The organism is Priestia sp. AB (assembly GCF_028369225.1).
GTDB lineage: Bacteria > Bacillota > Bacilli > Bacillales > Bacillaceae_H > Priestia > Priestia megaterium.
Window position 1 is genome coordinate 114,836 of the sequence record NZ_JAQMYN010000007.1, and the last position, 56,121, is coordinate 170,956.

General features: G+C 38.3%; 66 protein-coding genes, 1 pseudogene and 2 riboswitches (1 of these 69 running past the window's edge). Of the genes and pseudogenes, 20 read left to right on the forward strand and 47 right to left on the reverse strand.

What is annotated here, in order from left to right; genetic code table 11:
• The 3 genes in view from POF52_RS20800 to POF52_RS20810 are tightly spaced (at most 18 nt apart) and all read right to left on the reverse strand, a layout consistent with a single transcriptional unit that may run on beyond the window.
• Positions 1–587, reverse strand: the start of a protein-coding gene (locus tag POF52_RS20800; RefSeq protein WP_271994553.1) for a xanthine dehydrogenase family protein molybdopterin-binding subunit. It extends 1,744 nt beyond the left edge of the window; the window shows 587 of its 2,331 coding nt (coding positions 1–587); the start codon lies at positions 585–587; its stop codon lies off the left edge, out of view.
• A gap of 18 nt (positions 588–605) precedes the next feature.
• Positions 606–1,250, reverse strand: a complete 645-nt coding sequence (locus POF52_RS20805; protein ID WP_271994555.1) for an NTP transferase domain-containing protein — start codon at positions 1,248–1,250, stop codon at positions 606–608.
• Positions 1,238–2,257: an XdhC family protein gene (locus tag POF52_RS20810; RefSeq protein WP_176585412.1), complete on the reverse strand. Its 1,020-nt coding sequence runs from the start codon at positions 2,255–2,257 to the stop codon at positions 1,238–1,240. The genes POF52_RS20805 and POF52_RS20810 overlap by 13 nt, the downstream gene beginning before the upstream one ends.
• 184 nt (positions 2,258–2,441) lie before the next feature.
• Here POF52_RS20810 and POF52_RS20815 point away from each other — a divergent pair, with 184 nt between their 5' ends.
• Positions 2,442–2,666 carry a hypothetical protein gene (locus POF52_RS20815; protein ID WP_176585411.1) on the forward strand — a complete coding sequence of 75 codons (225 nt, stop codon included), beginning with the start codon at positions 2,442–2,444 and terminating at the stop codon, positions 2,664–2,666.
• 19 nt (positions 2,667–2,685) lie between these two features.
• Positions 2,686–2,919: a hypothetical protein gene (locus tag POF52_RS20820; RefSeq protein WP_013057270.1), complete on the forward strand. Its 234-nt coding sequence runs from the start codon at positions 2,686–2,688 to the stop codon at positions 2,917–2,919.
• A 129-nt stretch (positions 2,920–3,048) separates the two neighbouring features.
• On the opposite strand, the gene POF52_RS20825 is transcribed toward POF52_RS20820, so the two are convergent.
• Positions 3,049–3,288, reverse strand: a complete 240-nt coding sequence (locus POF52_RS20825; RefSeq protein ID WP_014459872.1) for a hypothetical protein — start codon at positions 3,286–3,288, stop codon at positions 3,049–3,051.
• Between the two features lie 70 nt (positions 3,289–3,358).
• On the opposite strand from POF52_RS20825, the gene POF52_RS20830 reads away from it, so the two are divergent.
• From POF52_RS20830 to POF52_RS20850, 5 genes are all read left to right on the forward strand, one after another.
• On the forward strand, positions 3,359–3,832 hold the full coding sequence (locus POF52_RS20830; protein WP_013083383.1) for an Hsp20/alpha crystallin family protein: 474 nt from the start codon (positions 3,359–3,361) through the stop codon (positions 3,830–3,832).
• 145 nt (positions 3,833–3,977) lie between these two features.
• On the forward strand, positions 3,978–4,874 hold the full coding sequence (locus POF52_RS20835; RefSeq protein WP_271994560.1) for a hypothetical protein: 897 nt from the start codon (positions 3,978–3,980) through the stop codon (positions 4,872–4,874).
• A 92-nt stretch (positions 4,875–4,966) separates the two neighbouring features.
• Positions 4,967–5,098: a hypothetical protein gene (locus tag POF52_RS20840; protein WP_013057274.1), complete on the forward strand. Its 132-nt coding sequence runs from the start codon at positions 4,967–4,969 to the stop codon at positions 5,096–5,098.
• A gap of 75 nt (positions 5,099–5,173) precedes the next feature.
• Positions 5,174–5,728, forward strand: coding sequence for a PadR family transcriptional regulator (locus tag POF52_RS20845; protein ID WP_258358323.1), 555 nt, complete (start codon positions 5,174–5,176; stop codon positions 5,726–5,728).
• The gene (locus tag POF52_RS20850) at positions 5,725–6,198 is read left to right on the forward strand and encodes a DUF4188 domain-containing protein (RefSeq protein ID WP_013083386.1); all 474 of its coding nucleotides are present in this window, start codon (positions 5,725–5,727) and stop codon (positions 6,196–6,198) included. The genes POF52_RS20845 and POF52_RS20850 overlap by 4 nt, the downstream gene beginning before the upstream one ends.
• 25 nt (positions 6,199–6,223) lie before the next feature.
• Here the strand turns inward: POF52_RS20850 and POF52_RS20855 are convergent, their stop codons facing one another.
• From POF52_RS20855 to POF52_RS20865, 3 genes are all read right to left on the reverse strand, one after another.
• Positions 6,224–6,919, reverse strand: a complete 696-nt coding sequence (locus tag POF52_RS20855) for an SAM-dependent methyltransferase (RefSeq protein ID WP_034651606.1) — start codon at positions 6,917–6,919, stop codon at positions 6,224–6,226.
• A 67-nt stretch (positions 6,920–6,986) separates the two neighbouring features.
• Positions 6,987–7,328 carry a DUF3147 family protein gene (locus tag POF52_RS20860; protein ID WP_042452213.1) on the reverse strand — a complete coding sequence of 114 codons (342 nt, stop codon included), beginning with the start codon at positions 7,326–7,328 and terminating at the stop codon, positions 6,987–6,989.
• Entirely contained in the window at positions 7,321–7,728 is a 408-nt protein-coding gene (locus tag POF52_RS20865) for a MarR family winged helix-turn-helix transcriptional regulator (protein ID WP_271994566.1), read from the reverse strand. Before POF52_RS20865 ends, POF52_RS20860 begins: the two co-directional genes overlap by 8 nt.
• Before the next feature lie 172 nt (positions 7,729–7,900).
• Between POF52_RS20865 and pssA the strand changes: the two genes are divergently transcribed.
• Positions 7,901–8,392, forward strand: coding sequence for a CDP-diacylglycerol--serine O-phosphatidyltransferase (pssA, locus tag POF52_RS20870; RefSeq protein WP_271994828.1), 492 nt, complete (start codon positions 7,901–7,903; stop codon positions 8,390–8,392).
• A gap of 32 nt (positions 8,393–8,424) precedes the next feature.
• Here pssA and POF52_RS20875 read toward each other — a convergent pair whose 3' ends face one another.
• Positions 8,425–8,652: a hypothetical protein gene (locus tag POF52_RS20875; protein WP_271994568.1), complete on the reverse strand. Its 228-nt coding sequence runs from the start codon at positions 8,650–8,652 to the stop codon at positions 8,425–8,427.
• Positions 8,653–8,875: 223 nt separating this feature from the next.
• Between POF52_RS20875 and POF52_RS20880 the strand changes: the two genes are divergently transcribed.
• Both POF52_RS20880 and POF52_RS20885 read left to right on the forward strand, forming a co-directional pair.
• Entirely contained in the window at positions 8,876–9,634 is a 759-nt protein-coding gene (locus POF52_RS20880; RefSeq protein ID WP_271994570.1) for a TrmB family transcriptional regulator, read from the forward strand.
• Between the two features lie 104 nt (positions 9,635–9,738).
• Complete coding sequence (locus tag POF52_RS20885; protein WP_271994572.1) at positions 9,739–10,908, forward strand: MFS transporter; 1,170 nt, start codon at positions 9,739–9,741, stop codon at positions 10,906–10,908.
• 45 nt (positions 10,909–10,953) lie between these two features.
• Here the strand turns inward: POF52_RS20885 and POF52_RS20890 are convergent, their stop codons facing one another.
• The 7 genes and pseudogenes from POF52_RS20890 to POF52_RS20920 form a co-directional block, all read right to left on the reverse strand.
• Positions 10,954–11,424 (reverse strand): DUF523 domain-containing protein, encoded by a 471-nt coding sequence (locus POF52_RS20890; RefSeq protein ID WP_271994573.1) that lies wholly within the window; start codon positions 11,422–11,424, stop codon positions 10,954–10,956.
• An 83-nt stretch (positions 11,425–11,507) separates the two neighbouring features.
• Positions 11,508–11,948, reverse strand: a complete 441-nt coding sequence (locus tag POF52_RS20895) for an Asp23/Gls24 family envelope stress response protein (RefSeq protein ID WP_025751716.1) — start codon at positions 11,946–11,948, stop codon at positions 11,508–11,510.
• Between the two features lie 27 nt (positions 11,949–11,975).
• Positions 11,976–12,185, reverse strand: a complete 210-nt coding sequence (locus POF52_RS20900) for a DUF2273 domain-containing protein (RefSeq protein WP_016764344.1) — start codon at positions 12,183–12,185, stop codon at positions 11,976–11,978.
• Positions 12,186–12,200: 15 nt separating this feature from the next.
• On the reverse strand, positions 12,201–12,743 hold the full coding sequence (gene amaP / locus POF52_RS20905; RefSeq protein WP_025751715.1) for an alkaline shock response membrane anchor protein AmaP: 543 nt from the start codon (positions 12,741–12,743) through the stop codon (positions 12,201–12,203).
• A 147-nt stretch (positions 12,744–12,890) separates the two neighbouring features.
• Positions 12,891–13,721 (reverse strand): YihY/virulence factor BrkB family protein, encoded by an 831-nt coding sequence (locus tag POF52_RS20910; protein WP_013057287.1) that lies wholly within the window; start codon positions 13,719–13,721, stop codon positions 12,891–12,893.
• A gap of 283 nt (positions 13,722–14,004) precedes the next feature.
• Positions 14,005–14,367 carry a YidH family protein gene (locus tag POF52_RS20915; protein WP_075421678.1) on the reverse strand — a complete coding sequence of 121 codons (363 nt, stop codon included), beginning with the start codon at positions 14,365–14,367 and terminating at the stop codon, positions 14,005–14,007.
• A 139-nt stretch (positions 14,368–14,506) separates the two neighbouring features.
• Positions 14,507–14,758 (reverse strand): annotated as a pseudogene (locus tag POF52_RS20920) (alanine:cation symporter family protein); the annotation flags it as partial.
• Positions 14,759–14,929: 171 nt separating this feature from the next.
• Between POF52_RS20920 and POF52_RS20925 the strand changes: the two are divergent.
• Complete coding sequence (locus POF52_RS20925) at positions 14,930–16,129, forward strand: multidrug efflux MFS transporter (protein ID WP_271994830.1); 1,200 nt, start codon at positions 14,930–14,932, stop codon at positions 16,127–16,129.
• Positions 16,130–16,161: 32 nt separating this feature from the next.
• On the opposite strand, the gene POF52_RS20930 is transcribed toward POF52_RS20925, so the two are convergent.
• The 4 genes from POF52_RS20930 to POF52_RS20945 all read right to left on the reverse strand — a co-directional run bounded on the left by POF52_RS20930 (position 16,162) and on the right by POF52_RS20945 (position 19,019).
• On the reverse strand, positions 16,162–16,461 hold the full coding sequence (locus POF52_RS20930) for a TIGR04104 family putative zinc finger protein (RefSeq protein WP_028413131.1): 300 nt from the start codon (positions 16,459–16,461) through the stop codon (positions 16,162–16,164).
• A 152-nt stretch (positions 16,462–16,613) separates the two neighbouring features.
• The gene (locus tag POF52_RS20935) at positions 16,614–17,786 is read right to left on the reverse strand and encodes an MFS transporter (protein WP_043982867.1); all 1,173 of its coding nucleotides are present in this window, start codon (positions 17,784–17,786) and stop codon (positions 16,614–16,616) included.
• Complete coding sequence (locus POF52_RS20940) at positions 17,756–18,202, reverse strand: MerR family transcriptional regulator (protein ID WP_271994586.1); 447 nt, start codon at positions 18,200–18,202, stop codon at positions 17,756–17,758. The genes POF52_RS20935 and POF52_RS20940 overlap by 31 nt, the downstream gene beginning before the upstream one ends.
• A 154-nt stretch (positions 18,203–18,356) precedes the next feature.
• On the reverse strand, positions 18,357–19,019 hold the full coding sequence (locus POF52_RS20945) for a hypothetical protein (protein WP_271994588.1): 663 nt from the start codon (positions 19,017–19,019) through the stop codon (positions 18,357–18,359).
• 248 nt (positions 19,020–19,267) lie between these two features.
• On the opposite strand from POF52_RS20945, the gene POF52_RS20950 reads away from it, so the two are divergent.
• Positions 19,268–19,855, forward strand: a complete 588-nt coding sequence (locus POF52_RS20950; RefSeq protein WP_074896523.1) for a beta-class carbonic anhydrase — start codon at positions 19,268–19,270, stop codon at positions 19,853–19,855.
• Between the two features lie 16 nt (positions 19,856–19,871).
• Positions 19,872–21,491, forward strand: coding sequence for a SulP family inorganic anion transporter (locus tag POF52_RS20955; protein ID WP_074896526.1), 1,620 nt, complete (start codon positions 19,872–19,874; stop codon positions 21,489–21,491).
• Positions 21,492–21,533: 42 nt separating this feature from the next.
• Here POF52_RS20955 and POF52_RS20960 read toward each other — a convergent pair whose 3' ends face one another.
• Together POF52_RS20960 and POF52_RS20965 are read right to left on the reverse strand one after the other, a co-directional pair.
• Entirely contained in the window at positions 21,534–22,217 is a 684-nt protein-coding gene (locus POF52_RS20960; RefSeq protein WP_013057296.1) for a response regulator transcription factor, read from the reverse strand.
• Complete coding sequence (locus POF52_RS20965) at positions 22,195–23,685, reverse strand: sensor histidine kinase (protein ID WP_271994593.1); 1,491 nt, start codon at positions 23,683–23,685, stop codon at positions 22,195–22,197. The genes POF52_RS20960 and POF52_RS20965 overlap by 23 nt, the downstream gene beginning before the upstream one ends.
• 268 nt (positions 23,686–23,953) lie before the next feature.
• On the opposite strand from POF52_RS20965, the gene POF52_RS20970 reads away from it, so the two are divergent.
• Positions 23,954–24,454, forward strand: coding sequence for a GNAT family N-acetyltransferase (locus POF52_RS20970; RefSeq protein WP_271994595.1), 501 nt, complete (start codon positions 23,954–23,956; stop codon positions 24,452–24,454).
• 42 nt (positions 24,455–24,496) lie between these two features.
• Here the strand turns inward: POF52_RS20970 and POF52_RS20975 are convergent, their stop codons facing one another.
• On the reverse strand, positions 24,497–25,036 hold the full coding sequence (locus POF52_RS20975; protein ID WP_013057300.1) for an SMI1/KNR4 family protein: 540 nt from the start codon (positions 25,034–25,036) through the stop codon (positions 24,497–24,499).
• A gap of 155 nt (positions 25,037–25,191) precedes the next feature.
• Positions 25,192–26,784, reverse strand: coding sequence for an APC family permease (locus POF52_RS20980; RefSeq protein ID WP_013057301.1), 1,593 nt, complete (start codon positions 26,782–26,784; stop codon positions 25,192–25,194).
• Positions 26,785–27,033: 249 nt separating this feature from the next.
• Here POF52_RS20980 and POF52_RS20985 point away from each other — a divergent pair, with 249 nt between their 5' ends.
• From POF52_RS20985 to spoIIP, 3 genes are all read left to right on the forward strand, one after another.
• A complete protein-coding gene (locus POF52_RS20985) occupies positions 27,034–27,213 on the forward strand; it encodes a hypothetical protein (protein ID WP_271994599.1) in 180 nt (59 codons plus the stop codon).
• A complete protein-coding gene (locus POF52_RS20990; RefSeq protein WP_271994600.1) occupies positions 27,191–28,072 on the forward strand; it encodes an RQC domain-containing protein in 882 nt (293 codons plus the stop codon). The genes POF52_RS20985 and POF52_RS20990 overlap by 23 nt, the downstream gene beginning before the upstream one ends.
• A gap of 160 nt (positions 28,073–28,232) precedes the next feature.
• Complete coding sequence (gene spoIIP / locus POF52_RS20995) at positions 28,233–29,402, forward strand: stage II sporulation protein P (RefSeq protein ID WP_013083408.1); 1,170 nt, start codon at positions 28,233–28,235, stop codon at positions 29,400–29,402.
• Positions 29,403–29,428: 26 nt separating this feature from the next.
• Here the strand turns inward: spoIIP and cobO are convergent, their stop codons facing one another.
• The 17 genes from cobO to POF52_RS21080 all read right to left on the reverse strand — a co-directional run bounded on the left by cobO (position 29,429) and on the right by POF52_RS21080 (position 45,567).
• A complete protein-coding gene (gene cobO / locus POF52_RS21000) occupies positions 29,429–29,968 on the reverse strand; it encodes a cob(I)yrinic acid a,c-diamide adenosyltransferase (protein WP_255323526.1) in 540 nt (179 codons plus the stop codon).
• Positions 29,969–29,999: 31 nt separating this feature from the next.
• Complete coding sequence (locus POF52_RS21005; RefSeq protein ID WP_016764358.1) at positions 30,000–30,569, reverse strand: nitroreductase family protein; 570 nt, start codon at positions 30,567–30,569, stop codon at positions 30,000–30,002.
• Between the two features lie 20 nt (positions 30,570–30,589).
• The gene (gene cobA, locus POF52_RS21010; RefSeq protein WP_025751701.1) at positions 30,590–31,360 is read right to left on the reverse strand and encodes a uroporphyrinogen-III C-methyltransferase; all 771 of its coding nucleotides are present in this window, start codon (positions 31,358–31,360) and stop codon (positions 30,590–30,592) included.
• On the reverse strand, positions 31,357–32,739 hold the full coding sequence (locus POF52_RS21015; RefSeq protein ID WP_047933575.1) for a cobyrinate a,c-diamide synthase: 1,383 nt from the start codon (positions 32,737–32,739) through the stop codon (positions 31,357–31,359). Before POF52_RS21015 ends, cobA begins: the two co-directional genes overlap by 4 nt.
• A 13-nt stretch (positions 32,740–32,752) precedes the next feature.
• Entirely contained in the window at positions 32,753–33,877 is a 1,125-nt protein-coding gene (locus tag POF52_RS21020) for a cobalt-precorrin 5A hydrolase (RefSeq protein ID WP_016764361.1), read from the reverse strand.
• The gene (gene cobM, locus POF52_RS21025) at positions 33,874–34,650 is read right to left on the reverse strand and encodes a precorrin-4 C(11)-methyltransferase (protein WP_025751698.1); all 777 of its coding nucleotides are present in this window, start codon (positions 34,648–34,650) and stop codon (positions 33,874–33,876) included. The genes POF52_RS21020 and cobM overlap by 4 nt, the downstream gene beginning before the upstream one ends.
• A complete protein-coding gene (cobI, locus tag POF52_RS21030) occupies positions 34,647–35,348 on the reverse strand; it encodes a precorrin-2 C(20)-methyltransferase (RefSeq protein WP_271994607.1) in 702 nt (233 codons plus the stop codon). Before cobI ends, cobM begins: the two co-directional genes overlap by 4 nt.
• A gap of 2 nt (positions 35,349–35,350) precedes the next feature.
• On the reverse strand, positions 35,351–36,547 hold the full coding sequence (cbiE, locus tag POF52_RS21035) for a precorrin-6y C5,15-methyltransferase (decarboxylating) subunit CbiE (RefSeq protein ID WP_271994609.1): 1,197 nt from the start codon (positions 36,545–36,547) through the stop codon (positions 35,351–35,353).
• The gene (locus tag POF52_RS21040) at positions 36,537–37,640 is read right to left on the reverse strand and encodes a cobalt-precorrin-5B (C(1))-methyltransferase (RefSeq protein WP_176585396.1); all 1,104 of its coding nucleotides are present in this window, start codon (positions 37,638–37,640) and stop codon (positions 36,537–36,539) included. Before POF52_RS21040 ends, cbiE begins: the two co-directional genes overlap by 11 nt.
• 3 nt (positions 37,641–37,643) lie before the next feature.
• Positions 37,644–38,291 (reverse strand): precorrin-8X methylmutase, encoded by a 648-nt coding sequence (locus POF52_RS21045; protein WP_013083415.1) that lies wholly within the window; start codon positions 38,289–38,291, stop codon positions 37,644–37,646.
• 5 nt (positions 38,292–38,296) lie between these two features.
• Complete coding sequence (gene cobK, locus POF52_RS21050; protein ID WP_176585395.1) at positions 38,297–39,064, reverse strand: precorrin-6A reductase; 768 nt, start codon at positions 39,062–39,064, stop codon at positions 38,297–38,299.
• Entirely contained in the window at positions 39,061–39,972 is a 912-nt protein-coding gene (locus tag POF52_RS21055) for a sirohydrochlorin chelatase (protein WP_176585394.1), read from the reverse strand. Before POF52_RS21055 ends, cobK begins: the two co-directional genes overlap by 4 nt.
• A gap of 18 nt (positions 39,973–39,990) precedes the next feature.
• Positions 39,991–41,613: a precorrin-3B C(17)-methyltransferase gene (gene cobJ, locus POF52_RS21060; protein ID WP_176585393.1), complete on the reverse strand. Its 1,623-nt coding sequence runs from the start codon at positions 41,611–41,613 to the stop codon at positions 39,991–39,993.
• A gap of 13 nt (positions 41,614–41,626) precedes the next feature.
• Entirely contained in the window at positions 41,627–42,007 is a 381-nt protein-coding gene (locus tag POF52_RS21065) for a (2Fe-2S) ferredoxin domain-containing protein (protein WP_016764370.1), read from the reverse strand.
• Between the two features lie 102 nt (positions 42,008–42,109).
• A riboswitch (cobalamin riboswitch) is annotated at positions 42,110–42,289 on the reverse strand.
• 118 nt (positions 42,290–42,407) lie between these two features.
• A riboswitch (cobalamin riboswitch) is annotated at positions 42,408–42,586 on the reverse strand.
• Positions 42,587–42,732: 146 nt separating this feature from the next.
• Positions 42,733–42,891 carry a hypothetical protein gene (locus POF52_RS21070; RefSeq protein WP_176547877.1) on the reverse strand — a complete coding sequence of 53 codons (159 nt, stop codon included), beginning with the start codon at positions 42,889–42,891 and terminating at the stop codon, positions 42,733–42,735.
• 258 nt (positions 42,892–43,149) lie between these two features.
• Positions 43,150–44,187 carry a M42 family metallopeptidase gene (locus POF52_RS21075; protein WP_176585392.1) on the reverse strand — a complete coding sequence of 346 codons (1,038 nt, stop codon included), beginning with the start codon at positions 44,185–44,187 and terminating at the stop codon, positions 43,150–43,152.
• Between the two features lie 108 nt (positions 44,188–44,295).
• Positions 44,296–45,567: a cation:dicarboxylate symporter family transporter gene (locus POF52_RS21080; RefSeq protein ID WP_176585391.1), complete on the reverse strand. Its 1,272-nt coding sequence runs from the start codon at positions 45,565–45,567 to the stop codon at positions 44,296–44,298.
• Between the two features lie 386 nt (positions 45,568–45,953).
• On the opposite strand from POF52_RS21080, the gene brnQ reads away from it, so the two are divergent.
• Complete coding sequence (gene brnQ, locus POF52_RS21085) at positions 45,954–47,309, forward strand: branched-chain amino acid transport system II carrier protein (protein WP_034651532.1); 1,356 nt, start codon at positions 45,954–45,956, stop codon at positions 47,307–47,309.
• Between the two features lie 40 nt (positions 47,310–47,349).
• Here brnQ and POF52_RS21090 read toward each other — a convergent pair whose 3' ends face one another.
• The 5 genes from POF52_RS21090 to POF52_RS21110 all read right to left on the reverse strand — a co-directional run bounded on the left by POF52_RS21090 (position 47,350) and on the right by POF52_RS21110 (position 51,114).
• On the reverse strand, positions 47,350–47,727 hold the full coding sequence (locus POF52_RS21090) for a hypothetical protein (protein WP_013083423.1): 378 nt from the start codon (positions 47,725–47,727) through the stop codon (positions 47,350–47,352).
• Positions 47,728–47,742: 15 nt separating this feature from the next.
• Entirely contained in the window at positions 47,743–48,900 is a 1,158-nt protein-coding gene (locus POF52_RS21095) for a hypothetical protein (RefSeq protein ID WP_271994617.1), read from the reverse strand.
• A gap of 186 nt (positions 48,901–49,086) precedes the next feature.
• Positions 49,087–49,284 (reverse strand): IDEAL domain-containing protein, encoded by a 198-nt coding sequence (locus POF52_RS21100; RefSeq protein ID WP_013057324.1) that lies wholly within the window; start codon positions 49,282–49,284, stop codon positions 49,087–49,089.
• Between the two features lie 133 nt (positions 49,285–49,417).
• The gene (locus POF52_RS21105) at positions 49,418–50,701 is read right to left on the reverse strand and encodes an ammonium transporter (RefSeq protein ID WP_013083425.1); all 1,284 of its coding nucleotides are present in this window, start codon (positions 50,699–50,701) and stop codon (positions 49,418–49,420) included.
• Positions 50,698–51,114, reverse strand: coding sequence for a hypothetical protein (locus tag POF52_RS21110; RefSeq protein WP_013057326.1), 417 nt, complete (start codon positions 51,112–51,114; stop codon positions 50,698–50,700). Before POF52_RS21110 ends, POF52_RS21105 begins: the two co-directional genes overlap by 4 nt.
• Positions 51,115–51,543: 429 nt before the next feature.
• Here POF52_RS21110 and POF52_RS21115 point away from each other — a divergent pair, with 429 nt between their 5' ends.
• Both POF52_RS21115 and POF52_RS21120 read left to right on the forward strand, forming a co-directional pair.
• The gene (locus POF52_RS21115; protein ID WP_013057327.1) at positions 51,544–51,996 is read left to right on the forward strand and encodes a DUF1641 domain-containing protein; all 453 of its coding nucleotides are present in this window, start codon (positions 51,544–51,546) and stop codon (positions 51,994–51,996) included.
• Between the two features lie 33 nt (positions 51,997–52,029).
• A complete protein-coding gene (locus POF52_RS21120; RefSeq protein WP_013057328.1) occupies positions 52,030–53,208 on the forward strand; it encodes an NAD(P)/FAD-dependent oxidoreductase in 1,179 nt (392 codons plus the stop codon).
• A 45-nt stretch (positions 53,209–53,253) separates the two neighbouring features.
• On the opposite strand, the gene POF52_RS21125 is transcribed toward POF52_RS21120, so the two are convergent.
• Both POF52_RS21125 and POF52_RS21130 read right to left on the reverse strand, forming a co-directional pair.
• Positions 53,254–54,210 carry an AEC family transporter gene (locus POF52_RS21125; RefSeq protein WP_074896555.1) on the reverse strand — a complete coding sequence of 319 codons (957 nt, stop codon included), beginning with the start codon at positions 54,208–54,210 and terminating at the stop codon, positions 53,254–53,256.
• Positions 54,211–54,222: 12 nt separating this feature from the next.
• Complete coding sequence (locus tag POF52_RS21130) at positions 54,223–55,926, reverse strand: NAD-dependent malic enzyme (RefSeq protein ID WP_271994625.1); 1,704 nt, start codon at positions 55,924–55,926, stop codon at positions 54,223–54,225.
• Positions 55,927–56,121 lie beyond the last annotated feature (195 nt).

Consider the following 56,121-nt stretch of genomic DNA (forward strand, 5'->3'; position numbering starts at 1 on the left):
GTTTCCATTGCCGCGTGATCTGAAGGAGATAGAGAAAATGTTTCTTCAACTATTAACTCACTTTTTTGCCAACCTTCTTCTATATTGCCTTTTCGAATTTTAACTCTGTTTGCTACGTTGGTGCCGGGCTCTGGATACACCGTTTCATCATGCTTGTAGATGTGCATATTTTCATGCACTAAAGGAGAATCAGGCTCAATAGCGGCGCTAGGAGAATGTACAACAGGCAACGGCTCATATTGAATATGAACAGAACTTGCCGCACGCTCAGCGAGTGCAGGAGTTTCTGCTACTACTAGGACTACGGCTTCTCCGTGATACCGCACTTTTTCAAATGCAAGCGGTCGCCGGTCACGAACTCCTTCCCCGGTTAACGGCAAATGCTCACCCGTCACAACCGCGTGAACACCGGGAATAGCAATCGCCGCTTGGACGTCTATTGCTTGAATCCTTGCATGAGCGTAAGGGCTGACTACTATTTTGGCATGCAGGGAGCCTTTAAACATGTAATCATTTGTGTATCGAGCCGTACCCGTTACTTTTTCCAATGCATCTTTTCGAATGATGCTTTTTCCAATGATCTCCACTCTTTTCACCTCCATCAATCAAAACAGTCGACGTTTCTCTTTGTATATCTTTTTAATGCGTTCATACCCTTGTTTTGTATCAACATCCATAAAAAGGCAAGCGTCGGTCCATTCGTAAAATATTCCATTTTCAGGTCCGCTTTGTCTTATGATTTTTCTTGCCCCTTGATCTCCTTGCAGCTTACCCAAGCTTGAAAACATTTGTTTTGAAAATAAAACCGGTGCTCTGGAAATTCCTTGATAAAAAGATGAAATAAATGGAACAGAAAAATGTTTTTCAAAAAGAGAAACAAATGTATCTATCAGCACGATGCTTATAAGAGGCTGATCTGCCAACAGCACAATAATAGCATCAGCGTTTAATTCTTTTGCTTTTTTTAATCCGCACTTTAAAGACGCAGACTGACCTTTTAAGGCGCTACTACAAGAAGTATGACTCCACTTCTGCTGATATGCTTCTGAAAAAAGAATAGGGTCAATCCACTCAAGATGATCTCCTTTCTTAGTTACTACTATCGTATGATTTACTTTTGAAGAAATCGCTTTTCGTAAAGCTTTACTCCCCAAACATCCATTCCCTAAAGGCAGCAGCAGTTTATTTCTGCCCATCCTTTTACTAGCTCCCGCGGCAAGATAAACAGCAACAATATTTAACCCGGACATTTTCGCCCCTTTTTTTCATCATACATTCGGAGGTTTTGAATTAATTCAGCAAGAATACTAACGGCAATTTCCTGCGGTCCTACCGCTCCTATAGAAAGTCCTACCGGCGAATGAATGCGTGATGAAATATCAGTATTCAATAATCGAAGTGTTCGCTTTTTAGATCCTAAAACTCCTATATACTTCACAGGGTTTGATTTTAATAGCGAGAGAATTTCTTGATCGCGATAAAAATTATGCGTCATGATCACAACAAAATCATCGCTTTGTATGGACAGCTGCCTGTCTACTTCCTCTGGAAATCCAATATGTATTTCCTCTGCTAGCGGAAAATGTTCCTTATTACATAAAGCCGGTCTCCAGTCGCATAAGGTAACAGAAAACCCCGTATTAGCAGCAAGTGATACTAAATATTTTGCATCGGCGCCTGCTCCCCAGATAATTAGACGAGGCTTTGGTTTATATAGATGAGCATATGTGAGCAAGGAGCAATTTGAAAGTTGAATACCGCTCCTTCTCCCATTCCAATCATCTGTTGCAAAAGATGATGCGTCGCTATTTCCACCAAATATTTCGCCCGTCTTTTCTACATAAAAAGAGGTTGTTTGAATAAAGTTTTTTTCTAATTTTTTAATATGCAAAACAGGATTTCGGTTATCTAAATGACGTTTTACCCGCACAAGATTTTGCTTCATCCTCGCAGTTACAGGTTCTAGGAGAATATACAGGATTCCATTGCAGCCTGCTCCTTGCCCCCATCCTGTATCACCTTCTTCTTTCAAATTGTACGTAACGGTTAATACATGCTCAGTGTCGAACAACTCTTTTACGCGCTCAGCAAGATCTGCTTCTACACAACTAGCGCTTAACATCCCAATGTTCTCCCCATTTTCTTGAAACAGCATGGACGTTCCTTCTTTTAAATATGAGGATCCTTCTACATGAACAATCGTTGCCAACACACTTTTTACTGTTGATGTGTTTACAGCATGTAAAATATCGTGCATTTTTATTATTCCCTCCTTTTCCTGTCGAGGTTTTAAAATCTTTTCACGTTTTACACAGAACTACAATACGCTACAGTAGACCACTTCTACTCTCTGAATGAATCCATGTATTATTCATATTTTCAAAGAAGCTACAATAAGCTTTTAAAGACTTAGAAGAACTGTCGTTTGAAAGGAGAATAATATGCTATTCGACTCAACAAAAATCAATCTAGGAAAATTGAACGTTCGCAGTGCTGATCAAGCAAGCAGTATTTCTATTGGAAATACGTCAAAAGTTACAAGATATGTCACAGCAAAGAAAAATCAGGCCTTCGGACAGCAGCACGCTGATCAATGTTTTACAGCGGGATCTGCTTACAAAACTGTAGATAATGATTATGTGGATGCATTTGCAACAAAAAAATGATAAATAAGGAGGAAACCATATGATTTTTTCGCCCATGGTCATTAACTTACAAGCCTTCAAAGTGAACGTTTTGGATAATTCATCCGTTTTAAGCATAGGACCTAATCAGCAGCTTGATGTGTTCGTATCTTATAAACGTAATCAAGGTCTGGGAGAATCAAACGGAGATTTTTCTCCGAACGTAACTCCGTTCTCATGGATTATAGACTCAGATGTAAATGATTCAAACTCAGTTAAAAATAGCGTAATTTAAATTTTTCATCTCCTCTACTGCACACGACTAGCAGCATATCTTCATCTATTCGTTTCGTCTATTAGCATTCAATCGGAAGCCTAATAAATATAACCTGCGTCTGAACTGGCTATATTTATTAGGCTTTTTCTATAAAATGGGCACTTTTTGAAAAGACGATGGGCTGTCAATTTGATCTCGATCATCAACACAGCTTCTCGTTCCTATAAAGCCGCTATCATCACCGAAATTTTGCCCAAATCCCTGTGTTTTTTTATCTGAATTGTTCCAGTCTGCTAGTAAATTCTGTCCGATATTTACTGCAGACGCATTTTCAAAGGAATTTATCTTTAGCATTAAAATATTAATATTTATAGATGCACCTGCCATTTAAACCACCCCCCTTTCAAACTATATTCAAATTCCATCTTTTTATGATGTGTGGTAAGGAGGAAACCATATGGACTTTGATAAACTTATGCAGTGGATGGAATTCGCTAAAAAATATCAAACAAACGACTTTTGGAACGGTGTTTTTGATCAAACTGCTTTTAACGAATTTATGAAAGAAAATATGGATATGAATGCTCCTGATTCATATCAGGCACCTCAGGCTTCTAAAAGTAATTTTCCACCTGTTGACATTTACGTTACCCCACATGAAATCATTATTATCGCTGACTTGCCCGGCTATCTAAAAGAAAATTTGCACGTGTCTGTTTCAGGCAGCCGGCTTTTGTTAAAAGGCTCACCGCACCCTCTCATCACAGGACAGCCGGTTGTACAAGAACGACCTTCTGGAGACTTTAACCGAATTATTGAATTGCCAGAGCCTACGGATGCGCATCATCTGCGTGCAAAATTTGAAAATGGACTGCTTATTCTTTCTTATCACAGGCAGTTTTTTCAAGAAGAGCGTATTCATATTGAATAAGGTTTAGTAGTTTTACGAATGAAATTCAATGCTGCACATAAGCATTTATAAATGCGAAAAATTTAATGTTAATTTTTAAACTAGAACAATATATTTACCTAACTGTGACTACAAAGGAAATAAGCCCAAGATGAGGAGAAGCGAAATGTCTATGAAAGGATTTTTCAACCCCAAACAGACTAACCAACATCTTCAAACTGAGCTAGCGGACTTCAAACATCAAATCAAGCGCATTAACACGCTTGAAGTTCACATGAACCGTTTTTTAAAACTCGAACCGCAAATTGGTTCTCTCATAATGCTCAAAAAAAAGCTGGAGGCTCAGCCCTCGCACTCCAATGATTCTTCACCTTCACAAAGAAGCACTCATAAAAATGCTGAACAAGTATATGCAAAAGATAAGAAAGAGATTGCTAACCAGCTTCAATTTTTAAAAGAAAAAGTAGCGCAATTGGAACAAGTGATCTCCGCGCAACCTCCTCGCGATAAAAAGATAGAAGCTGTGCCTTATCTGGATATAGCTAGCTTAGTAGAACAATCTGTAGAGAAAAAAATGGCTCCTTATCTCGAAAAAATGACCGAACTAGATGAAAGAGTTTCAGCATTAGAGCGAAGCATGTCCCTTTTAACTGAAGTACAGGTGGACATGCTAAAACGAACGTCTTCCCTTCAAGAAGAAGTAAAATTGATTCATCAAAAAGCGGCACTTTTAGAAAATGCTCCCCCGCCTATTCATATTGATAAATTTTTCCTTGATAAATACGAACAAAACAACAATATTGGCCAAGTTGGCATTAAAGAACTCGGCGGTACTTTAAACATCGGAGCTACATATGGAAGCGGAGTTATACCAAAGGATTTCACGGACCAAATCCAAAAAGACATGGAAGAGTTAAAAAACGCTAAATCAGATATTTCTTCTAGTAAAACGAAGCCTGCACAAGAGGAAAAAGAGAATTCTTCTTCCTCTTTCGAAAAAGAAGACACGTATAGGGAAGTTCCTATTTTTGATGAAGATGATCCAAAGGAAGAGTCAGTCTAAAAAAGTCATAAAATTATATGTAGTTATGACTAGAATTTTTGCAAGCTATTCTTTACACTATAGGTAATAACTTCAAAAAAGGAGATATGCTGATGCCAAAGCTTTTATGGAGAATAGGTGCTGTCATGTTGCTAATGTGTGGAGGCTTTATCTTTTTATTTATTGCTGCTTCGCAAATGATGGTTCAGCAATACAAACCTTTTTTTAGACGCGAGAGTGCATAACTCTCGCGTTTTTTATTGAATATTATCCTGTTTATGGTAATATATATATCAAAAAGATATAGGTGAGGAAAATAAATGAAGGAAAATCAAACAACATATGCAATTTTAGGACTGCTTACCACGGAATGCAGAACTGGTTATGAAATTAAGCAGTTAATGGATCGAAGTTTAAATCATTTTTGGAAAATCAGTTATGGCCAAATTTATCCCACTTTACAAAAGCTTGTGAATAATGAACTAGCAACGGTTAATTCCGTTGCTCAAACTGATAAACCAGATAAAAAAGAGTATGTAATAACAACTAAAGGAAAAGAAGTTCTGCAAGATTGGCTGCGTGAACCTATTAAGCAGCTCCCTTCCGAAAGAAATGAAATTTTGTTAAAACTCTTTTTTAGTAGTCAGCAAGAAAAGCAGCTCACAATTTCCCAGTTAAAAAACGCTCAGCAGAAACTAACTGAACGTTATCACATGTATTGCGGAATCGAAGACAGCATTTCTAACAGCCCTTCTCCCGACAGAACGTATTGGCTTATTACCCTAGACTACGGTAAACGAACAACGTCTGCTTCGATAGAATGGTGCAAAGATACGATTAATAAATTATATGATGAGGAGGCGCATAATTTATGATTCATTCCAATCGTGTGATGGCTAAGCCCGGTCAGGAGTTGGTCGTCTTTGTTATAGGAATGCGTATTAATAAATGGACAGCCGTACACAAATGGTTCCCTGTATTTAAAGCAATGCCTCCTATGATTCGCGAATTGTATACAAACAAAAAACTTGGCTTTTTATCTTTGCAAGGATCTTTTAATTTAAGAACCATCACGCTGATTCAATATTGGGAGTCAGTTGATCAATTGACCTCCTATGCCAAAGGTCCTCAGCACTTAAAAGCTTGGAATTCTTTTTATAAACAGGCTTCAAAAACGAATGCAGTGGGCATTTATCATGAAACGTACGTCATTCCTGCAGGAAATTATGAATCAGTATACGTGAATATGCCTTTGTTCGGTTTAGCTAAAGCGCTTGGATCTGAAACCATAACGAAACATACTCAAACTGCCAAAAAACGTTTGAATGTTAAAAAGCCGCTTTAACTAAAAGCGGCTTTCGTTATATTTGTTATACATATATTTTCAGCATTTGATTGGCACCTTTTTGAAATTCGTACGGGACGTCTGCTATTTCTGTTCCTTTTACTAGAGGCGCAATCTCTTCTAACAGCTGCGGCAAATAGGTAGAAATTTTGCCGCTCAAATTCGTTAAAGGAAACAAACGTACTTCCTCTTTTGTAACGCGTATCAGTTCTTTTAAAGCCTCTAAATGAAACGTATAATCTAACCGGTCGCTGTACATAAATAAAAAGTTTGCACAAAGCGTTAAATCAAACTCGTTCTTTTGAAACGGCAAATTAGGAAGTGCTCCGTACTGATAGGCTTCGGGGTTCTTTTTCATATGAGCAATACAATCTTTTAATGCTCTTTTTCGATGTTCAGTTAAATCATCAATAGACGAAAAATACTTCCACACATACTGTTCCTGTACGTGCTGCATTTGATTCATCGTATGAATTAAATCCAGGCTTCCTTTCTTTTCAAGCTCTTCTGCCGTAAATTTATAGGCAATATCACAGCTAGTAGCCTCCGTACCTTGCTGCAGGGCGTGAGCAGTAAAAGAACAGGCCCCGCTAGCACAGTCTAACACTTTTTTTCCTTTTAAATGCTTTTCATTCAAATTAAACATAGCTCTATACTCTTCAAACGTTCTGCCGATAAAAACAACTCGGTCAATTCCTAACTTTTTCTCTGCTAAACTCAACTCTGCTCAGCTCCTATCTTTTACTTAGACTTTCATTTTACAGAAAATTGGATTGAATTCCAATAGTTTATGTATTAATTAGTTTAACCACTATCTTTTGAAGGCCTAAAAACAGGCTCCAACACATAACTCCTATTGATAAACTCATAAACAAATGAAGAGAGTTTTTTAAGCAAATATAGACGACAGCAAGTAGTAAAATAGTGCCTGGCAGTCCATAAAGAACGCCTAGTGTAAACTGACTGACCACTTCCTTTTTTTCTCCTTGCACTGATAACCATATAATACTTAGTAAGCTCACAATTGGAAGGGCAGCCACAATTCCACCGTATGTCGGAAATCTTTTGGCCATTTCTGTTACCCCTGCAATAATAAGAGCAGACATTAAAATTTTGATGATACTATACATGTTTTGCACGCTCGCTCAATAACTGAAAAGCCTGTTGAATCAGCTGTTTTTCAGATGCTGTCATTTCGCGTAAAATAGCTGATACTTTTTCTTCATCCAAGCTTGAATTCCGTTTTAACACGTCTTTTCCTGCTTCTGTTAAATGCAGAATTACTTTTCTTTCATCATGTATATCTCTATTTTTATATACATACCCTTTATCAATATTTCTCTTTACGTGTTCAGATGCCGTATTATGTGAAACGTGTAAATAATCCGCAATTTCTTTTATTCCAACCGAAGATGATTTATCGATATACTGTAAAAGACGTATGGTTTGGTGTGTAATTTTCTCTTGATGCGTATAGTGCAAATGATAATAAATAGACGTCCAATAACTGTTTAACTCCTCTACTTTCATGATCCTGCTCCTTTATATCGTATTTTTATTTATTATCGTATTATACGATATATATACTACAGGAACGACAGCCAGGTTTCAATACTACCTTCTTTTTATCTGACATCTCACATAATAATATGATTTAACAGTTACACTAATCGTACACACTGTGAAAGGCGGTTGTATGACATTGATTCTTCGACTGTTAAAATGGGTTCCGAATCTCTTTACGATTGGAAATTTGCTAAGCGGCGTATTTTCCATAGCTTTTAATATGAATAGCTACGAACGCTTAGCTGCTCTTTTTATTTTTCTAGCCGCTTTTTTCGATTTATTTGACGGCAAAATTGCGAGAAAGCTGAAAGTTAACAGTGAGTTTGGTGTAGAGCTAGATTCTTTGGCTGATATTATAAGCTTTGGCGTAGCGCCTGCAATGCTATTTCATACTCTTTCTCCCCACTCTTGGCTAACCATACTCGCTTTTATGATTTATCCAAGCATGGGCGCATTAAGATTAGCTAAATTTAGTGCAAATCCAACCATAGGTTATTTTATAGGGCTTCCTATTCCTTTTCCCGCTCTAATTATCGCACTGCTTGGCATGTTTTATTACGTAAACCCTTACCTTATGATTATTTTAGCTATTTTGCTGGTTAGCCCTATTCGAGTGATGAAAATTTAGATGCAATAAAAGACAGACAAAATGCCTGTCTTTTATAGTGCTGTCCATTCTTCGCACAGCATTTTATGCTTGAATTTCAGCTCATGTTCTCTTTTTTCAAGCTGAGCTTGTAAAGAGAGCCACTCGCTATTATCAGGTGCTGAGCATAATTTTTCTTCAAGGGACAGTAAGGAATCCAGTACGTCTTCAAGCTGAGCAGCCACTTCTCTTTGGTGTTTTATGTTCATTTTTTTCAACAGTAGTTTTTCATTTTTCTTCATTTTTTTCACCTCTTTCTTTTCTTTACCCAATGTTGAGTGTTTTAGTATAGAAAGTATATGGTTAAAAATATTTCTACTGTAATAAAGATTCTTTAATAGCTTATTTTATTTTTAATGGTCATTTAGAACATAGTTTAATAAGATTATTTCATCTGATACAATTAGTAATACTTTTACAAACCGTGATATACTTAAAAAAAGAAAGGATGATGAATAGAAAATTATGCTGCAAAAATTTGGTTTTTCTCAGTATGAAAGTCAAGTATATGAAGCGCTGCTTGCGAATGATGACCCGCTGGATGCTAGTTCGATTGTTACATATTCGCATGTTCCAAAAGCAAAAATTTATGAAGTGCTTAATCGTTTAATTGATAAAGGTATTGTAGTAAATACATTGTCCGGGAAAAAGAAACTTTACTCAGCGGTAGCCCTTCAAACCGTCATTCAAAAACTTACTGCTGATTTTGAAAATGACATTAATGAATTAAAAACATATAAAATTAAAAAAACGTTTACAGATGATCATGTTTGGAGTTTAAAAGATAAATCCTCTATTTCTGCTCACATTGAACAATTGATTGACGAAGCGGAATCTTCTATTATTTTATCCGCCTGGAATGATGAGTTAGCACATTACCGCTTATTGCTAGAAGAAAAAGAGAAACAAGGCGTAAACGTCGAGGTCTTAACCATAGGAAACTTGCAGACTCCCCTCAAACATTTACATACATTAAATCCAATAGATGATCATAAAAACCTTGAGCCGTCGCAGTTGATTATTGTTGACGATGCTTACCTTTTATTTGCCGGCATTGAACATGAGACATGGAAAGCAATAAAAACCATGTCGCAGCCGCTTGTAAAAGTTTTTGCTGATTTCTTTTATCATGACGTCGCACTTACCCATATTACAAAGAAATATCAAGAGCAGCTTCTTCAAGATTCTGAGATCATGGAGCTGCTTACTCGACTGCGATATTAAAAAGGTTACTAATTCATTAGTAACCTTTTTAGTATTACCTATTGAAATCCCCCCTAAAAAAGGTTACTATTCTAGTTGTAACTTTTTAAAGAGGGGGTTTTTTGATGAATAAAAAAGTTTACATACTTGCGATTGCTTCCTTTGTTGTTGGAACGGTCGAATTAATTCTAGGAGGCATCTTAGACTTAATTGCCGATGCATTTCATGTATCATTAGCAAAAGCAGGTTATTTAATCTCTATTTATTCGTTTGTTTATGCCATGTCTGCACCGATTTTACTAAATGTGACGGCTAAGATAGAGCGTAAAAAAGTTTATATGTGGACATTATTTATTTTCTTATTGAGCAATGTATTTTCAGCCTACAGTTCGGGCTATTATATGCTACTGATTGGACGTATTCTTGCTGCTGCGAGCGGTTCTTTTATCATTGTATTATCTACCACAATGGCTTCTAGAATGGTAAAACCTAAATACCAAGGCAGAGCAATTGGCATCGTATTTATGGGAATCAGCGGCTCACTTGTTTTAGGCATTCCTCTTGGTATTCTGATTGGAAATGCGCTTGGCTGGCGTCAAGTATTTGTTATGATTGCAATTTTGACTGCCATTATTATGATTACCGTTTGGTTTACAATGGAGCGTCTAGCTCCTGCTCCAATTGTACCGTTAAAAACTCAGGTAAAAGCTTTACGCAATAAAAAAATGCTCGCTATTCACCTAGCAACATTGTTTGTACTTGCGGGCCATTTAACGCTTTATGCGTACTTCACACCATTTCTACAAGAAACACTAGGATTAAATACAACGATGGTGACCATTATTTATGGTATTTTCGGTCTGGCTGCCGTGGCAGGAGGAGGACTTGGAGGAGCTGTTTCTGATAGATGGAACCCTTCTTCTTCTGTTATCACCATGATTGCTCTCTTTTTTGTTAGCATGATTGCTATGCCTTTTGGCGTTCATTTGCCATTTGTTGTGTTCTTGCTTCTTATGATCATTTGGAGTGCACTCAGCTGGGCGGTCTCACCAGCTCAAAGCAATTTAATTATTCATAGTGCACGCGAAACGTCGGACATTTTAATCAGCACCAATGCAGCGATTTCACACGTAGGAATTGCGATCGGCTCCTATGTTGGAGGAATTGTTGTTAATCAATACTCTGTTATTTATAACGGCTGGGTCGGGTCTATTTTTGTTTTGCTTGGTCTTTTCTGCTCTCTTTATGCGGTAACACGAACAGAAAGCACAGCAGATACGCTTCACAGTAAATAAGCTTTTATAAAAAAAGCGTACACACATGGTGTACGCTTTTTTTGATTATGATGGGTCTCCATGCATTTCAGCTGCAAATTGAGATTCGGACATGACGATAAAACCATGCTTTCTTAGCAACGCAGTCGTTACCCCTTCACCGGCTAATTTAACATTTGAAAATGCTCCGTTATATATATGTTCACTTCCACATGAAGGGCTGTTTTCTTTTAGTACAATAACAGTAGCTTTTATTTCTTTTGCGATGCTTAGTGCCTTATAGGCCCCGTCTATGTATATATCTGTCACGTCTTTTCCCGATCGTTCAATAACTCGCGCATTTCCGTTTATTACGTCTATTCCCGTTCCTTTTATAATTTCTGCCCGTTCTCTAGGCGTGTGAAATCCACCTAACAGTTCCGGACACATCATCACCGCCTCTTTATTTTCAACGAGCGCTTCAATTTCCTTAACTAAGGCACTGCTTCCATTATATCTGCAAGCTTGACCTGCTAAGCAGGAACTAACCAAAATCACAGAATTCTCCCTCCCATAAAAAAACACTTCTCATTCATCATACAAAGAATATATGATGAATGGAAATATTTACCTTTTATATTTTATTCAAGATCACGCTTTGACTCCTGCTCTTTGTCTCGATCCGTTTTCGCTTCAAATTCAGAGCGAGTCATTACGTCCTCTACATGCATATTTACTTCTACTACCTCTAATCCCGTCATATCGTGAACTGATTTTTTTACGTTATTAACAGTTTCAGAGAAAATGGCTGGAACATTTTTTCCGTATTCGACAATTACTTTTAAATCAAGGGCAACTTGCTTTTCTCCTACTTCAGCGTTAATCCCTTTTGTGATATCTTCAGTGCTGCGGAAGCGATCTGTTAACCCGCTCATAAATCCGCCGCTCATTGATAAAATCCCTTTAATTTCATTAGCTGCAATTCCAGCAATTTTTTTAATGACTTGATCTTCAAATGTTAACGTATTTTGATGTGTATTTTCCTGAGATTTTACTGCTGTATTTGTTTCATTAACTGCCATAACTAACATCTCCCTTAAAGTGATTTTCTATCTTCCTTTAGTAAAGAACCCTACCCAAGCATTTATGTCTAAATGACCGTCTCGCCACTTCCCGATTACATAACCAATTCCCATAAAGGCTACAATTAGCAGCGTGGGACCAAAGCCAATTGTTAATAGCAAAATTGCCAACACTAAACCTGCCAGAATACCAAGTACTCGGCCACGGTACGGAATCAATTTATCTGGAGTACTCATTATGTCCCTCCTTCATCACACAACACGCTCTTTCTTTCGTGTTTGTGTATCTGTTAAGTCAATACGGACCGAGTGAACGGGAAGCTCGAGTAAGGCCTCCACGGCGCGTTTTGTTTCAAGCTGCATCTCTTTTCCTAGTGTTGGTAGTCCATCTCGTCCAAACAACGAACAGTTGATATACAGACTAACTTTTTCTTTGCGAGAATGAATAGAGGCATGGACTTCAGGAGAGCGTATTCCCTGAAAGCTTCTAATTGCTCGTAAAGCTGTAGATTCGATCGTTGCTTTAGAAATTGTTATTTTGCCTTCACCAGTTACAATTGCTAAATTCTTTTTAGGCGGTCTGCTAAATATGCCTGTTAAAAGAAAAATAATAAAAATAACAGCTAAAAATGCGCTTATTGATAAAATTGTGTAGTAAAACCACTCCTGATGCTGCCACTTTTCTAACCAGTTTGAAAGGTGAGGAACCCTATAAACCATCAGTGCTAACATACCGGAACAAATCAGTCCTGCAATTCCAATAATTGCGATTAAAAACCGATTAAAATTATTCAATTTTCCACCCCATCTCAACGTGAACTCCTACTGCTTTTTTGTTGTGTGTAAAGGGAAGGCAACGAGATATTCAATAGTTACCCGCAGTATTTTTTTGATAAACTTTCTAACTGTAAAACTGAATATAAAAAAAACGACTAGGTTTCCCTAGTCATTTTCCGCGTCTCTATACGTTGTCTTGTGAGCTTTGATGAACTTATTACCGTTTATTAAACCGCCAATTAATAAAATAGCGGCCGTTAAATAAAACCAGACCATTAAAATAATAATACTTCCAAGCTGACCATAGATTTGCGAGTAGCTTCCAAACTGGACATAGTATCCAAATCCGGTAGATACAACTTGCCATCCTAGCGTGGAGAAAACAGCTCCTGGAAGTACATCTTTCCACGTTACTCTTGCGCTTGGCATCAGCTTGTAAAAAAGAATAAAAAAGCCTAATAAAAATAATGTCCCAATTCCCCATCTAATTGTCGTCCAGCTTTGAAACCATATGTCAGGAACATGGACTTTTGTTAGGACCAAATGTCGAATGACCTCTTCAATAATTGGTACAAATAATGAAATAGCTACCACAACCATAAAACCAAAAGTTAAAATTAAATCATTAATTAAACCGCGCAAAAACGTTTGTTTTCTTTGAATATGATACGCGTCATTTAACGAGCGAACCAAAGATTGTATAGCCATAGATGCGAGCCAAAAAGTCGCCAATAAACTAAAAGATAAAACTTTTTTCCCGCTATTGTTAACTGTTTCAATTGACCGTTCAATTACGTCATAGGCGCTTTTAGGCGTAAATGGTTCAATAAATATCAGCAAATTGTTTGTATCAATTGGAAAGAAACTCAGCAGAGAAAAAAGAAAGATAATAAACGGTACAAAAGATAACAAAAAATAGTAGGCTGTTTGAGCAGCCTGATCAAAGAAACGCTCCGTAAAAAAACGAGCGGCAACGGTCTTAGATGTTTGAATCATAACAGCGTTCTCCTTTACTTTCGCTTCACTTTGTAGTGAAATTCATATTCAATTTTTATGTTCAACATATATTGGATAAGTTTCGGCTTATAAAGCTTTCCTTTTCCATTATCCGCGGTTAACAAAGAATTTAACCTGTAAAATTATACAGCCGGTTCATAAAGAAGATAATTATTATAATTACATCTGCCATTACCACCATATCAATAGATTTTCTTTTTCTTTCATAAAACCATAAATTCTTTGGGGCTGATTTCCCTTTTTTCTTACTTCTTAAACTTTTTTACGCTATGTTAAAAAAGTAAAACATAAGAGCGCCGATCAGCATCAGCATAATCATTGAAACAAAAATAACCAAAGCGTGAGAAGATTGATACGTTTGGCTGTTAATTTTTTTGCGGGTTGAAAAATAATGATAGGTTGAGAAGAGAAGCAAACCTGCACTTGCAGCTAAAGAAAAGATAATAACAGCAATAATAAGAGTATCGGCTTCTTCACTTAATTTTTTTCCGGAATTGAAATGTAGGCCGCCTGCAACAAAGCCAATGCCGAGTGTGGCAATAGACGTTCGAATCCACGCTAAATACGTTCGTTCATTTGCTAAATGCTGCTGAATATAAATGGATTCATTTTCTTTTTTAGTCATTTACATACCACCGTCCTTTTATATGTCTTCTATTATAAATAAATGCTCAAACGAAAATAAATTGAGGACGCTTCACGCCACATTATACCCGAAAAGAAGGAATCATTACCATTTTCAAGCGGTCAAAAGAGCTTCTTCATCAATCAAAAAAGCCAACGGGATAACCCCAGCTGGCTTTTTTGATTGATGAAACATTTTCCTTATCTTGATCATGCTGATATTCCTCGTCCCAATAATCAGCGTTTTGAATTCCTAATTTTCTTGGAGAAAAGATAGGGTCTATTCCTAGTTTTCTCTGCTGGCGATAATCTTTTAAAGTTATTAAAGCAGGTTTAGGTAAAATCAAAATTGCAATTAAATTGAGCCAAACCATTATTCCAACTCCGATGTCATTTCACGTTAATAGTTCACTAAGTGAATCATTTTATTTTTAAATATTTCTGATATATGGTATAATTTAAACTAACAAAAAGATGCTGCATGTATGCTAAAAGAGCAGGCCGTATGGTTTCGCTCTTTTGTTGTTTTCACGCCATGCGGCACAACGAAAGAAGGAAATAGAATGGAATTATGGAAACGAAACTTGTATATTTGCTGGTTCGGTTCTTTTTGCACCACAGCCGGGATGAGTTTAGTTATTCCGTTTTTACCGCTTTACATTGAAAAGCTGGGAGTTCACGATACAAGCTCCATCAGCAGATGGGCTGGTATTGCCTTTGGATCTACCTTTTTAATGGCGGCTATTGTTTCTCCTTTATGGGGGAGTTTGGCCGATAAATATGGGCGAAAGCTTATGCTCCTTCGCGCAAGCTTGGGTATGGCAGTTGTTATGACTTCTATTGGTTTTGTGCAAAATGTCTATCAGCTTGTCGGACTGCGCTTTTTAATGGGCGCCGTTTCCGGCTTCATCTCTGCAGCCATTACGTTAGTAGCGACTCAAACACCTAAAGAGCACAGCGGTAAAGCATTAGGTACGTTGTCTACAGGGGCTGTATCAGGATCTTTATTAGGACCGCTAGTAGGCGGCTACTTAGGAGATACAATCGGGCTACGCCACGTCTTTTTCGTGACGGGTGCATTTATGTTTTTGTCTTTTTTAATTGTAAATTTAATTCAAGAAGACAAAAAAGAGACGGCGAAAACGACGAAAGAATCTAACATTGGGTTACTGTCTCTTAAAAATTCAAAGGCCGTGATTGGTGTATTTGTTACAACTTTTTTACTGCAGCTTGCGGTTATGGCTATTCAGCCAATCGTTACACTGTATGTAAAACAACTGTCTACTCATACCGATCACCTTGCCCTTATTTCAGGTTTTGTCGTGGCGGCAACAGGAATATCAAATATTTTAGCTGCATCCAGACTTGGCAAAGTCAGCGATCGCGTTGGTCCTCAAAATGTGCTTCAAATATGCCTGCTCATCGTAGCGGTTATTTGCGGCTTACAGGCCTTTGTGCATAGTACTTGGCAGCTATTCTTACTTCGTTTTTTACTCGGTTTTGCAATGGGAGGATTATTACCTTCTATTAATTCTTATTTAAAGAAAATTGTACCGGACTCTATTACAGGTAAAATGTTTGGCTATAATCAAACAGCGCAATATTTTGGGAATTTAGCCGGTCCAGTTATTGGCGGACAAATTGCCGGAGCTAAAGGAATTCCTTACGTATTCTTAACAACCAGTGTTCTTCTACTATTGAATGCTGGGTGGGTGTATTATCAACGCCATCACGGACAACAGCTAGACGGTAAAGCCGCATAAAAAACCTTCCGTTTTAACGGAAGGTTTTTTTATTACCACAAGGGTTCTTCTTCGCTGCTTACTTCATAAGAAAGTGGCATCATAATAACCGCTGCTATGAAGAAAATAAGCTCCGCGACAACAATGGATGGAAAAGAAAAGTCAAATAGTGAGAGAATAAGCCAAATAATAAGGGGTGCAAATGAGTAGATTGATAATCGCTTTTGGGATTTTGCAGAGATATACTGTTGTTTGTCACAGTGTGGGCATTCTAAAACGTTTCTAAATGTTAACAGTTGTTTAAAGGTTGTCCTCCAGTTCCATTTATGATTACAATTTTGACAGGTGGCCATGGGCATCACGCTCCTAAAAAGTTTTATGTACATATAAAGTATACGTACAAGTTGGTAAAGAGTTTCATATTTATGATTAAAAACGTTTTTACTATTATAACATAAAACAAAATAAAAGGCTTTTTACAAGAAAAAGCCTTTTATTTCAGCGGTTATTTAGATACAGCTTCATTCGTTTGAGAAGTTGTTTTTACTTTTATAACCATAATAACAAAAGCTAGCAATCCAAGAATCGCTGCTACGAGAAAAGGAGCTTGAGGCGCTACGGCATTGCCGATAACTCCTGATAATAAAGGAGCAAAAGCTGCACCTAACCATCTTAAGAAATTATATCCTCCAGATGTAATTCCTCGTTCATAAGGAGATACTTCCATTACATGACTCGTAAATAATGCATTATTAAGTCCTGATACAAGACCTGCTGCCATGATTAAAACAATGCGCAACCATGTTGCATCAAAGGCGAATAAACAAATTAAAATAAGTGAAAAAACAATTAAGCTAACATGTAACACTTGTTTTGGCTGATATCTTTTTTCTAACTGATGTGCTAAAACCGCTGAGCCATAAGCTAAACATAACCCCCATCCAAAGAAAACAAAGCCAATTTGAAGAGCTCCGATCGATAGAATAAGCGGCGTATAAGCTAACACTGTAAAAAATCCGTAGTAATAAAGCATGCCTGATACAGCGCCTTGAGTAAATGGTTTTAATTTATAAAGTTTAACCATGTCTTTAAAACCCGCTGCTTTACGAGGCTTAGTGCTTGCAGGCTGTTTAACAATCGTTAATACTAAAATAAAGGCGATAAAAATTAAAGCACTTGTACCGAAAAACGGCAATCTCCAAGAAGCATTTCCTAACACGCCGCCTACAAGCGGTCCTCCGGCCATTCCCAAACCAATTGCAGCTTCATATAACCCTACTGCTTTTTTCACTTCACCTGACAATGCAATAAGCAGCGTCATAGCTGTTGCAAAGAAAAACGAATTACCAAGTCCCCATCCTGCTCGGAAAATGGAAAGCTGAGGAATATTGTTAGAAAACCCGCATAGTGCTGCAAAAATCGTCACAATGATAAGTCCTGTTACCATCAAACGCTTGTCTCCTACACGTGATGCTAAGATACCTGCTGGAATCATCATAATAGCCATCATTAACAAATAGGAAGTAAATAACATTTCTACTTGCCAATGAGAAGCTCCAATTTGCTTAGCAATCTCCGGTAAAATCGGATCTACTACCCCGATTCCCATAAATGCTAAAAAAGTAGCTACTACCGTAATAATTTGACCTAATCGGTTATTTGAATGCTGTCCTTCCACTCTTTCATCTCTCCTTTTGTTTTTGTTTTTTCATGTATTTCCATAGCAGATTCTCGCATTTCTTTTAATTCTGTTTTAAATGCCTGCATTTTAATCATTTTAAATTCAATCATCTTGATTTGATTTTCCAGTAAATTTTCTATTTTAGTTATCTCTTTCGCTGATAATCCTTGTTGCTCACTTCTTTCTTCAATCATTCTTTTGAGCGACATAAACTGCTGCAGCTCCTGTAAAGAAAAACCAAGAACTTCTTTTGCTTCTGCTACTTTCCTTAGTTCTTTTACCTCTTCTTCGGAATAAATCCGTGCATTTCCCTTTGTGCGCTGCGGGGGCAAAATGAGTCCAATCTCTTCATAATACCGAAGAGCACGCTTGGTCAAACCTGTCATTTTCGTCACGTCATCGATTAAATACATGTTTTCCCCTTCACCTCCCTTTAACATTAACGTTAACGTCAATTATATATTACTATTATAGATTAACGTTAACGTTAATGTCAATAATATCAATACATTTTATGTGAATTTAAAAAATATGTGCACCAAAAAAACCTATTGATAAATCAATAGGTTACATCAATATGTCATATAACTGCTGTGCTGTTTCTCCTGTTACTTTACCGTATACCCCTCTTCTTTTAGAAGTAAGTTCCGCACTCTCGGCGGTGAATCGTACATTGTATACGACTCCTTCATAAGTAAGCTGTACATCTGGATCAAGAGCGATGCTGTAATCAGCTTTTTTCCATTGAATTTGTTTCATAATTGATTCTATAGCTAAAGCATCTTCTAAACTTAACGTTTTATCTCCTGCTTTTATAGGCTTGCCCTCCCTTTTTTTATTAAATTTTAGTTCAGAATGAGAAAATGAAAATTCAAGTTGGTTTTTATCATGCGCTATGAAATCCTGGGGTAGTTCTACATAGCGGACAACTTCTCCTTCGTGTACAAACACAAGCATTTGATTAGCAGCAGATATTTTTTTCATTACCTCTTCACTGATCGGTGCGTTTACAAGTTTTTCTACGTCGGCTTTCTTGCTTTTGTTTGTTAACAAATATCCTTTTTCCCATTTAAAATCACTTAACTTCGATACATCCACTGAGCTTACATCTTTTTTTTCAAATGATTGCTGAATATTCTCCCCCATTTCTTTGTCGTTGGTGACTTGGGCATTAGAACTGCACCCTACTAAATAACAAAAAATAAGGCCTATTGCTATAAGAGCCTTCACTTTTGCCTTCCTCCTCTCTACCATTCTTTTAGACAATTCCAACTTTGTACCATTTTAACATATAATTCCTATTTTTCGTGAAAACAAAGAAAGAATACGCTTACATAATTTCACGCATATAAATGTGATTTATTTATAAGTTTTTTCTGAATATTTTAAGAAAATTTTAATATTTTATTTAGTTCGTTTTTAAACTTTATCTTTAGACTAAAAAATAAGTTAAAAATAAATAACGCAGGAGGAAAACAATGACTTGTCTATCTGAAGTTTTAAAGTTTAATGAAAAATTTGTAACAAATAATCAATTTGAGGCTTTTCAAACATCCAAATTTCCTAACAAAAAAATAGTCATCTTAACTTGTATGGATACACGTTTGTTAGAATTACTTCCTAAAGCCATGGGGCTAAAAAATGGAGATGCAAAAATAGTGAAAAATGCCGGAGCTGTTATCTCCCATCCTTTTGGCAGCGTCATGAGAAGTATATTAGTTGCCGTCTACGCTTTGCAAGCTGATGAAGTATGTGTCATCGGTCATCATGAATGTGGAATGACGGGCATGAAAGCTGAAGCTATTTTAGCCTCTGCTGAACAAAGAGGGATCAGCGCGGAACAGATTCGTAATCTAAAATATGCCGGTATTGATTTAGAATCATGGCTGACTGGGTTTGAATGTGTAGAAGATAGTGTCGAAAACAGTGTGGATATGATTCGAAATCACCCTTTATTACCAAAAGACGTACTTGTTTCTGGAATGGTTATTCATCCTTCAACAGGAAAACTTGACGTCGTTGTCAACGGCTATTCCCAAGACCGAGCTGAAACCTTAAGCTCATGAAGGAGGATTTTATCGAATGCTAAAAGATAACCGATTTCAAGGCTATTCAGCAGGGCATTTACAAAAAGACATTATCGCCGGTTTGGTTGTTGGGGTCGTTGCTATTCCTTTAGCAATGGCCTTTGCCATCGCTTCTGGTGTAAGACCTGAATACGGGATTTATACAACCATTATCGCAGGGATTATGGTTTCAATATTAGGCGGATCGAAATTTCAAATTGCAGGTCCAACAGGTGCATTTGTTCCGGTGCTGCTTGGAGTTGTCATGCAATATGGTTATGAGAACCTCATTATTGCCGGCTTTATGGCTGGAATTATGATTACGCTTCTCGGAATATTTAAGCTAGGGAAATTTATAAAGTTTATTCCGCGCCCTGTGACGATTGGATTTACAGCAGGAATTGCGATTATTATCTTCTCAGGTCAAATCGCTAACTTTTTAGGATTAAAAGGAATTGCAAAGCATGAGGAATTTCATTTAAATATGATTGAAATCCTACGAAAAATTGCAACGATTAACATTTACAGCGTCATCATAGCCGCTATTTGTTTAGCTATCGTGATTACAACGCCAAAGTTTTTACCTAAAATTCCGGGTGCCCTTCTAGGTCTTCTTGTCTCCACACTTGTAGCCATTACACTGTTCCCAGGAAAAGTGGCAACGATTGGCTCTACTTACGGTGCCATTCCGAGTAAACTACCATCTTTTAGCTTCCCAGATTTAACATGGGATAACATCGTGATGCTATTTCCGGCTGCCTGCGTAATTGCGATGCTTGGCGGTATTGAATCTTTACTATCGGCTGTTGTTGCTGATAATATGGCCAAAACCAAGCATAATAGCAATAAAGAGCTTGTGGGCCAAGGAATTGCTAATATTGCTACCTCTCTATTTGGCGGAATTCCAGCAACTGGTGCCATTGCCAGAACAGCTACCAATATCAAAAACGGCGCAGCTTCTCCGTTATCAGGAGTCATACACGGCTTAGTTGTTTTATTGGTCCTTGTGATGCTGGCTCCTTATGCATCAAACATTCCGCTGGCAAGTATGGCACCTATTTTAATGTTTGTGGCTTGGAATATGAGTGAGCGTAAAGAATTTGCGCATATTTTAAAAACGAAGTCAGCTGATTCATTTGTACTTGTAGCTACGTTTTTATTAACAGTTTCAATCGATTTAACAACAGGTGTAGGCGTGGGTCTACTTTTAGCTATTGTTATGTTTGTGAAACGAATGAGCGGATCACTGAAGATTTCAAAGGTTTTAGCGGAAACATCTGAAAACGCTCACAAATCTGATTTGATGGAATATACTATGCAAGGATCTCTTTTCTTTGGATCAGCTGAAGTATTAGAAGATTCCTTCGATAAGATCGCTGAAGCGAAACCGAAAGTTTTATTGCTTCGAATGAGCCAAGTCTCCTTTATTGATACATCTGGAGAAGCTTTACTATCGAAGGTGGTCGAACGTTTGAAAGATTCGCATAGCCAAGTCGTTATTTCTGGCTTACAGCACCAGCCGAAAGAAATGTTAAAGTCAACCGGTCTATATGATAAAATCGGTGAAAAAAATATATTTTCCTCAGAACCTCCCGTGAGTAAGATTAAAGCTCGTCATAGAATCGTTACTACGTAATAAAAAAGAGATCCGAACGATTAATCGTTCGGATCTCTTTTTTTAAATATTAAACCGGTACCCTGCTCCCCAAACCGTTTCTAGGTACTGAGGATCTGCTGGGTTTTCTTCTAACTTTTCTCTTAGTTTTCGAATGTGAACTGTTACGGTTGAAATATCCCCTGAAGAATCAAATCCCCAAATTTTTTCAAATAGATGTTCTTTACTTAATACTTGATTTGGATGAGAAACGATAAACTTCAGCAAATCGAATTCCTTCGCTGTAAAAAACACTTCTTTGTCATTCACAAATACTCTTCTAGCGAGCGTATCAATCGCTAAGCCATGAATGCGAATCATACGCTTTTCCTGCTTATCGGAGAGTCTTTCATATCTCGCTAAATGCGCTTTGACTCTTGCGACCAGCTCCCCAGGGCTGAATGGCTTGGTAATATAGTCATCTGCACCTAGCCCGAGCCCTCTAATTTTATCAATTTCTTCTTTTTTAGCTGAAACTAAAATGATTGGAATATCTTTTGCAGCTCGAATTTGCTTGCACACTTCAAATCCGCTCACTTTAGGGAGCATAATATCCAAAATAACCAGATCAAAATGTTCATTTAACGCTTTTTCTAATCCCTTATCCCCGCTATATTGAACGTCTATTTCAAAATCGTTAATTTCTAAATAATCTCTTTGCAATTCAGCAATACTTACTTCATCTTCAATTAATAATATCTTCTTCATGTGTATCACCATTTTCATTCATTTTTTGCAAAGAAAAGAAAATACTTGTTCCTTCGCCAAGCTTACTTAGTGCCCAGATGTCTCCCCCGTGGCGTTCAACAATTTGTTTTGCAATGGCTAGTCCAAGTCCACTTCCTCCAGTATTGCTGTTGCGGGACTGTTCTGCTCGATAAAACCGGTCAAAAATATGCGCTAATGCTTCAGGTGAAATTCCTGCGCCGTTGTCTTTTACTTCAATAATGAGTTCACTTTCGGTAGCAGAAAGAACGATATCAATTCTTCTTCTTTCTTTATCCATAAATTTAATGCTGTTGGTTGTTAAATTTATTAAAACTCTCCGTAGCTGCTCAGCATCTGCCTTTGCATACAGTGTCGTTAGAGAATCATTAGAAAATAAAACATCAATATCATGTTCGCTCATTTCAAACTGAAGCTCTTGCACATAACTTTCCATAAATGCTGAAATATTAAGTTTTTTAAACACAAATGGAATTTCGTGCAAATCCAATTTAGAAAATAAAAACAGCTCATCGATTAACGCATTCATGTCTTTTGCTTTCGTTGAAATCGTTAACAAATATTTAGAGAGCTTATCTGGCGTATTAGCTACTCCATCTTGAATTCCTTCTACATACCCTACAATGGAAGTAATAGGAGTTCGCAGATCGTGTGAAATACTTGAAAGCAGCTGCTTTCGGTTATCTTCATACTGAATTTGCAGTTCAACAGAAGATTTTAGTTTTTGCCTCATTTCTTCAAAAGCTTGTGTTAATTCGCCTATTTCATCCCTTGAATTAGCAGAGATCTCAAAGTGAAGATCACCTTGTTTTATTTTTTCAGCCGCTTCTTTTAATTCACGAATGGGTTTAATAATGCTTCTTGAAACAAGATAGTTTAAAAATCCAATAATCACAATTACTAAAATTAATAGTAGAAAGATTAAAAAAGGGAAAATTCGATTAATAATGCCTACATAAGGGCTGATTTTTCGCAAAACGTAAATGCTTCCTTTTTCTTGATTCGAGAAAGGAAAATCAAGGTTGATATATGTAAAGTACTGCTTGCCTATGCGCAGCATGTCCTGCTGATACGAATGATTTCCTTTACTTTTTTGATGCTTTGGCAAGTATTTACGAAGGTTTTCTCCTTTAATGGATTCTGAAGCATATACAACCTCTTTGTTTTTTTGAATCACAATATCAATATTTTCAAATTCATATTTTTTAACCGTCTCCGGCCGCAGCAGCTGCTCCGGTTTTTCTTCACTCAATAACTTTAAATCCAAGAATGCATTTTCTTCTTCTGGCGTTAACAATTTGTACTCATAGGAGTGACTGTACAGTTTTCTTACAAAATCGGCGTCTCCAGTAATGGAGAAGAAAATGAGAAAGCCCGATAAAAAAAGCAAAATAATAAAGACAAACACAATACTGATATACGTTAAAATAAAACGCAGCTGAATTGACATTACTTACCCTATGCCCCTTTGGCTTTAACAAAACTATTTGATAGACTAGTAAAGGTGAATAACAAATAGATCGTTAGACATTATACATATAGCAAAAATTAAAACAACAAAACAAATGTATATTCTCACTTTACCGTGATAGAGTGAGAATGAACACCACCTTTTTTACCATTTTATGAATTACTGGAAAATTATGATCTATTTTCATAATATTCTTAGGCTGAAAGTTATAATATATGCCTTAATATTTAAAAAAGGAGATTTTTTAATGAAAATTATTAAAGCTACTTCCTCTAACATCCCTTCTGTTGCCCGTCTATACGTAGACAGCTGGCGCATTACATACAAAGGGTTAGTACCTGGTGCTTATTTAAAAAGCTTGTCTTATGAACAAAGTACAGAAAAATGGTCCCTTTTTCTTACCGAGCCTTCTCATTTTATTTTGCTCGCTATCGATGAACAAGGAAAGATTGTCGGCTTTTCAGCAGGTAAGCCTCATTTGTCCCGTGCTGAAATATACGCGCTATACGTTTGCAAGGAAGTGCAAAACCAAGGAATTGGTCATCTTCTATTTTCTCATTCAGTAAAAGAATTTGCTGATCAGCAATATACGTCTATGATTATTTGGGCTATGAAAAAAAATAAGAAAGCGACTCAGTTTTATAAAAAATTAGGCGGCAAAAAAATCTTGAATCGCACAAGTCAGTTTGGAGAAACTAAAGTTGAAGACGAAGCATACGGTTGGGAGCGTCTTCCTTCTAATAAATAAACGAGCACACTAGTGTGCTCGTTTATTTATTAGAAGATAATATTATTGAGCCGTCGTCTTTTTGTCCGTTGAATGAACTTTATTACAAAGCTCATTCCAGTGCCAAAAACAATTCCCTTGACTCACTATAAAACAATCCAGCCATTTCTGAAAATTCATATGTAATACATGTGCATCTTGAAACGATGCGTTCCGCTTTTTTACTATTATATATGCAGAGTGCGCTGATTTTTTGGAGTCAATGATAATCTCTTCTTCTCCAACAGACCCAATTGTCATATAGAGACTCTGACTTTTATAAGCTGTTTCTCTTACATCTTCTAAGCTATAAAGATTCCCTGCTATTTTTTTGTCAGCATCAATGAACAAATTACACCCATTTGTTAGCTGCAAAAACTGCTTGTAGTCTTCAGGAAGTGATACATGCATTTCTTCTTCAAAAACATTCAGTTGATTCTTGCTTACTCCATCAAAAAAAGTACACGTGGTTCTGTATACTTCTCCTTCATTTTTACACACTTCTATAACATTATTGTTTTCCCACAGCCGCTTTCGAAGTGAATTTATTATTTTTTCAATCATACTCTTCCTCCAAGCGTTGGATTTAAAACGGTTACATTACATTAATTAAACAATAATGTGCTAATTCCTTCTTTCCTACTAAATTATACGACAAACTTTAGAATTTCATGTTCAAATAACATAGAAAAAAGCAGCGAATATCGCTGCTTTACAGGTTATACAGGTGCTTTTTCCTCCTGTTCAGGATGGTGATCGTAATCAATAAGCGCTTTTGGAAGGCCCGTATATTTAGCCCAATAATAAATCCCAAGAGATACGACCGCTATGATAATTAAGTCTACAGGCGTATCGATCAAACCCTTTCCTCCGCCGAACGAACCAATATAAGAAATAAAGAGCATGATGATATAATAAGCAACTAACCACCAAGTTGATTTAATCTGCTGACGAAGACTTACTTCGTTTTTAGGCACATATTTAGCAAAAATCAAATATATAACAAACATAACCAATTGAGAAGTTAACAACCATGAAATAGTCTTCCATCCTGACCAGTAGACAATAAAGGAAGCAAAAATAAAGGATAATGGACCAATTATACTCATTCCTCTTAATTTAAAAGGCTTTTCCAAATCTTTTGCGTTCACCATAAAGGCCGCTGATGAAATTGGTGCAATCGCGTAAGAAAGAATAAGCGCAACAGAGCATACGTTTACGAGTGCATTCCATGAAGGAAATGGCAGTGTCCAAAAAATCGAAAGTCCTAATGAAAGCCATAGAGATGATCGAGGAATCCCTGTTTTTTTATCCACATGAGCAAACGTTTTAAATAGCGTACCGTTACGAGACCAAGCATAGATAAGTCTAGATGTTGTATTCATAAAAATATTACCGTTACCACCCGGTGATAAAATAGCGTCTAAAATAACAAGTGTTGCTAGCCAGCCAAGGCCAAGAACAACAGCGATGTCTTTAAATGGCAGTGAGAATTTATCTTGAATGCCGGACCAACCGCCTTTAATCATGTCAGATGGAATAGCTCCGATAAATAATACTTGTAGGGCAGTATAAATGAGAGCTGCTAGAATGATACAAATCACAAGAGCAATTGGAATATTACGCTGAGGATTTTTCACCTCTCCAGCTACAGATACAATTGGATGAAGGCCTAAGTAGGCAAACATAACCCCGCCTGTGGCAATGGCGGCCTGGATACCATCAAACCCCCCGGGAGCAAACTCTCCCATCGTAAAGTTTCCTGACTTAAAATAAAATGCCAGCGTTACGATTACTGTAAGCGGTACAAAATATTTAAAAATAGAAATGATAATATTCGATTTTGCAAATGCTTTTACACTCCAGTAATTGAGTAAAAAGAATAAGCAAAGCAACACAAATTGTAGAATCCATCCAGATATCGTCGGTGAATCAGATCCAGATTTTGTTAAACCCGGAAACCAGTAGGCCACATACTGTCTCACAGCTGTTACTTCGATAGCGATTAAGCTAGTGTACGCTACAATAGTAATAAATGAAATCATATAGCCTACAAGATGACCGTGTGAATAAACAGGATATCGAATAATTCCTCCTGTACGAGGCAAGGCAGCCCCTAGCTCAGCGTATACAAGGCCTATTAATAAAATAATAACTCCACCAATAACCCAAGAAAAACTTCCTGCAGGACCGGCTTGCGTAGCGACATTACTAACGGCAAACAGCCAAGCGGAGCCAAAAATAGCCCCTAATCCAATCAATGTTAAATCTAACAGGGATATCGTCTTTTTAAACGGACCTTTATTCTCCATAAGCTTCCTCCTTTGGATGAATCATCACTTTTGTTGTTTTTTTTGACAACATTCATATATATTCGATAATATATGTCAAAATTTTTATTACTATACCCATTCAAAATTACTTTGAATCCCTTTTCTTGATTTCTAGAGAATAATTAACAGAAAATTCTTAAAAATAACTCTTATATTCAAGACACACTAAAACTTTTTCTTCTCTTCTTTAATAGGTAAAATACTAAATAGATGAAAGGAGTTAGCCAAATGACTTTACCAGAAAATTTGCCTGTTGATTTTACAGCTTACAGCCACTTAACATTCCTTCCGCTCGGACGCAAAAATAAATCGATTCGGTCCGTAGGAAGTAAACATACTAAAGGGCTACTTGGACGTTTAAATGACTACTTTGAGCGAGCAATGAATGAGTTATCTCAAGAAGAATGAGATCATTCGCTTAACTTCAGAAAACAGAGGTCTCGCCGTAACATATGATGTCACAAATGATGCCATTTCACTCGATGATGAGTATAATGTAGTGCTAGCAGCGAAACGCTTAGCTACAACTCAGCGCCAGTTCGAAGAGATTATAGATGAAAATGAAGAAGTGATTCAAAAACTACTGGTCTTTTTTAAATGGAAAAGTCTTTTAAAGCATCATGAAGTGCACATCAAAGAAATCCAAGACAAATTGTGCAGCCTAACCACTTATCAACTTAATCAAAGACAAGTTTTACAGGAAAACGATCCCTTTCTTTCCTTCATTCAAAAGGTATTACAAGTAAAAACACCGAATGCAAATCTCGAAGTTGGTTCCATTCAATGGTTTTCGCAATGGGATTTTCCAGATGTCACCCTGCTGCAGGAACCAAACAAATTTACATGTTGTATGGATCCAAACGAAATAGAAAAGAAACTGACAGAAATAAGCGCTAAGATAGAAAATGAACTTCATAAGCAGCGTCAGGATCTGCTTTCGACTCCGCTAAAAATCGGTCAAATAACTTTTGATTCAAACCAAATGCTACGGTTACTAACACTTATAGATACCTTAAAGAACACGGAAACTCAGCAGAGTTACGTACAAATTTTAGAAGGTGTTTCTACTAACAGTATTCGTCAAAAAGAGCTCGATAAAATACCCGCATTTGGATTATTAAATTCCGTAAAGCGCAAGTGCATCGTTACGTATCTACAAGAATTACAAAACTATCAGCTGCTTAAAAAAGAGAAAAAAGGATTCAGCCTCACTCCAAAAGGCGAAGCCATCCGACGTCTATTTGAAGAAGAATCACGGAGAATATGAGATTATATCTCGCGTGATTCTTCTTTTTTGATTTTGAAGACTACTTTCTCTATTAAATGCTTATCATAATTAGAAATCTCCATTCATATAATCATTACTAGATTAGCAAAGTCCTTCATACCTATTAGCCTTATGCTGACATAGAGAGGAGATTTCGCCATTGAAATCTAGTAATCGCGCCAATTTTGTAGTGTTAACATATAAGATGGTTCTTGTTATTTTATCCATTGTTTTAATGACATCATCTATCATTGTTCTAGTAAGTTACTCAGCATTTAAAGAACAGTTCAATTCTTCTATTGTCTATCAAACGTTATCGAAGCATAAAGCGGAGAGCCTTTATTATTTGATGAGCCAAGAAAACCACCACTTTTCAACGGCTTTTGATAAAAATTACTCGCCTCCAGGTCTTTCTTCTACACTGCTAGAGTTATCAACAAGTATTCGAGCAGAAGACGCGAGAAGCTTGTTTGGTTCAGAACTTCCTGGATTCAGTATTTACGACTCCAATATTATCATCGCCGGTGAAGGCACAAATTTCACAAATTTCCCTAGAGAATCTGCACCGCCGTTAGATGAAACGCTAAAAGAAAGAAATTCTACTACAAAAGTTCAGCAACCTAAAGAAAACAATGGTACGAATGCTCCAAATAATAATACAACTGGCGGAAAAAAGGTATTTTATATTTATCATACGCACAGCTGGGAATCTTACTTGCCTCTATTAGGACTTGAAGGTGATCCAGATGCTAATAAAGCTGTAGATAGCAAAACCAATATTAATATAGTCGCAAATATGCTAGGAAAAGATTTAGAGGCTCAGGGAATTGGGGCAGAAGTGGATCAAACCAATATTGGACAGAAATTAAAAGAAAAAGGCTGGAACACCAACCAATCGTACGCCATGTCTCGCACAGTAATTGAAACGGCGATGACTGAGAATAGAGATTTAACTTACTTTATCGATTTGCACCGAGATTCGCTTCGAAAAGATAATACAACCATTAAGATTAACAATAAATCGTATGCAAAAGTTGTGTTTGTTTTAGGGAAAGCGAATCAAAACTTTGAACAAAACTTAAAAATGGCAAAAGCGCTTCATGAAGGTCTTGAAAAGAAATATCCTGGGTTAAGCCGTGGAGTTATTGGCAAAAACAAATCCAGCGGTAACGGTGTATATAACCAAGATGTTTCTAAAAATGCGATTTTAATTGAAGTGGGCGGAGTTGATAATAACTTTGATGAACTAACCAACACAACAAAAGCACTGTCTGATGTCATTAGCCAATTTTACTGGCAAGCTGAAAAAGTAGATGCCCCTGCTCAATAAAAAAAGCCCTCTTCACTGAGGGCTTTTTAAAATTCAATTCCTTTTACAGCAGGAATTCCTTCATCATAATAATGTTTATGAGGCTTCATTTCCGTCACAAGATCTGCTGCATCCATCACTTCTTTTTTGGCAGAACGCCCGGTAATGATCAAATGCATATGCTCAGGGCGCTTTTCAATAAGGTCAATTACTTCGTGTAGCGGTAGCACATCATCAATAGGAAATTTCTCGATAGCCAGTGCATTATTTAACTCGTCTAAAATAACTACATCATATTCGTTCGAGAAGATTTTTTCCTTCGTTAGCGCCCAAGCTTTTTGCAAAGCTTCACGATGTTCAGGCGGTGTTTTTGTCCACGTAAAGCCGACTCCTGTTTGAATCATTTCAATTCCTATTCTGTCAAACATAAGCTTTTCGCCATATGTACGCTGAGGAGATTTAATAAATTGAATCATTAATACTTTTTGTCCGCGTCCCGTAGCGCGCAACGCAAGACCTAAAGCAGCGGTTGTTTTTCCTTTACCGTCTCCGGTATAAATTAACGTAAGACCCCGTTTGTCTTTCAATCTAAAAACCTCTTTTTCTTCGAATTTCAGTTTACAGCCATGTTGTTTTTTCTGTAAACGGTGTTCTAGCAGGCTCTTTCATTTTTGTAAGAGACTCTTCATTTGGATAGCCTAGAAATACGTTTCCTACTACGACTTTACCTGAAGGCTTGCCGATAAACTCATACAGCCTCTCGTCTCGAACAAGACCAACGCCTCTTGTTCTCCAAACGAATCCAAGACCTAGTTCTTTAGCTGCTAGCCACATGGAATGAATCGCGCATGAAACCGCATATTTGTTGTCTTCAGTGGCTTCGTCGTCTCCTTCAACTGTGTCAGCAGTTACGACGATATGTACAGGCGTATTTTTTACTGCTTTTAACGAACTTTCTACTAAATGGGGCTTTGTAGGAAAGCGCTCCTTTAAATAAGCTTCAGCCAGTTCTTCATACTTCTTTTTTGCTTCTCCTTGAATCACATAAAAGCTCCAAGGCTCTCTCATTCGGTCATTTGGAGCCCATGTCGCTGCTTCAAGGAGCTGTTCGATTTTCTCTTGCTCCACTTCACGTGCTTCATGATCTCGTACCGCTCTTCGTTCTTTTAGCTGTGAGATAATCGTCATATTGTCTCCTCCTTTTAACATTAAAGCAGAATATTTTCCGCTCTTTCTTCGAACCATTTTATTTTTTCTCTAATTGTCACTACTTCACCTACAAGCACGATAGCAGGATGAGCAATTTCTGCTTTTTTTGCTATTTCTTCGATTGTGGAAAGCGTTCCGGTTACGGTGCGCTGATACTTCGTCGTTCCCCATTGAACAAGCGCTACTGGCGTATGTTTATCTCGTCCATGGTCCATCAATTGCTTGCATATATGAGGTAAATTTCCAACGCCCATATAAAACGCAATTGTATCTATTCCTTGAGCAAGCGCTGACCAGTTTAAATAATCTTTTCCTTTTTCTTCTCTTCCATGACCCGTTACAATCGCAAAAGAAGTGGCATGATCTCTATGGGTAACTGGAATTCCCGCATAAGCTGGAGCTGCAATTCCTGACGTGATACCAGGCACGACTTCGTAAGGAATTCCTTGAGTAGCAAGTACTTCAGCTTCCTCTGCTCCGCGGCCAAACACAAAAGGATCGCCTCCTTTTAAGCGCGTCACTACTTTTCCTTGAAGCGCTTTTTCAACAAGCAGTTCGTGAATACGATCTTGGATGACTCCGTGCTTGCCCGGTAATTTCCCGCAAAAAATAAGCTCCGCGTCTTTTTTAGCATAGTTTAACAACTGTTCGTTGGCTAAGCGGTCATATAAAATAACATCCGCTTCTTGAATACACTCCATTCCATATACGGTTATTAGCTTCGGATCTCCTGGTCCAGCTCCTACTAAATATACTTTTCCAACTGTCACACGGCATCTCTTCTTTCTTTTTTTACCGCTTTACACTGTTCCACCCAGTTTTCTACCATCTTCGTAGAAGAGCCAAAATGAAAGTGCGTATAGCCGGCAATTAAATTATTGTTCATATAGCCTTCTTCTTTCATTCCTCGCATCCCTTTTGTATCATAGGCAGGCGAAAACTCTTTCTCTGAATGAAAGGTTGAATAATGAAATTCATGACCTTTAGCTTGTATATCGCCTTTAAATAAAAAATTCCCCTGTTTTCCCGTCACTTCTCGGTACCCTAAAGCAGCTAATTTTGTCTGCATTCTTACTTGTCCGGGAATAAGCCCCACCATTTCATGGCATGTATCATCTGTTGTGACAATACCATCTGTTAAAAACATAAAGCCTCCGCACTCAGCAAGCGTAGGAATCCCTTTTTGAATAGCTGCTCGAACAGAATTTTTAACATCGATTTGCTGAGCCAGCGTTTCAGCAAATTCTTCTGGAAATCCGCCTCCTATATAAAGACCGTCAGCATCTTGTGGAACCATTTCTCCTTTTAAAGGCGAAAATTCTACAAGCTCTGCTCCGTAAGCTTTTAACAATTCGAAATTTTCTTCATAATAAAAGTTAAAAGCGGCATCTCTCGCTACAGCAATTTTCACTTGAGGTACGGACGGCTTTGTAAAGATAGGCTCATTAATTTCTATTTTAGGAGCTAAAGCCAGTTCATATACTTTTTCGATATCAATTGTATCATGAACAAGCTTTCCTAACTGTTCAAAAAACGGTGTTAACTCTCCTCGTTCAATCGACGGAATGAGCCCGAGGTGACGTTCAGGAATCGTAAGATCATCGTTTCTTTTCAAGTAGCCTACTACAGGGATATGACATTCCTGCTCAATCGCTGCCTTAACAAGTTTATAATGCCCTTCACTTCCAACACGGTTAGCAATCACACCGACGATGTTCGCTTCGGGTAAAAATTGCTGAAAACCTTTTACAATCGCCGCTGCACTTCTAGCCATACTAGCACAATTGACAACTAAAAGGACAGGGCTATTGGTGATTAAGCTGATTTCTGCTGTTGTTCCTTCGTTCGTTAACGGGTTTTTCCCATCGAAAAATCCCATAACTCCTTCCATGATGGAAATATCAGCATCTTCACTAGCACGAGCGACAATTTCTCTAACCATATCGTGTTCAAGCATCCAGCTGTCTATATTTCGAGACGTTCGTTCTGTAACAGCCGTATGATACGTTGGATCAATATAATCGGGGCCGCATTTAAACCCTTGAACTCTGTAACCAGCTTGTCTTAATGCTGCCATCAGCCCGATTGTAAGTGTTGTTTTCCCTACGCCACTTCCAGTACCGGCAATGACGAGTCTTCTGTTTGACATGTTGTTCTCTCCTTTAGTCATAGGGAATAAGCGCCACTGAAATGGTTACATTCCCTGACTTTTTCTTCACAAGTTCAAGCTTATCAGCACCGCTGTATAACATAGCAGCAGGTTCACTGACGCCATATGCACCTGTATATTTAAAGACAGTATCTGAAGGCTGTTGGATACTTATGCTGTTTAGCTCTTGGGGCGAATAATAGACAAACTCCCAGCCGTACTTAGACGCCACTTCTAACAGCCCTTCTTCATCTTTCTTTAACTCTATTGTACATAATGCTTTTACACTTTTCATTGAAAACTGAAGTTCAGCAAGCGTTTTTTCAATAACGGTTTCAATTTCAGCTGTACTTGTCCCTCGATTGCATCCCATCCCAATCGCTAATACTTTTGGCCGGTAAAGAACACCGTTTTCTAAGATTGCTTCTTCCTCTTTTTTTAAATTGCGATGCGTTACGATCAAAGCTGCATGTGGCGATGCTTCAAGAGCTGTCTGAATCGATGAATATGTTTTAATGTTAGCTGGAACAGGGTGCTCATAATGCCACCAGTTCTTTTCACCTGATTCTTGAACCACTGCTATTTCTTCTTCATTCACCACAGAAGCGCTGACAGGGGTTAGTTTTTCTGCTGATTCCCACACCCATCCAAAGCGCTTACCAAATAAATCAACTGGAATTGTTTTTTGCACATCGGATGCTGTTGTAATGACAGGATGAGCTTCAAGAGCTGCCGCAACTTCACGCGTTAGCTCATTTGCTCCTCCGATATGACCCGAAAGCACGCTGATGACATTTTCACCTTTATCATCAATGACAACAACCGCAGGATCCGTTTTTTTATCTTTTAAAATAGGAGCAATCATACGTACAACTGCTCCGAGTGAGATAATAATAATAAGCCCTTTATACGATTCAAAAAGAGAAGGCAAAAGCATCCGAACGCTTCCTGAAAACAGCTGAATGTTCTGCTCTTGTTCGTCTCCTTTTTCAAACTTGCTCATGTAATACACATCAGACTGCTGAAAAGTGCGGCCTAGATTTCTTGCAATTTCTACGCCGTGTTTTGTGATAGCTACAACGGCATAATCTCCGCGCTGTGTAATGAGGGCTTTTTTTCCTTCTTGGAGTTGAATCATTCCGACTTCACTCCTCTTCGAAAGCCATGGGTAAATGTTTTGTCATAAAGTTTTGAACGATAATCTTTGTCATGAATGTGTGGATCAAGGGCCCAGCCTGCCAAAATCATCGCCTGCTTGCGAATGCCGTTTGTTCGCATAGCATCATCGAGGTCTTTTACCGTTGTGCGAACAATTTTTTCATCTGGCCACGTTGCTTTATAGACTACTACAACCGGCGTGTCTTCACTCCAACCCGCGCTTATAAATTCTTTCATCACTTTTTTTGTGAGCGTCGCGCTTAAAAATAACGCAATGGTACATTTATGTTTTGCTAAATCAGTTAATTTTTCAAACTCAGGTACAGGCGTTCTTCCTTCAGCACGAGTTAAAATAACCGTTTGAGTCAAATCTGGAATGGTTAATTCTGCTTCTGCCGCTGCAGCAGCAGCGAATACGGAGCTGACGCCCGGAACGATTTCAATATCAACGCCTTCTCTTTTTAAAAGCACCATTTGTTCCATAATGGCTCCGTACATAGCAGGATCTCCGGTATGTACTCTTACAACCATTTTTCCTTCACGCATGCGTTCAAGCATCGTACCGACCATTTCTTCTAAATGCATACCCGCTGTTTTTAACACTTCAGCTCCTGGTTTAGACTTAGCAACTAGCTCTTGACTTACCAGTGAGTCAGCGTACAAGACAACGTCTGCTTGCTGAAGTAATTTTAAGCCTTTTACGGTAATTAAATCTGGATCTCCGGGTCCAGCTCCGATTATGTATAACTTCATTTTCGCACCACCATTAGCGTTAAGTATTGTAAATCGGCTCCTTCTAGTTCTGAAGCTTTCCAGATAATTTCTTCATCTGACGTTACTTTTGTCACCACTGATGCTTTTTCAAGCAGATCAAGCTCTTTTAAAAGACCAACCATAAAATCGATGACTTTGGCCACTTTAATAAAAATGACGCAGTCGTTTTCCATTAATACTTTTTTCATTGTTTCATAATCTTCACGAGCAGGAACAATTGCTACGTGTTCATCACCGTCTGCTAACGGAATACCTAAACGAGATGCAGCTCCATTAATGGATGAAATACCAGGAATTACTTGAATCGGAGCTTCAGGGTGACGTTCTTGCATTAGACGCATCATGTGAATAAACGTACTGTAAAGCATAGGGTCGCCCTCTGTGACAAATGCTACATCTTTTCCTTCCTGGAGCTTTTCCCATACTCGTTCTACCGTTTCGGTCCATTTTCTTTCCAAAACAGCAGGATCTTTTGTCATTGGAAACACAAGGCCAAGCATATCTTTTTCATTTGCACTGAAATAGACATCAATAATTTTTTGGGCGTAGCTTTTGCTTCCTTTTTGTTTTTTCGGGTACGCGATAACAGGTGATTCTTTTAATTTACGAAATGCTTTTACTGTAATAAGTTCTGGATCTCCCGGTCCAACTCCAAGTCCGTACAATGTTCCAATCATATTCATTCTCCTCTTTTGGCTGTAATAATATAAATGGGGTTTAAAGCGTCAAATCGCGTTAAATGTAAAATGGGCTTGCTTCTTGAAATTTGTGCAAGCGTAACAGCAGTCTCAAACCCTCGTTCTTTAAAAGCTTTCATCGCTTCTGCTAAATTTTCAATCGTTACGGCATTTAATACGATGCGCCCTCCTGCATTTAATCGGTTGCAGCACACGTCCAAAATGGTTTCCATGCCTCCTGCTGTCCCTCCAATAAACACCGCATCAGGATCAGCAAACTCACTTAACCCTTCCGGTGCTTTTCCGTGCACAGTGTGGGCGTCTACTCGAAATTTCAATAGATTTTCTCTGCAGTTTTCTAAGTCTGCTTCATTTTTTTCCACGGCAAAAATTTGTCCTTCACGCGCAGTTTTAGCCGCTTCAATTGCCACTGAACCTGTACATGTTCCGATATCCCACACGACGCTGTCTTTCTTTAGCTGCAGGGCGCTAATACTAAGTGTACGAACTTCTTTTTTAGTGATAAGTCCTTTATCCGGCTTGCGTTGAATAAATTCATCATCTTCTATTCCAAGAGGCCAGACTGGGCTTTTTTCTACCTGTTTTAATATCACGACATTAAGCGGAGAAAAGAGTTGATTAGCCGCTTCTTCCAGCGAAAGCAGCTGACAGCGCTCCGTTTCTCCTCCTAAATTCTCTGCTACAAACATCTTGTATTCCGTCATGCCAAATGACAATAAGTAGTTTGCCAGAGCACTAGGAGAATTTTGCTCATCTGTTAAAATCGCTACTTTTTTATGACCATCTATGCGCTGAGCGAGTCCCTTTATACTTCTCCCGTGCACGCTTGTAAAATAAGCGTCTTGCCATCTTTCTTTTAAACGTGAGAATGCAAGCTGAATAGAACTTAAATAAGGATATATTTCAACGTCTAGCTTAGTAGAAAGATAGCTTCCTATTCCGTAAAATAACGGATCACCTGAGGCTAACACAACCGCATTTCCTTCTTCGTTTTTTAAACGTTCAACAAGAGAAGAAAGCCCTCCTTCAATCGCCACTTTTTCTCCTTTGAAATCTTGAAAAAAATCAAGGTGACGCTTACCTCCAACTAGCACATCGCTTTCGTAAATCCACTTTTCATACATGGGAAGCAAACTTAACTTCCCGTCGTCACCAATTCCAATAATTTTAATTGCCATGTTGCACCGCCTGTCCTAAAAAATCTCCTTTTAATGTGTAAAGAGACGTATCGACATCGATTCCGTCCCCTACTTCCTTTAACGCTGATAAACAGCAGTACTCGCACAGTTTTTCAAAAAACTGATGATGACCGCTTTGCGTCATTAAATCCCCCACTTGAGAAGCTGTGTTTGCACCTTTTATTTCCTCTACCAGTTCAGCAGAAGCGCCTGACTCAGAAGCTGCTTTTGCTAAAAAATTAAAATCAATGGGTGCACTTTTTGAATGAACCATCATAACGCCTTGCGCGACTTTTGAAAACTTTCCCATCATGCCTACGAGCGATACTTTTTTCATTCCTTGCTTTTTACATTGTTTTAACGTAAATCCAACAAAATCTCCCATTTCGATAAATGCTTCTTCCGGAAGTTCAGGGAACTGTTTCATTCCATACTTTTCGCTTCGGCCCCCTGTCGTAATGACAACGTGCTCACAATTACTCGCTTTAGCAACGCTGACTGCCTGCACGATACTTGCTTTATAAGCAGCTGTTGAGAACGGAACGACAATCCCCCGCGTCCCCAGTATCGAAATGCCTCCTAAAATACCTAGACGCGCATTTAATGTCTTTTTCGCCATTTCTTCTCCTTCAGGAACCGAGATGACAATCTTAACGCCTTTTTGTATATTGTATTGGGCTAGAAGCTGTTCAGCCGTTTCTTTCAGCATCTTTCTTGGAACAGGGTTAATGGCTGCTTCACCGACAGGAACCGGGAGGCCGGGCTTTGTCACACGCCCCACTCCCACTCCTCCATCAATGATAATGTCTGCACCATTACACCACGAAACTTCAGAAATAATCAGCGCTCCGTGCGTGGCATCGGGATCATCTCCAGCATCTTTAATGATGCTGGCTACAGCGCTGCTTGTGCGATACTCGCATTCTTCAAGATGAAACGTAGCAAAGCGGCCGACGGGTAAGTAAATCGTTGACTCATCTTGCACTTCTCCTGAAATTAGCGTAAGCAGAGCTGCTCTCGTAGCTGCCGTTGCACAAGCGCCCGTCGTATAGCCTTCTCTGAGTTTCTTAGGTTCTTTTGGTACTTCCTTCATGCGTTACACCTGATCTGCAAGAATTGAAATTGCATTTAATGCAGCAACCGTTACCGTACTGCCGCCTTTTCGCCCGATGTTTGTAATAAACGGCACGTCAAGTTTTGCAAGTTCTTCTTTAGATTCAGCTGCTGAAACAAATCCTACCGGCAGACCAATAACAAGCCCAGGTTTCGCTTCTCCTTCTTTAATCAAACGAATTAATTCAAGTAAAGCTGTGGGTGCGTTCCCAATTGCAAAAATTCCACCGTCTGCTTCTTTGATGGCTTTTCGCATAGAAATAATTGCACGCGTTGTATTTAAGCGCTTTGCTTCTTCCATTACGTCCGGATCCGAAATATAAACTTTGATTTCACCGCCGTGCTTTTCAATTCGCTGCTTGTTTGTTCCTACTTGCACCATTTGTACATCTGCAACCACTTGCTTGCCGCTGCGAATAGCTTTAATTCCTGCTTGAATCGCATCCGGATGAAACAGCATGCTGCGTCCAAGCTCAAAGTCTGCAGACGCATGAATTACGCGCTGAACAATTGGGTACTGTTCGTCTGTAAACGGATGAGGCCCAAGCTCTTCTGTAATCATCTCAAAACTTTTTCCTTCTATTTGCTGAGGCTGAACAGTTAACGGTTTAAATTCTGTACGAAAATCCATCTCAATCAACTCCTATTTTGGTTTACTAAAGCATTAACCACTTCTTCAAAAGTGGAATACACGGTTCCATACTCAATTTCCGGTCGCCCAATCATAATAATATCTAAGCCTAACTCTTTGGCTGCTTCCACTTTTTCATCCACAGATCCAACTTTTCCGCTTTCTTTTGTGACCATGACCGTCACTCCGTATTGCTTATACAGCGCTCGATCAAACTCTTTTGTAAACGGCCCTTGAATAGCAATAATATTTTTTTGCGGGAATCCCAATTGCTGGCACTTTTCCATATTATCCAGCCTTGGAAGCATACGAGCAACAAGCCGTACATCTGAAAGAGGAAGCAGCTTTTCAGTAAAAACCTGCAGCGTTTTGCTGCCTGTTGTCAGCATAATAACTCCTTTTTTCTCAGCTGCTACTTCTGCTGCTTCTTCATACGTAGAAACCATCGTCATATTATCATAGGCAAAAGCCTGCGAAGCCCGCTCATAGCGTATGTAAGGAATCGCTGTTTCAGCAGCCGCGCCGATAGCATTTTTAGATGCTTCTTCTGCAAAAGGATGACTTGCATCCACAATAGCTTTTACACGATGTTCGTTTACAAAATCCATCATATCTTCTTTTGTGAGACGTCCAATTTTCACTTTCACTTCTGCACGCTGTAATTCGATAGCTGCGTTTTCGGTTACAACCGTTGCTGTAACCTCATGACCTGCTTTTTTCACTTGCACGGCTAATGCACGTGCATCGCTAGTTCCGGCTAACAATAAAATCATTTTAGCTCGCCGACCTTATCTTCATGATGGTCGTGGTCATGATGGTGATCGTGGTGATGGTGTCCGTGATCATGGTCATGATCGTGATGATGATGGTGATCAATATGCTCCATAATGCCGAGGCGATATTGACACGTATCGCAGTTCATTTTCACTTCACCTTCTAATCCTTCTTCAGCACGTTCTTTTAAAATTGTCTGCAGTTTTGGGTGAAAACCGAAATAGCCGGCGAGCTTAAACTCAATGTTTTCATGCTGCATTTTATACTGCTTCACCATTTCTTCCAAACGCTTAATTAGTACTCCTGTAAATAAGAAATACGGGAGAATAACCACTTTTTTAGCGCCCAGTTTTAAGCATCGCTCTACCCCTTCATCAATCAGTGGAGCAGTTACGCCCATAAAAGAAGTTTCAACGATTTTATAGTTTGTTTTTTCCCAAAGAAGACGCGTAATTTTATATAAATCACTGTTTGCATCAGGATCACTTCCTCCTCGCCCTAAGACGATAACAGCCGTGTCTTCAGCTGGAGTTTCTAAATTCTCTCCTGATTCTTGTAATCTCGTTTTTAAAATTTCAAGGGCTTCTTCATGAACGCCAATGGGACGTCCGTATACGAAGTTTACGTGTGGATATTTTTCCTTAGCTTCATCTATAGCCGCCGGAATATGTATTTTAGAGTGGCCAGCAGGCAAGAGCATAATTGGAATTACAACTACATCTTTTGCTCCTTTTGCCACACATGTATCAATGCCTTGACTTACATTTGGGCGTTCAAATTCTAGAAAACACGTTTCTACTAAAATAGATGCGTCCCAATCATGCTTCATATTCGAAATAAATTCGCGAATTTGATCGTTCCCTTCAGGATCTCTGCTTCCATGACCGACAAATAAAACTGATTTCATATAATGCCCTCCTATTTTTTAATCTCCACACGGAGCTGGTTCTACTTTTATTTTTGGTGTTATATCTTGATAGTCGAACCCATAAACATTCTTCACACGCTTAAAGAATTTATGAAATCGCTCATTAGGATGACCTTTTTCTTTATATTCATGGACAATGTTCTCGACTATTTCAACAATGTCATCAGGTGCTATGCCTTCCGCCACAATTTGACCTGAATGCGCATTGCGTCCCACCGTTTTAGCTCCTAAAAATAAATCAAACGCACCTTTTCTATAGACAATGCCGATATCTTCTTGAACTGCGCCATAGCAGGCCATACCGCATCCATTAATACCAAGCTTCAGCTCTTTTGGCATGTCCATTCCCCCGAGGCGTTTTTGTAATTCTTCCGTATGTGGAATAGCATCGCTTTTTTCTCCGTCACAAAAATCACACGCTTTGATTGTGAACACATCTCCGACCGGAGATAGTAAAAAGGAAGCTGCTTGGAGCTTTTTAATAATCACATCTGGCTGAGTCGTTGGGATTTGCAGTTTGATTTGATGGTCAGGTGTATACTCCATCGTACCTTTTTCACCAACAACTTCTGCTAGTGTTGTCATTTGAACAGGCGTGAATTTCTTATTTGCAAGTCCTGGACTAACCGCCACTTCGAAAATAGACTGTATTGGCTGATGTACGACCGCAGAAGTAGGTTCACCTAAAATTGCTTGAAGCGCTTCTTCTGCAAGAGCTCGTGAAGTTGCTGTTTCTTCTGGTATGGTCTGAACTGCTTCAATAGCTGAAGCTGTTTGCTTTACAGTCTCTTCTTGATCGAGAGCCCACGGTTCCGCTTCTTTTCGAAGTCGCTGATGCGGTCTTAGCGGCTGCTCCGTTTGGTTAAGGGTATATTTCCGCTGATATCCGCGCGGTGTAATCATTAAATCGTCGTAAAAAAACGTAGATGAATTCCCGACAACAACGGTAGTCAGCATGCCAATTTCATGATTTAACATGTCTTTTAAGTTGGTCATTACGACTTCTTCACGGTCACGATAAGCGCTTTTCACAAGACCAACAGGCGTATCAGGAGAACGGTACTTTAATAGAATCCTCTGTGCTTCAACAATTTGTCTTGTTCGTCTTCCGCTTTTTGGATTGTAAAAAGCCACTACAAAATCTGCTTGTGCAGCTGCTTCGATTCTTTTTTCGATTAGTTCCCAAGGCGTAAGGTGGTCACTTAAACTAATTGTACAAGCATCATGCATCACGGGCGCTCCAAGGAGGGATGCGCATGAATTAATAGCCGAAATGCCAGGAATTACTTCCAGCTCTACGCCCGTTTCTTTTTTCCAGCCTTTTTCAATCAACACTTCATACACAAGGCCTGCCATTCCATATACTCCTGCATCTCCGCTTGAAATGACAGCCACGGTTTTTCCTGCTTCAGCTTGCTTTACAGCTTCTTGTGCACGGCTTACTTCTTCGGTCATTCCCGTACTAATAATTTGCTGATTCGTTAACAGTCCTTGAATTAATTCCACATAGGTTTTGTAACCGATGATCATATCACTTTCTTGAATGGCTTCTCTTGCTCGCTGTGTAATATGTTCAAAGCTTCCCGGCCCAAATCCGATAACTAACAGTTTACCTTTCATGCTAGCTCCTCCTTTATGCGTTACTTTTTACTTTATCAATTCCTTCTATGGAGTCACTGTTTTCCGGAGAAACGAAACCATTTTGATCATATTCATAAATAAGCGATTCCTTTATACTGCAGCCTCCTGCTAAATGTTCTTCGACAATCCGGTGAGCCACGGTTTCAGTGACCTGCTTGTACCAGTCTCCTGAAGGATACACAATAGCTACAGGAGCATCTTTGCATCGTCCGTTACAGCGTGTACGCGTTGTATGCACCGTTTCATCCAAATCCAGTTCCGTCACTTTATTTCGAATAGCTTGGGTGGCTTCTTCTCCACCTTTTCTCATACAGCTGCTTCCATTACAAATCAATACGTGATGTTTTGTTCCATTTAAGTTCCACGTCGTCACACTCATTCGCTCCTTTACTAAAAAAAGCGCCTCTATCAATGATAGAGGCGCAGAAAAATTCAAACTAAGTTTTTGCACTTCCACCTATATCCCGTAGGGTAAGCTTCGCATTAAAAAAAGGCTGGTTTCCTGACTTCGATTCATCACTTGACTGCGCCTTCCCGAATACAGTGGCATATGCAATCAGCTCATCTTCACAGTGGCGGGTACCGCGCTGGCTTCACACCAGACTTCCCATTTAACGCAATGTAAACATTGCGCACCTTTTTTGCACGATATGTAGTTTTACGACATGAGAAAAACCCGCTTCGCTAATATGCGAGCGGGTAAAACGTCAGAATAAGAGTGTACACGAATGCCACTTTAAGCCAACGTTTCCCTTCCCGCTCCCCGGAGAAATAGAAACTTCACAATAAAGACAGGTCTCCTGACTTGTGTATCATTCTACTTGAGAACCTTCCCGTGATTTTTCCACAGTGGTTATACTCGTTCGTCCACACTTACAGTTGCGGGGGCAGTACTGGTCTTTCACCAGTTTCCCTATTAAGCCTTCTTGGCATCTTTACTGTTGCTGTTTGATATATATGAACCTTTTAAACTATCAGAATAATAGAAGTAACTACCATATCATAGCGTACATTTTTTTTTATTTCAACTCTATTCTTTTCGAAAGATACAAGCATCTATAAAAAAACAAGAGCATAAAGCCAGCTCTTGTTTTTTCATTATATAGCAACTAATGTTAAATGAGGATCGTTATAATACACGACTTCTGAAAGAACTTTACAGCCATTTGTTTTGGCAAAAGCTTCTCTCGCCTGCTTTTCAGTATCAAATTCAAACATTTTCATTTCTTTTCCAGCATATACCGTCAGTACCCACATGAAAAGATTCGCCTCCGATTATTGTAGTGATCGCTATATCCACATTATGACGAAACCATTTCCTTTTGAAAACCCATTCTACAAAACTTGTCACAAGAAACTTTTAAAAATTTAAAAACATTTTAACTTCTGTAAATGAACAAAATGTACAAAAGGTTTAAGCAGTATTGTACTTTTTTAAGAAAGGAAAGTACAGACATCACAATCCCTTTCTGCTCTTTCCTTTGCATAAAAATACACTAATTAAATATTCCTTTCTTAAAGCAGAACCATGTTCGACTGCACATAGTAATAGAGAAGCTTATACGTATGGTTTAATGAATCTTGATGCGTTCTCTCAAACGCATGAGAAGAATCAATTCCTGGACCAATTAAGCCGTGTACGATATCGTGTCCGGCACGAATCGCAGCAGAAGCATCTGATCCGTAAAACGGATAAATATCTAATTTGTACTGAATATCATACTGCTTAGCTAGCTCCACCAAATGCTTTCTCAAACCGTAATGATATGGGCCGCTTGAATCTTTTACACAAATAGACACGGTGTATTCATCGGTAGATTGTCCATCTCCCATAGCACCCATATCAACCGCTAAGTATTCTACTGTTTGAGGCGTAATGTTCGAATTTCCTCCGTATCCAATTTCTTCGTTATTTGAAATGAGAAAATGCGTAGTGTATGGCAGTTCGATCTGTTCTTCTTGAACTGTTTTCATGAGCTGAAGCAATAAAGCTACGCTTGCTTTATCATCGAGATGACGAGATTTAATAAAACCGCTTTTTGTTATTTCTACACGAGGATCAAACGAAACAAAGTCGCCGACTTCAATTCCAAGGCTGCGAACATCTTCTGCGCTATGTACTTTTTCATCCAATCGAATTTCTATATTTTCTTGATTTCGCTCAGCTTTCCCTGCATCTTTATACACATGAACAGATGTTTGATGCATAAGGATGGTTCCTGTAAATACTTCTCCTGATGAAGTTTCAATTTCACAATATTCTCCTTCAATAGAATTGTAGCGAAACCCTCCAATCAAGTCGATTTTCAGACGTCCACTCGATTTGATTTCTTTTACCATAGCACCTAATGTATCGACATGAGCCGTCAGCATGCGGTGGTGATCTGTATCTTTACCGGGAATAGAAGCGACTAAGCCTCCTTTTCGATTGCGATACGTTTGAATATTTAGCTCTTTTACATAGTCTTCGACAAATGAAATTACCTTTTCTGTATTTCCAGAAGGACTGGGAATCGAAACAAGCTTTTTAATTAACTGAACAGTTTCCGTCATTATGACACTTCCTTTGTCTCTCATTTCTTTTATTTTACCATATGTTTCAAAAAAGATAACAGTCAGCTCCAAACAAAACAAGCCGGGCAGCTGCCCGGCTTGTTTGTTTTAAGCTATGTTTGATTTCTTTAATTCGTTTGTGTAATTTAATGATTTTTGCTTATCAAATTCGCCTTCAGACTTCGACATCACAATTGCAGCTAAAGCATTTCCTACTACGTTAACTGTGGTGCGCATCATATCAAGAATGCGGTCAATTCCTGCAATAAATGCCATGCCTTCAAGAGGGAAGCCCATAGATTCAAGTGTAGCAAGTACAACTACAAACGATGCCCCTGGTACACCAGCCATTCCTTTTGAGGTTAACATTAGCACAAAAAGGAGCTGAATTTGATCCATAATGGAAAGGTCGATGCCGTACATTTGAGCAATAAACAGCGATGCCAGCGCCTGATAAATGGTTGAACCATCTAAGTTAAACGTGTAGCCCGTTGGAATTACAAACGATGTAACCGACTTAGAACAACCGAAGTCTTCCATCTTTTTGATAAGAGAAGGTAAAACGGCTTCTGAACTTGCCGTTGTAAATGCAAGAAGCAGCTCGTCTTTTAACACTTTTATGAGCGTAAACATGCTTGTTCCAGCCATTTTAGCAATAATTCCAAGAACCACAAGCACAAAGAAAATCATGGTGAAGTAAACGGCGAACACTAATTTTCCTAATGGAATAAGTGATCCGACACCAAACTTTATAATATTAACACCAATAAGTGCAAATACACCTACTGGAGCAAATTTCATCACCAAATTAGTTACCCAAAACATCGCATCCAAGACGCCTTCAAAAAAGGCTAAAACAGGTTTTCCTCTCTCTCCAATCGAAGCTACGCCTACACCAAACAGTACGGAAAATAAAATGATTGGTAAAAGATCGCCTTCTGCTACCGATTGAAAGACGTTTGTCGGAACAATATGAAGAAGCTCTTGAGCAATCCCTGTACTTTCAGACGTCTTTGCCGTTGTCTCATATTGAGAAATATCGCTTTTTTCAATATGTCCCATATCAACCCCTGCACCAGGGTGGAATAAGTTCGCGGCAATAATCCCCACTACAATAGCAATGGTTGTAACAATTTCAAAATAAAGAATTGTTTTTCCGCCAAGCTTACCTAATTTTTTGATATCGCCTACTCCTGCGACCGCTACGATTAATGCTGAAATCACGATCGGTACCACAATCATCTTAATTAAATGAATAAATATGTCTCCAACCGGCTGTAAAATAGAAATGGCTGTATCGCTTCCATAAAAAATAGCACCTACAGCTACGCCTAAAATCAGTCCAATTAGAATCTGAGTTGCTAGACCTAACCTTTTCACTTTCTTGCTCCTTTCGCACAGTTGACTTTCATCCATCGAGCATATGCAGTTCCGCGAACCGTGTATAAATATACATCCTTACAGCACCTTATGTAAACAGTTCTTTACTAAAAGGATGTAAGGCCGCACATGCGAATTTTTAAAAGCCACGGTTCTGTTTTATCATATCAAATAATTGTTGTATATTGAGATTTTTTTGCTAAGTATTTTTCTATTTTTGCTATTTCAGCGAATAAATTAAAAAAATAAAATTTTATATTGAAATATGCATTTTAGGTTAGTATAATACGATACATGTTTATTTTTATTATTCGAATATAAAATTCTGAAAATTTTAATTATTCAACACGATAATAAAAAGCATTTATAATTTTGGAGGTTTTAACGTGTCAAACAAAGTTCCTTTTTCATTTATAGTGGTTATTGGCTTTATGCTTTTTGCCCTATTCTTCGGCGCAGGTAATTTAATCTTCCCTGCAATGTTAGGTCAGTCTGCTGGAAGCAATATTTGGTCAGCAAACGCTGGATTTTTAGTAACGGGTGTAGGTCTGCCTCTTCTAGGCGTTCTCGCATTTGGTTTTTCCGGAAAAGAGGATTTGCAGTCTTTAGCTAGTCGCGTACACCCAGCTTTCGGTATTATCTTTACTACGATTTTATACTTGGCAATCGGACCGCTTTTTGCGATGCCAAGAACGGGAAGCGTTTCGTTCGAAATTGGCGTTAAGCCTTTTTTATCAGAAAATCCAGGGCATCTTCCCCTTATCATTTTCACGGTAATTTTCTTTACTATTACCTGCTTTTTTTCGCTAAATCCTGCGAAAATTGTCGATTTAGTAGGGAAAGTTTTAACACCTATTAAATTAACGTTTATTGGAATATTGGTAGTTGTAGCCGTTGTGAACCCAATTGGAAAATTTGAAGCACCAAGCGAAGCTTATACAACACACTCATTTTTTAAAGGCTTCCAAGAAGGCTACTTAACAATGGATACACTAGCATCATTTGTTTTTGGAATTATTATTATTAATGCAATTAAAGAAAAAGGAGCAAAAACTAACCGACAAATCATCACAATTTGTGCAAAAGCTACGGCTATCGCTGCCGTTATTTTAGCTCTTATTTATAGTGCATTGTCCTATATGGGTGCTTCAAGCGTATCAGAGCTTGGACGTCTTGATAACGGAGGTACGGTTTTGGCTGAAGTATCAAATTACTACTTTGGCTCTTATGGAGGAATTCTTTTAGGTCTGATGATTACCGTTGCTTGTTTAACAACAAGTGTAGGTCTTGTAACATCTTGTTCATCTTTCTTCCATAAGCTGTTTCCAAGGGTTTCTTATAAGTTGATTGCTGTCATTTTATCAGCATTCAGCGCTGTTGTAGCAAACTTTGGTTTAACGGAATTAATCGCTATTTCGGTTCCGGTCTTAACAGCTATTTATCCGTTAGCTATTGTGTTAATTGCTTTAACATTCTTACATCCTTTATTTAAAGGACGTTCTGAAGTTTACCAAGTAAGCCTTCTGTTCACGTTTATCGTTAGTTTATTTGATGGCTTAAATGCTGCTGGATTCAAAATTGCGGCAGTAAACGATCTGTTTACATCGATTCTACCTATGTATGGAGTGGGTCTCGGCTGGGTAGTTCCTGCTATTGTAGGAGGATTAATCGGTCTTGGCATTACCTTCCTTCGTACAAATGATAATACGAACAGAAACACTTCAAGAAAATTGATTAAATAAAAAAGAGGATGCGAGTGCATCCTCTTTTTGTTATGGCGTCTTATGAGTAAGGAGTTTTTTTCTCCATTAACTTCACTTCTTCTTTTAACACATGTTTTTCGTATAGATATTTATCCGTTCGTTGAAAATGATATTTATCAGCTTTTTCTTTTTCAGATGTGGTCAAAAGCACTCGACGATCAGAAGCATCTGACACACCAAACGTTTCATTTTGATAAGTAGCATACGTAGCTACAAAAAACACTTCTTCAACAGCATCACGAGGAACTTCTTTTGTAAAAGTCGTGTCATTATATGGAATGAATCCATTTGCTACATCGCCTTTATCATAGCTAATCAGCTTTACACACCCGTTTTCCGTTTCATAACATTCGTAGTCTCGTTCATTATATGCTGCATACAAACCTTTTCGAATCATAAAAAAAACATTCCTTTACATTGGTTTAGCAATCGCTGGCACAAATCGTTTTTCTTCTGCCACATAGGTAGCTAAAAGTACTTCTTCCCCATTTACCACTTGGTATAGTTCCGCTCCGTTTGCTGGTGGATAATAGTTATCAAATTTGAACTCTGGAACGGTTTCCCCGTTTCGAGATCCTGTAAACCCATTAAGCGTACATGGAGGTCCGTCTGTTGTTTTTCCTCCGAACACAGTTCCGTAGGGAATATCAACATGGCTTACCGCTTGCGATTTGAATTTGATTACACCGTACGTCGATCCTTCTTCAGGAAACGGCCTTTTACCTGAACCATCGGTGTAATCTAAACGTAAGCTTTCAACAAAATCTTTGTACGAAGTAATATCATGAACATCTTCAGCTTTAGCTACATATCCTCCCACTGCCGTATAAGATCCATCTACATACTTTTCAATATCTTTAGCAGGGATCGTTTTTTGCAGCAGCGTATCTTTTGTAAGGGGTGAAACAGAGTCACGTATAGCCTTCATTACTTCTATTTCATGAGAAGTTAATGTTTTAACATCCTTTAATTTTAGTTCATTAAACTCCTTTTTTGTAAGATTAACGCGCTTCAGCACTTCATTAATTTTTTGATCAAAATCTTCTAAGCTTTCTAAATCTGAAGCCGTATAATGAGCATCAACTGTCCTTACATCTTTATGTACTTTTTTAACTTCATTTAATTCATACTGTTCTACTTCATCAGCCGTTTTAAACGTTTCAACGCTTGAAATGGTTTCGCCATTCGTATCAGCTACAACGTAACCGTCTTCAGCTTTTAACACATATCCGACTTCTCCGTTATCTAACGCAATTAAGTCTGACTGTTGAAAAGCGGCTTTCTCTTTTTCTTTTTGAAATTCCTTATCTGTCATTCCCTTAGTAACGAGAGCTTTAAGTTCTGATGTGTCTTTACTGTCTTTTTGATTTTCTTCTACTTTCTCAGCTGTAACTGATGAAGTTTCTGTATTAGATGGAGAATGAGTGACCGTCCCGATGACAAAAATAAGACTAAACACAATCCCTATGCCATACAAAAATTTGCTTGTTTTATGAGCTCTAAATAAAATTCCTAACACAATGCAAACAATACCCGCAATCAAGCTATCTACTAATAATAGATGTCCCAATCAAACCCCTCCTCTTTAATTCTTGTTTATGTTAAAAAAATCCATAAAAGAAGTCAATACAATTAATGTAAATAAAGTTTTAAATAGGAATATATTCATAATTATTACTAATTACTCCCTTTTAGTAGGTCTCAAAAATAAAACACACCACCTAAAAATAGATGGTGTGTGAAGTATAGTAAGTAATTAAGAAATTTGTTTAAGTTCTGATGAGAGTTTTAAAAACTCTTCTTTATTTTTCATCAATAGCGTGCGGTCGATTTCTTCTTTTAGCTGTGCTTTACGAAATTCTGCAATCGCCTTGTCTAAAATCATCTCAGCGAATAATGCATCAAGCACCTTTCCGTTGGATTTTTGCGGTGAATTAAGTAAATTCTTTTTCATAAGAAATCAACTCCTTGGCTTTTTTATAATATAACACAAATATTCTGACTTTTCAATCATTTAAACCAAGTATTTTAAATCTATTTTTTCCACATAAAAAGGCCGCCCTTTTGTTATAAAGCGCGGCCTTTTATTACGAATCTGAGGCTTTTTCTTTTACTTCCGCATAGTAGTTTTCATATTCAATAAATTCAGGAGCTTGATGTGCTGCCATGATACCGTGGTAGCTGATATCTAAGCCCACTTCTTCTTCTTCTTCCGTAGATCGAAGCGGAACCACCAAGGAAATAACCTTTAACCCTATCCACGTCGTAACAAATCCCCAAGCGCATAGAGCGATTAACCCAAGAAGTTGAACTCCAAGTAACGTCCAGCCTCCTCCTGTAAACACACCGCCGTCTGTAGAAAACAAGCCCACAGCCAACGTGCCCCATATTCCCGAAGCAGCGTGTACAGGAAAAGCTCCTACAGGATCGTCGATTTGACGTGCTTCGAGCCAGTTTGTAGCTGCCATCATTAATAAGCCAGATACAGCTCCAATAAAAATAGCAGATGGTGTGTTAACAAAAGCGCACCCGGCCGTAATGCCAACCAGTCCAGCAAGCGATCCATTTATTACAGAAGGTGCATCTGAACGGTTGTAGCGAAATAAAGTATAAAATAAAGTAGCTGCTCCGCCTGCTGCTGCTGATAACATTGTGACAATAGCAATGTGACCAATTCTAACGTCAGTGGCACTTAGCGTACTTCCTGCATTAAACCCGAACCATCCAAACCATAATAAAAAAGCACCCACTGATGCAAGCGGCAAATTGCTTGGAAGAGAAACAGAACTAATTCCATTTTTCGTGAACTTCCCTTTTCTCGGTCCAATCATTATTGCAGCTGCTAAAGCTGAAAAACCACCAAGAGCATGGATCACTGCCGAACCGGCAAAATCAAGCATCCCTAACTTACTAATCCATCCGCCTCCCCAAATCCAGTGGCCGGCTATAGGATAAATAAATGTAGTCATCAAAATCGCATATAAAAGGTATGCACGGAAATTAATTCGTTCTGCCACTGCTCCAGAAACGATAGAAATGACCGCAATAACAAATGCACATTGAAACAACCAAAACGTTTCAAGCCCAATTGGAATGTCAAGGTGTGATAAATTACCTGAGAGCGCAAAACCGCTTTTACCGACGACTCCACCTAAATCATCACCGTACATTAATCCAAAACCAATTAAATAGAAACAAAGCGTTCCTATTGTAATATCAGCGAATACTTTCATAATAATATTCACGCTATTTTTATAGCGGACAAAACCTGCCTCTAGCAAGGCAAAGCCGCCTTCCATTAACAAAATCATCGCGGCTGTTAATACAACCCATGTTGTATTTATCCCTAAACTTAGTTCATTAACACTCATATCCCAACGCCTCCACTGCTTTTTAATCGTTTTATTTCTTGTACAATAGCAGGCGAAAGCGTAATTTCACTTGTTTCTTCATTTTCCGCTTTTATTAATTCAAGAACTTCATGAAGTTCTCGCATTTGTGCTTTAAGGTGATCAATTTTTTTAAAGCGTTCCTTTACGTATACCATATACTCGACCGCTTGATGCTGACTTAAAGGACGCCCGGTAAAAAATTTACGAAACGGTGATAGTGATTGATACCAAGCTTCTTCAGCACGTTTCTTCTCTTCGTATTTACTAATTTTCGTTTTTATATCTTCTATTTCTTGTGCTTTAGCTTCTTTTAACTTCATTATAAATTCAATTAATTTTAATTGAGGCAATGTAATGACCACATTATGATAAAGTTCATCCACTATAACCATGTTATATCTCCTTACATAAGATGTTATATTATGATTATATGTAGAACACTATAGTAAGTCAATGTAATTTTTTGAAAACTCTTTAAATAGTAAATGCGCCCTATCTTTTTAATACTTATAGAATATTAAGTTCGTATGTGTTGAAATATGACGTTATTTGTTTTATCGTAGGAATAGGAATCATGTTAGTTCCCTATTTTAATTTTATTTACCTAGGCAATTATTCGCTTTATTTCTTATAAACTTTTATTAAACAAAGGGTTACGAGGTTCTTCACTTATTTTTTCAACGAAATGAGTTGATTTTATCTCGTATTAAAATTAAAATAGAATTATGTGCAAGATTTCACAACTTCACAATGTAGTTTGAAAGTCTAGCAGATAACTAGGAACTACATATGCAACAGTATCCAGCAAAGGAGGACTTTTCATGTCTCAATCAACTATTCAAAAATCAGCTGCAGAGGAAAATGCTGCTGTACAAACAGAAGCGGCAGTTAACAAAGGTCAAGCGGATGTGTTAGATCAATTGTTAAAGCCTGAAGTACAAGAAGCTCTTACTGTTCTTGTAGATAATTTACCAAAATTATCCGAAATGGTAACGGTGCTTACAAAAACTTACGACGTTGCGCAATCATTATTAACTGACGACGTATTAAAAGAAGATCTACTTGGTGGAGTAAAAGAATTTATCGAGCCGGTAGAAGGAACAGTAAAAGGTCTTGCAGCTACTGCAATCGAAGCAAACGATCGTGCAGAAGCAAATGCTTCTAATTCAATCGGTTTATTCGGTTTATTACGCATGCTTAAAGATCCACAAGCTCAAAAACTATTCCGCTTTGCACAAGCGTATTTAGACATTACAAACGAAAAACAAAAATAATTTTCATTAAAAAGTGTGGACGGAGGATCGACTATGTCAAAACATATTTTAATTTTAGGCGGCGGTTACGGTGGTTTATTAACTGCCATGACAGCTCGCCAACACCTAAGTGCGGATGAAGCAAAAATTACAGTAGTGAACCGTTTTGCTACTCACCAAATCATTACAGAATTACACCGTCTAGCTGTAGGCGGCGTTTCTGAACAAGCGGTAGCTTTACCACTTGATAAATTACTTAAAAACTACAACGTTGATTTAAAAATTGCAACGGTAAAAGAAATCTCACCAGATCAACGTGAAGTATCTCTTGAAGATGGTACAAAATTAAGCTACGACTACCTTGTTACAGCTTTAGGTAGTGAAACTGCTTACTTCGGTATCCCTGGTTTAGAAGAGCACAGCTTCGTTCTTAAATCAGTAAATGATGCAAACCGTTTACGTGCACACGTAGAAGCTTGTATCGCTGAATACAGCAAAACAAAAAATAAAGCTGACGGTACAATCGTAGTTGGCGGCGGTGGATTAACAGGTATCGAACTTGTTGGTGAATACGCTGACTTAATGCCAAGCCTATGTCTAAAACACGGTGTTGATCCAAAAGAAATTTCTCTATACTGTGTAGAAGCAGCTCCTACAGTTCTTCCAGGCTTCCCTGCTGAATTAGTAGAGCGCGCTCAATCAAGCTTAACAAAACGTGGCGTGACATTTGTTACTGGTACACCTGTAACAAAAATGGATGCTACAACTGTTGAACTTAAAGACGGCAGCAAAATTGAAACAAAAACAATGGTATGGACTGGCGGAGTTCAAGGTAACTCTGTAGTTGCTAACTCAGGTATTGAAGTAAACCGCGGTCGTGCACTTGTAAATGAATTCTTACAATCTACATCTCATAAAGATGTATTCCTTGCTGGTGACTCAGCGGTTGTAATGGGTCCAGAAGGTCGCCCTTACCCACCTACTGCTCAATTAGCTTGGCAAATGGGTGAAGTTGTAGGCGTGAACTTAGCAGTTGCTATTCGCGGCGGAGCAATGGAATCATTCGTTCCTGTCTTCTCTGGTACACTAGGAAGTCTTGGACGCAAAGATGCAATTGGTACAATCGGCGGAAACAAAACGCAATTAAAAGGTTTACCAGCATCACTTATGAAAGAAGCAAGTAACGTTCGTTACTTATCTCATATCAAAGGATTATTTGCATTAGCTTATTAATCCGTCTTAAAACGAAAGAGGAATTCTCCTCTTTCGTTTTTTTATTTACATAAGCCAAGAAATAAGAAGCGGCAGCGTAATCAACGATAAAATAGCACTAATGACAAAAGCAGATGCGGTTTCGTTTTCCAAGCTTTCAAACCGCAAAGCAATCATCGCAGCTACAGCAGACCCAGGAAAAGCTACCAGCAAAATAGCTTTTGTCACTTCATCTGAAGATAATCCTATCCATACTGCAATTCCGAGCATAACGATGGGTTGAACCGCTACTTTTAAGAGGGCGATCCCAAGCGCACCTTTACTGAAGTTAATTTTTCCAATTCCAATCGTTACTCCTACTGCAAACAAAGCTGCTCCCGATGTAATACTTCCGATTTGATCAAGCATATCCTGTAAAAGTTTAGGTGACTGAAAGCCGCAAAGCGTTAAAATCACTCCAATTAACGGTACACATGCCAAAGGCTCAGATAAACCATGCAAAATGGAATGAACCGTTACTTTGAATAAACTTGTTTTCTCTTCCCCTTCCCTTCGTCCCCTTTGTCCAACGGTTCCTAAAATCGTTGCCAGCGGATCTAAAATCGCGTTTACTACGATTCCTGTTATGGCAATTGGAATCGCTACGGCTCCTGCACCGAACAATCCTCCGAGTACTGGAATGCCCATAAAAGCAAACGTTGGCTGAGCTGAGTTTAGAGCAAACATAGAAGAAGAAGTTAACGTATGCTTCCCTGCATACTTCACGACGAGCAATATAATGAGGTAAAACCCGACAATTCCTAAAATCAGCGCTACTAAAAACGGCCATTCGTCTATGAGTGTTTTTCTTGGAGTTGTCGTTACACCTACAAATAAGTGTGCAGGAAGCGCAAACTTCGTTACTAATGTGTTGAGCCCCTTAGACGTTTGCTTATCAAATTTTTTAAAGTGCCCTGCTAAATAACCAAGCAAAATGACAAAAAAGATAGGCGCGAGAATGAGAAAAATTTGACCTATGCTCATTTATCATTCACCTCATTCATTTTTTGCCTTAACCGGTTTATAAACAGGCTGCCATACCGCTGCTTCTACAAGTTTATTTACATTTTGCTCGGCAACAGTTGCTACGTTATCTTTTACAGCAGCATCAGCAACTGCTACAGCAACCGCCTTTGATACTTTTTGAAGATCTTTAATATTTGGAAGAAGCGTATCTCCTTTTGTATCTGTTTCTGCTATACGAGCTACTGCATTGGCTGCTTCTGCAAACATAGATTCAGTAAACTTTTGAGCGCGAACCACAATTGCACCTAAACCAAGACCTGGAAACACAAATGCATTATTCGCCTGTCCGATTTCATAAGTGTGCCCGTTATATTCAACGGGTTCAAATGGACTTCCCGTTGCAATAAGGGCTTTTCCTTCCGTCCATTTTATAATATTTTCTGGAACAGCTTCAGCAAGTTTAGTCGGGTTTGAAAGCGGCATAATCACAGGGCGCTCCACATGCTTTGCCATTTCTTTAATAATTTCTTCGGTAAAAGCATCCGTGACGCCTGATGTTCCAATTAAAATCGTTGGCTTCACTTGCTTGACAAGCTCCAATAGTGAAACTTTATTTTCATCGTTTTTTCCCCATTCTTTAATCTCTTCTTTTTGACGAACGTAAGGCTGTTGAAAAGGAGCTAAATCTTCCATATCTTCCGTTAACAGACCTCTGTAATCATATGCCCAAAAACGATCATACGCTTCTTCTTCAGATAACCCTTCAAGCATCATCGCACTATGAATACGATCAGCATTCCCAATTCCAGCAGATCCCGGTCCAAATACAACAACCCGCTGATCTTTTAAAGGTGTACCTGTAATGCGCACCGCTGTCAAAACGGCTGCAAGAGTAATCACTCCCGTTCCTTGAATGTCATCATTAAACGTTAAAATTTTATCTCCGTATTCTTTCATAATGTGACGCGCGTTAATATTCCCAAGATCCTCCCAATGAAGAAGCGCTTTAGGAAACTTGGTCGTTATTTCTTTTACAAATTGAGCAATAAAGCGATTATAGTCTTCTCCTTTTACTCGCTCATGACGATTTCCTAAATACAAAGGATCTTCAAGAAGCTTTTTGTTATTGGTCCCCATGTCAAGAACAACAGGCAGTACGCGGCTTGGGTCAATTCCTGCTGCAGCTGTGTAGACCGCTAACTTTCCAACTGCAATATTTATCCCTCCTACACCCCAGTCCCCAATCCCTAAAATACTTTCTGAATCTGTAACTACAAGCAAATCAATATCTTCGCTGTCGATCCCTAAGTTTTCAATTGCATCACTTAATCGATCCGCTTCATTTACGGATAAATATAAGCCGTCAGGACGGTGGTATTCATGGCTGTATTCTTGAATGGATTGACCTACAGTAGGCGTGTAAATAATGGGAAGCATTTCACTTAAATGATCGGTTAATAAACGATAAAACAACACAACGTTCCGGTTATGCAGATCATTTAACGAATTATTTTTTTGAAGATCATTCGGTGCTTTTTTGAACTGCTCATATGCTCTTTTTGCCTGTTCTTCTAACGTTAAAACCGTTGGAGGAAGAAGTCCCTGCAGATGAAGCTCTTCTCTTTCTTCTTCAGTAAAAGCAGAACCTTTATTTAAATAAGAAGTGGATAAAACCGATTTTCCTTTTAATGAAGTTGAAATTGAACCATCTTTTTCTACTTTATATGCTCTCATGTTTTTACCTCTTTTCTTGAACAATTAGATAGGGTTAGGTTCAGCCAAGAGATATATTTTTAACCATTTATTTTTAATGAAAACAAAAAAGAGATTGAGCCATAACTACATCAATCCAATCTAAAGACGACAAACGGGATAAATGAGACCTAACGTTCAACCTAACAATAAAAAAATCCGAACGATTCATCGTTC

What these genes read in the sequence shown, in the direction of transcription:
- POF52_RS20865 (WP_271994566.1), bottom strand. Translation starts at nt 7,728, where the DNA reads ATGAAAGTAGAGGAGTTAAACAGTTATTGGACGTCTATTTATTATCAT.
- POF52_RS21020 (WP_016764361.1), bottom strand. Translation starts at nt 33,877, where the DNA reads ATGATTCAACTCCAAGAAGGAAAAAAAGCCCTCATTACACAGCGCGGA.
- POF52_RS21015 (WP_047933575.1), bottom strand. Translation starts at nt 32,739, where the DNA reads ATGTCAAACAGAAGACTCGTCATTGCCGGTACTGGAAGTGGCGTAGGG.
- POF52_RS21090 (WP_013083423.1), bottom strand. Translation starts at nt 47,727, where the DNA reads ATGATTCGAAAAGGTTTGTATGCAGCATATAATGAACGAGACTACGAA.
- POF52_RS20955 (WP_074896526.1), top strand. Translation starts at nt 19,872, where the DNA reads ATGCTAAAAGATAACCGATTTCAAGGCTATTCAGCAGGGCATTTACAA.
- POF52_RS20965 (WP_271994593.1), bottom strand. Translation starts at nt 23,685, where the DNA reads ATGTCAATTCAGCTGCGTTTTATTTTAACGTATATCAGTATTGTGTTT.
- POF52_RS20880 (WP_271994570.1), top strand. Translation starts at nt 8,876, where the DNA reads ATGCTGCAAAAATTTGGTTTTTCTCAGTATGAAAGTCAAGTATATGAA.
- POF52_RS20895 (WP_025751716.1), bottom strand. Translation starts at nt 11,948, where the DNA reads ATGGCAGTTAATGAAACAAATACAGCAGTAAAATCTCAGGAAAATACA.
- POF52_RS20980 (WP_013057301.1), bottom strand. Translation starts at nt 26,784, where the DNA reads ATGGAGAATAAAGGTCCGTTTAAAAAGACGATATCCCTGTTAGATTTA.
- POF52_RS21115 (WP_013057327.1), top strand. Translation starts at nt 51,544, where the DNA reads ATGTCTCAATCAACTATTCAAAAATCAGCTGCAGAGGAAAATGCTGCT.
- POF52_RS20835 (WP_271994560.1), top strand. Translation starts at nt 3,978, where the DNA reads ATGTCTATGAAAGGATTTTTCAACCCCAAACAGACTAACCAACATCTT.
- POF52_RS20900 (WP_016764344.1), bottom strand. Translation starts at nt 12,185, where the DNA reads ATGAGTACTCCAGATAAATTGATTCCGTACCGTGGCCGAGTACTTGGT.
- POF52_RS20815 (WP_176585411.1), top strand. Translation starts at nt 2,442, where the DNA reads ATGCTATTCGACTCAACAAAAATCAATCTAGGAAAATTGAACGTTCGC.
- POF52_RS20845 (WP_258358323.1), top strand. Translation starts at nt 5,174, where the DNA reads ATGAAGGAAAATCAAACAACATATGCAATTTTAGGACTGCTTACCACG.
- POF52_RS20950 (WP_074896523.1), top strand. Translation starts at nt 19,268, where the DNA reads ATGACTTGTCTATCTGAAGTTTTAAAGTTTAATGAAAAATTTGTAACA.
- POF52_RS21040 (WP_176585396.1), bottom strand. Translation starts at nt 37,640, where the DNA reads ATGAAGGAAGTACCAAAAGAACCTAAGAAACTCAGAGAAGGCTATACG.
- POF52_RS20975 (WP_013057300.1), bottom strand. Translation starts at nt 25,036, where the DNA reads ATGATTGAAAAAATAATAAATTCACTTCGAAAGCGGCTGTGGGAAAAC.
- POF52_RS20810 (WP_176585412.1), bottom strand. Translation starts at nt 2,257, where the DNA reads ATGCACGATATTTTACATGCTGTAAACACATCAACAGTAAAAAGTGTG.
- POF52_RS21110 (WP_013057326.1), bottom strand. Translation starts at nt 51,114, where the DNA reads ATGGTTATAGTGGATGAACTTTATCATAATGTGGTCATTACATTGCCT.
- POF52_RS20850 (WP_013083386.1), top strand. Translation starts at nt 5,725, where the DNA reads ATGATTCATTCCAATCGTGTGATGGCTAAGCCCGGTCAGGAGTTGGTC.
- POF52_RS21055 (WP_176585394.1), bottom strand. Translation starts at nt 39,972, where the DNA reads ATGAAATCAGTTTTATTTGTCGGTCATGGAAGCAGAGATCCTGAAGGG.
- POF52_RS20875 (WP_271994568.1), bottom strand. Translation starts at nt 8,652, where the DNA reads ATGAAGAAAAATGAAAAACTACTGTTGAAAAAAATGAACATAAAACAC.
- cobJ (WP_176585393.1), bottom strand. Translation starts at nt 41,613, where the DNA reads ATGAAAGGTAAACTGTTAGTTATCGGATTTGGGCCGGGAAGCTTTGAA.
- POF52_RS21130 (WP_271994625.1), bottom strand. Translation starts at nt 55,926, where the DNA reads ATGAGAGCATATAAAGTAGAAAAAGATGGTTCAATTTCAACTTCATTA.
- POF52_RS20860 (WP_042452213.1), bottom strand. Translation starts at nt 7,328, where the DNA reads ATGTATAGTATCATCAAAATTTTAATGTCTGCTCTTATTATTGCAGGG.
- POF52_RS20820 (WP_013057270.1), top strand. Translation starts at nt 2,686, where the DNA reads ATGATTTTTTCGCCCATGGTCATTAACTTACAAGCCTTCAAAGTGAAC.
- POF52_RS20915 (WP_075421678.1), bottom strand. Translation starts at nt 14,367, where the DNA reads ATGACTAAAAAAGAAAATGAATCCATTTATATTCAGCAGCATTTAGCA.
- POF52_RS21105 (WP_013083425.1), bottom strand. Translation starts at nt 50,701, where the DNA reads ATGAGTGTTAATGAACTAAGTTTAGGGATAAATACAACATGGGTTGTA.
- POF52_RS21120 (WP_013057328.1), top strand. Translation starts at nt 52,030, where the DNA reads ATGTCAAAACATATTTTAATTTTAGGCGGCGGTTACGGTGGTTTATTA.
- POF52_RS21075 (WP_176585392.1), bottom strand. Translation starts at nt 44,187, where the DNA reads ATGACGGAAACTGTTCAGTTAATTAAAAAGCTTGTTTCGATTCCCAGT.
- cobK (WP_176585395.1), bottom strand. Translation starts at nt 39,064, where the DNA reads ATGATTTTATTGTTAGCCGGAACTAGCGATGCACGTGCATTAGCCGTG.
- POF52_RS21045 (WP_013083415.1), bottom strand. Translation starts at nt 38,291, where the DNA reads ATGGATTTTCGTACAGAATTTAAACCGTTAACTGTTCAGCCTCAGCAA.
- cbiE (WP_271994609.1), bottom strand. Translation starts at nt 36,547, where the DNA reads ATGGCAATTAAAATTATTGGAATTGGTGACGACGGGAAGTTAAGTTTG.
- POF52_RS20940 (WP_271994586.1), bottom strand. Translation starts at nt 18,202, where the DNA reads ATGTATTTAATCGATGACGTGACGAAAATGACAGGTTTGACCAAGCGT.
- POF52_RS20970 (WP_271994595.1), top strand. Translation starts at nt 23,954, where the DNA reads ATGAAAATTATTAAAGCTACTTCCTCTAACATCCCTTCTGTTGCCCGT.
- cobM (WP_025751698.1), bottom strand. Translation starts at nt 34,650, where the DNA reads ATGAAGTTATACATAATCGGAGCTGGACCCGGAGATCCAGATTTAATT.
- POF52_RS21005 (WP_016764358.1), bottom strand. Translation starts at nt 30,569, where the DNA reads ATGACGATTATCTCACAGCTAAAAGAACGAAGAGCGGTACGAGATCAT.
- POF52_RS20910 (WP_013057287.1), bottom strand. Translation starts at nt 13,721, where the DNA reads ATGATTCAAACATCTAAGACCGTTGCCGCTCGTTTTTTTACGGAGCGT.
- POF52_RS20960 (WP_013057296.1), bottom strand. Translation starts at nt 22,217, where the DNA reads ATGAAGAAGATATTATTAATTGAAGATGAAGTAAGTATTGCTGAATTG.
- POF52_RS20825 (WP_014459872.1), bottom strand. Translation starts at nt 3,288, where the DNA reads ATGGCAGGTGCATCTATAAATATTAATATTTTAATGCTAAAGATAAAT.
- POF52_RS21100 (WP_013057324.1), bottom strand. Translation starts at nt 49,284, where the DNA reads ATGAAAAAGAATTTACTTAATTCACCGCAAAAATCCAACGGAAAGGTG.
- POF52_RS21070 (WP_176547877.1), bottom strand. Translation starts at nt 42,891, where the DNA reads ATGTGGGTACTGACGGTATATGCTGGAAAAGAAATGAAAATGTTTGAA.
- POF52_RS20925 (WP_271994830.1), top strand. Translation starts at nt 14,930, where the DNA reads ATGGAATTATGGAAACGAAACTTGTATATTTGCTGGTTCGGTTCTTTT.
- POF52_RS20840 (WP_013057274.1), top strand. Translation starts at nt 4,967, where the DNA reads ATGCCAAAGCTTTTATGGAGAATAGGTGCTGTCATGTTGCTAATGTGT.
- POF52_RS20805 (WP_271994555.1), bottom strand. Translation starts at nt 1,250, where the DNA reads ATGTCCGGGTTAAATATTGTTGCTGTTTATCTTGCCGCGGGAGCTAGT.
- POF52_RS20830 (WP_013083383.1), top strand. Translation starts at nt 3,359, where the DNA reads ATGGACTTTGATAAACTTATGCAGTGGATGGAATTCGCTAAAAAATAT.
- POF52_RS20990 (WP_271994600.1), top strand. Translation starts at nt 27,191, where the DNA reads ATGAGTTATCTCAAGAAGAATGAGATCATTCGCTTAACTTCAGAAAAC.
- cobI (WP_271994607.1), bottom strand. Translation starts at nt 35,348, where the DNA reads ATGATTGGAACATTGTACGGACTTGGAGTTGGACCGGGAGATCCAGAA.
- POF52_RS20930 (WP_028413131.1), bottom strand. Translation starts at nt 16,461, where the DNA reads ATGGCCACCTGTCAAAATTGTAATCATAAATGGAACTGGAGGACAACC.
- POF52_RS21125 (WP_074896555.1), bottom strand. Translation starts at nt 54,210, where the DNA reads ATGAGCATAGGTCAAATTTTTCTCATTCTCGCGCCTATCTTTTTTGTC.
- POF52_RS20985 (WP_271994599.1), top strand. Translation starts at nt 27,034, where the DNA reads ATGACTTTACCAGAAAATTTGCCTGTTGATTTTACAGCTTACAGCCAC.
- POF52_RS20885 (WP_271994572.1), top strand. Translation starts at nt 9,739, where the DNA reads ATGAATAAAAAAGTTTACATACTTGCGATTGCTTCCTTTGTTGTTGGA.